50 protein-coding genes and 2 pseudogenes (1 of these 52 running past the window's edge) are annotated in these 57,671 nt (G+C 65.2%); 28 read left to right on the top strand and 24 right to left on the bottom strand.

Annotated elements, in window-relative coordinates; all coding sequences use genetic code 11:
- The 5 genes from A8G08_RS00005 to A8G08_RS00025 all read right to left on the bottom strand — a co-directional run.
- The coding region (locus A8G08_RS00005; RefSeq protein ID WP_068268733.1) for a DUF4032 domain-containing protein at positions 1 to 1,050 on the bottom strand (1,050 nt) is incomplete at its 3' end.
- 14 nt (positions 1,051 to 1,064) lie between these two features.
- Positions 1,065 to 2,294, bottom strand: coding sequence for an ABC transporter ATP-binding protein (locus A8G08_RS00010; protein WP_068268735.1), 1,230 nt, complete (start codon positions 2,292 to 2,294; stop codon positions 1,065 to 1,067).
- Positions 2,295 to 2,297: 3 nt separating this feature from the next.
- Entirely contained in the window at positions 2,298 to 3,122 is an 825-nt protein-coding gene (locus tag A8G08_RS00015) for a carbohydrate ABC transporter permease (protein ID WP_187344407.1), read from the bottom strand.
- On the bottom strand, positions 3,122 to 4,060 hold the full coding sequence (locus A8G08_RS00020; RefSeq protein WP_245672518.1) for a carbohydrate ABC transporter permease: 939 nt from the start codon (positions 4,058 to 4,060) through the stop codon (positions 3,122 to 3,124). The genes A8G08_RS00015 and A8G08_RS00020 overlap by 1 nt, the downstream gene beginning before the upstream one ends.
- Before the next feature lie 28 nt (positions 4,061 to 4,088).
- On the bottom strand, positions 4,089 to 5,384 hold the full coding sequence (locus tag A8G08_RS00025; protein WP_245672520.1) for an extracellular solute-binding protein: 1,296 nt from the start codon (positions 5,382 to 5,384) through the stop codon (positions 4,089 to 4,091).
- 197 nt (positions 5,385 to 5,581) lie between these two features.
- Between A8G08_RS00025 and A8G08_RS00030 the strand changes: the two genes are divergently transcribed.
- Together A8G08_RS00030 and A8G08_RS00035 are read left to right on the top strand one after the other, a co-directional pair.
- Positions 5,582 to 6,250, top strand: coding sequence for a TetR family transcriptional regulator (locus tag A8G08_RS00030; protein ID WP_084435827.1), 669 nt, complete (start codon positions 5,582 to 5,584; stop codon positions 6,248 to 6,250).
- An 86-nt stretch (positions 6,251 to 6,336) separates the two neighbouring features.
- Positions 6,337 to 6,894, top strand: coding sequence for a TetR/AcrR family transcriptional regulator (locus A8G08_RS00035; RefSeq protein ID WP_068268741.1), 558 nt, complete (start codon positions 6,337 to 6,339; stop codon positions 6,892 to 6,894).
- A gap of 18 nt (positions 6,895 to 6,912) precedes the next feature.
- Here the strand turns inward: A8G08_RS00035 and A8G08_RS00040 are convergent, their stop codons facing one another.
- Positions 6,913 to 7,869: a mechanosensitive ion channel family protein gene (locus tag A8G08_RS00040; RefSeq protein ID WP_068268742.1), complete on the bottom strand. Its 957-nt coding sequence runs from the start codon at positions 7,867 to 7,869 to the stop codon at positions 6,913 to 6,915.
- A 256-nt stretch (positions 7,870 to 8,125) separates the two neighbouring features.
- Positions 8,126 to 9,211: an ATP-dependent DNA ligase gene (locus A8G08_RS00045; RefSeq protein WP_084435828.1), complete on the bottom strand. Its 1,086-nt coding sequence runs from the start codon at positions 9,209 to 9,211 to the stop codon at positions 8,126 to 8,128.
- 116 nt (positions 9,212 to 9,327) lie between these two features.
- Between A8G08_RS00045 and A8G08_RS00050 the strand changes: the two genes are divergently transcribed.
- The 3 genes from A8G08_RS00050 to A8G08_RS00060 all read left to right on the top strand — a co-directional run bounded on the left by A8G08_RS00050 (position 9,328) and on the right by A8G08_RS00060 (position 13,878).
- Complete coding sequence (locus tag A8G08_RS00050; RefSeq protein WP_068268743.1) at positions 9,328 to 10,344, top strand: alpha/beta hydrolase; 1,017 nt, start codon at positions 9,328 to 9,330, stop codon at positions 10,342 to 10,344.
- A 57-nt stretch (positions 10,345 to 10,401) separates the two neighbouring features.
- Positions 10,402 to 12,495 (top strand): NAD(+) synthase, encoded by a 2,094-nt coding sequence (locus A8G08_RS00055; protein ID WP_068268744.1) that lies wholly within the window; start codon positions 10,402 to 10,404, stop codon positions 12,493 to 12,495.
- Between the two features lie 141 nt (positions 12,496 to 12,636).
- Positions 12,637 to 13,878, top strand: a complete 1,242-nt coding sequence (locus A8G08_RS00060) for a cytochrome P450 (RefSeq protein ID WP_068268839.1) — start codon at positions 12,637 to 12,639, stop codon at positions 13,876 to 13,878.
- Between the two features lie 9 nt (positions 13,879 to 13,887).
- Here the strand turns inward: A8G08_RS00060 and A8G08_RS00065 are convergent, their stop codons facing one another.
- Entirely contained in the window at positions 13,888 to 15,606 is a 1,719-nt protein-coding gene (locus A8G08_RS00065) for a SulP family inorganic anion transporter (RefSeq protein WP_068268745.1), read from the bottom strand.
- A 160-nt stretch (positions 15,607 to 15,766) separates the two neighbouring features.
- Between A8G08_RS00065 and A8G08_RS00070 the strand changes: the two genes are divergently transcribed.
- From A8G08_RS00070 to A8G08_RS00090, 5 genes are all read left to right on the top strand, one after another.
- Positions 15,767 to 18,508 (top strand): cation-translocating P-type ATPase, encoded by a 2,742-nt coding sequence (locus A8G08_RS00070; RefSeq protein ID WP_068268746.1) that lies wholly within the window; start codon positions 15,767 to 15,769, stop codon positions 18,506 to 18,508.
- Positions 18,509 to 18,637: 129 nt separating this feature from the next.
- Positions 18,638 to 19,066 carry a CBS domain-containing protein gene (locus A8G08_RS00075; protein ID WP_068268747.1) on the top strand — a complete coding sequence of 143 codons (429 nt, stop codon included), beginning with the start codon at positions 18,638 to 18,640 and terminating at the stop codon, positions 19,064 to 19,066.
- Positions 19,067 to 19,103: 37 nt separating this feature from the next.
- Positions 19,104 to 19,430, top strand: a complete 327-nt coding sequence (locus A8G08_RS00080; RefSeq protein WP_068268749.1) for an antibiotic biosynthesis monooxygenase family protein — start codon at positions 19,104 to 19,106, stop codon at positions 19,428 to 19,430.
- Positions 19,431 to 19,534: 104 nt separating this feature from the next.
- Positions 19,535 to 20,857, top strand: coding sequence for an oxygenase MpaB family protein (locus A8G08_RS00085; protein WP_068268750.1), 1,323 nt, complete (start codon positions 19,535 to 19,537; stop codon positions 20,855 to 20,857).
- Positions 20,858 to 21,006: 149 nt separating this feature from the next.
- Positions 21,007 to 21,573: a TIGR03086 family metal-binding protein gene (locus A8G08_RS00090; RefSeq protein ID WP_068268751.1), complete on the top strand. Its 567-nt coding sequence runs from the start codon at positions 21,007 to 21,009 to the stop codon at positions 21,571 to 21,573.
- Positions 21,574 to 21,590: 17 nt separating this feature from the next.
- Here the strand turns inward: A8G08_RS00090 and A8G08_RS00095 are convergent, their stop codons facing one another.
- Positions 21,591 to 23,177 (bottom strand): phytoene desaturase family protein, encoded by a 1,587-nt coding sequence (locus tag A8G08_RS00095; RefSeq protein WP_068268752.1) that lies wholly within the window; start codon positions 23,175 to 23,177, stop codon positions 21,591 to 21,593.
- 303 nt (positions 23,178 to 23,480) lie between these two features.
- A complete protein-coding gene (locus tag A8G08_RS00100; RefSeq protein WP_483757000.1) occupies positions 23,481 to 24,083 on the bottom strand; it encodes an IS30 family transposase in 603 nt (200 codons plus the stop codon).
- A gap of 109 nt (positions 24,084 to 24,192) precedes the next feature.
- On the opposite strand from A8G08_RS00100, the gene A8G08_RS28375 reads away from it, so the two are divergent.
- Positions 24,193 to 24,438, top strand: a complete 246-nt coding sequence (locus tag A8G08_RS28375) for an IS110 family transposase (protein ID WP_425394514.1) — start codon at positions 24,193 to 24,195, stop codon at positions 24,436 to 24,438.
- On the opposite strand, the gene A8G08_RS00105 is transcribed toward A8G08_RS28375, so the two are convergent.
- Positions 24,416 to 25,183, bottom strand: coding sequence for a glutamine amidotransferase (locus A8G08_RS00105; RefSeq protein WP_068268753.1), 768 nt, complete (start codon positions 25,181 to 25,183; stop codon positions 24,416 to 24,418). The two genes, A8G08_RS28375 and A8G08_RS00105, sit on opposite strands and share 23 nt — an antisense overlap.
- A gap of 177 nt (positions 25,184 to 25,360) precedes the next feature.
- Between A8G08_RS00105 and A8G08_RS26415 the strand changes: the two are divergent.
- Positions 25,361 to 25,726 (top strand): annotated as a pseudogene (locus A8G08_RS26415) (transposase); the annotation flags it as partial.
- Between the two features lie 424 nt (positions 25,727 to 26,150).
- Here A8G08_RS26415 and A8G08_RS28380 read toward each other — a convergent pair.
- The 3 genes from A8G08_RS28380 to A8G08_RS27705 form a co-directional block, all read right to left on the bottom strand.
- A complete protein-coding gene (locus tag A8G08_RS28380; RefSeq protein ID WP_068268754.1) occupies positions 26,151 to 26,504 on the bottom strand; it encodes an AMP-binding enzyme in 354 nt (117 codons plus the stop codon).
- A gap of 4 nt (positions 26,505 to 26,508) precedes the next feature.
- On the bottom strand, positions 26,509 to 27,000 hold the full coding sequence (locus A8G08_RS28385) for an AMP-binding protein (RefSeq protein WP_425394515.1): 492 nt from the start codon (positions 26,998 to 27,000) through the stop codon (positions 26,509 to 26,511).
- Between the two features lie 416 nt (positions 27,001 to 27,416).
- On the bottom strand, positions 27,417 to 27,569 hold the full coding sequence (locus A8G08_RS27705) for a hypothetical protein (protein WP_187344408.1): 153 nt from the start codon (positions 27,567 to 27,569) through the stop codon (positions 27,417 to 27,419).
- A 74-nt stretch (positions 27,570 to 27,643) separates the two neighbouring features.
- On the opposite strand from A8G08_RS27705, the gene A8G08_RS00115 reads away from it, so the two are divergent.
- Entirely contained in the window at positions 27,644 to 28,201 is a 558-nt protein-coding gene (locus tag A8G08_RS00115) for a helix-turn-helix domain-containing protein (protein ID WP_068268755.1), read from the top strand.
- Positions 28,194 to 29,081: an SRPBCC family protein gene (locus tag A8G08_RS00120; protein WP_068268756.1), complete on the top strand. Its 888-nt coding sequence runs from the start codon at positions 28,194 to 28,196 to the stop codon at positions 29,079 to 29,081. The genes A8G08_RS00115 and A8G08_RS00120 overlap by 8 nt, the downstream gene beginning before the upstream one ends.
- On the opposite strand, the pseudogene A8G08_RS28390 reads toward A8G08_RS00120, so the two are convergent.
- The 5 genes and pseudogenes from A8G08_RS28390 to A8G08_RS00140 all read right to left on the bottom strand — a co-directional run.
- Positions 28,994 to 29,185: pseudogene (locus A8G08_RS28390) on the bottom strand (excalibur calcium-binding domain-containing protein); the annotation flags it as partial. The gene A8G08_RS00120 and the pseudogene A8G08_RS28390 sit on opposite strands and share 88 nt — an antisense overlap.
- Before the next feature lie 27 nt (positions 29,186 to 29,212).
- On the bottom strand, positions 29,213 to 30,778 hold the full coding sequence (locus A8G08_RS00125; protein ID WP_068268758.1) for a fatty acyl-CoA synthetase: 1,566 nt from the start codon (positions 30,776 to 30,778) through the stop codon (positions 29,213 to 29,215).
- The gene (locus tag A8G08_RS00130; protein WP_068268841.1) at positions 30,775 to 31,293 is read right to left on the bottom strand and encodes a flavin reductase family protein; all 519 of its coding nucleotides are present in this window, start codon (positions 31,291 to 31,293) and stop codon (positions 30,775 to 30,777) included. Before A8G08_RS00130 ends, A8G08_RS00125 begins: the two co-directional genes overlap by 4 nt.
- 2 nt (positions 31,294 to 31,295) lie before the next feature.
- The gene (locus tag A8G08_RS00135) at positions 31,296 to 31,928 is read right to left on the bottom strand and encodes a 3,4-dihydroxy-2-butanone-4-phosphate synthase (protein ID WP_068268760.1); all 633 of its coding nucleotides are present in this window, start codon (positions 31,926 to 31,928) and stop codon (positions 31,296 to 31,298) included.
- 16 nt (positions 31,929 to 31,944) lie between these two features.
- Positions 31,945 to 32,373: a nuclear transport factor 2 family protein gene (locus A8G08_RS00140; RefSeq protein ID WP_245672521.1), complete on the bottom strand. Its 429-nt coding sequence runs from the start codon at positions 32,371 to 32,373 to the stop codon at positions 31,945 to 31,947.
- A 235-nt stretch (positions 32,374 to 32,608) separates the two neighbouring features.
- On the opposite strand from A8G08_RS00140, the gene A8G08_RS00145 reads away from it, so the two are divergent.
- Positions 32,609 to 35,287, top strand: coding sequence for a LuxR C-terminal-related transcriptional regulator (locus tag A8G08_RS00145; protein ID WP_068268762.1), 2,679 nt, complete (start codon positions 32,609 to 32,611; stop codon positions 35,285 to 35,287).
- Positions 35,288 to 35,296: 9 nt separating this feature from the next.
- On the opposite strand, the gene A8G08_RS00150 is transcribed toward A8G08_RS00145, so the two are convergent.
- The 3 genes from A8G08_RS00150 to A8G08_RS00160 all read right to left on the bottom strand — a co-directional run bounded on the left by A8G08_RS00150 (position 35,297) and on the right by A8G08_RS00160 (position 38,135).
- Positions 35,297 to 36,133: a mycofactocin-coupled SDR family oxidoreductase gene (locus A8G08_RS00150; protein ID WP_068268764.1), complete on the bottom strand. Its 837-nt coding sequence runs from the start codon at positions 36,131 to 36,133 to the stop codon at positions 35,297 to 35,299.
- A 38-nt stretch (positions 36,134 to 36,171) separates the two neighbouring features.
- Positions 36,172 to 37,365 (bottom strand): acyl-CoA dehydrogenase family protein, encoded by a 1,194-nt coding sequence (locus tag A8G08_RS00155; protein WP_068268766.1) that lies wholly within the window; start codon positions 37,363 to 37,365, stop codon positions 36,172 to 36,174.
- A 191-nt stretch (positions 37,366 to 37,556) separates the two neighbouring features.
- On the bottom strand, positions 37,557 to 38,135 hold the full coding sequence (locus A8G08_RS00160; RefSeq protein ID WP_068268767.1) for a TetR/AcrR family transcriptional regulator: 579 nt from the start codon (positions 38,133 to 38,135) through the stop codon (positions 37,557 to 37,559).
- A 102-nt stretch (positions 38,136 to 38,237) separates the two neighbouring features.
- On the opposite strand from A8G08_RS00160, the gene A8G08_RS00165 reads away from it, so the two are divergent.
- Positions 38,238 to 39,377 (top strand): acyl-CoA dehydrogenase family protein, encoded by a 1,140-nt coding sequence (locus A8G08_RS00165; RefSeq protein WP_068268769.1) that lies wholly within the window; start codon positions 38,238 to 38,240, stop codon positions 39,375 to 39,377.
- A 273-nt stretch (positions 39,378 to 39,650) separates the two neighbouring features.
- Here the strand turns inward: A8G08_RS00165 and A8G08_RS00170 are convergent, their stop codons facing one another.
- The gene (locus A8G08_RS00170) at positions 39,651 to 43,055 is read right to left on the bottom strand and encodes a serine/threonine-protein kinase (protein ID WP_068268770.1); all 3,405 of its coding nucleotides are present in this window, start codon (positions 43,053 to 43,055) and stop codon (positions 39,651 to 39,653) included.
- A 208-nt stretch (positions 43,056 to 43,263) separates the two neighbouring features.
- Here A8G08_RS00170 and A8G08_RS00175 point away from each other — a divergent pair, with 208 nt between their 5' ends.
- The 4 genes from A8G08_RS00175 to A8G08_RS00190 are packed head-to-tail and all read left to right on the top strand — an operon-like array spanning position 43,264 to position 47,641.
- Positions 43,264 to 43,644, top strand: coding sequence for a PEP-utilizing enzyme (locus tag A8G08_RS00175; RefSeq protein WP_068268845.1), 381 nt, complete (start codon positions 43,264 to 43,266; stop codon positions 43,642 to 43,644).
- On the top strand, positions 43,641 to 44,837 hold the full coding sequence (locus tag A8G08_RS00180; protein ID WP_068268771.1) for a hypothetical protein: 1,197 nt from the start codon (positions 43,641 to 43,643) through the stop codon (positions 44,835 to 44,837). The genes A8G08_RS00175 and A8G08_RS00180 overlap by 4 nt, the downstream gene beginning before the upstream one ends.
- Before the next feature lie 2 nt (positions 44,838 to 44,839).
- Positions 44,840 to 46,471 carry a PEP-utilizing enzyme gene (locus tag A8G08_RS00185; protein ID WP_068268772.1) on the top strand — a complete coding sequence of 544 codons (1,632 nt, stop codon included), beginning with the start codon at positions 44,840 to 44,842 and terminating at the stop codon, positions 46,469 to 46,471.
- 24 nt (positions 46,472 to 46,495) lie between these two features.
- Positions 46,496 to 47,641, top strand: a complete 1,146-nt coding sequence (locus A8G08_RS00190) for an Rv3169 family protein (RefSeq protein ID WP_068268773.1) — start codon at positions 46,496 to 46,498, stop codon at positions 47,639 to 47,641.
- 57 nt (positions 47,642 to 47,698) lie between these two features.
- Here A8G08_RS00190 and A8G08_RS00195 read toward each other — a convergent pair whose 3' ends face one another.
- Positions 47,699 to 48,529 carry a helix-turn-helix transcriptional regulator gene (locus tag A8G08_RS00195; RefSeq protein WP_068268774.1) on the bottom strand — a complete coding sequence of 277 codons (831 nt, stop codon included), beginning with the start codon at positions 48,527 to 48,529 and terminating at the stop codon, positions 47,699 to 47,701.
- Positions 48,530 to 48,649: 120 nt separating this feature from the next.
- Here A8G08_RS00195 and A8G08_RS00200 point away from each other — a divergent pair, with 120 nt between their 5' ends.
- The 8 genes in view from A8G08_RS00200 to A8G08_RS00235 are tightly spaced (at most 23 nt apart) and all read left to right on the top strand, a layout consistent with a single transcriptional unit that may run on beyond the window.
- Positions 48,650 to 49,363 (top strand): PEP-utilizing enzyme, encoded by a 714-nt coding sequence (locus A8G08_RS00200; RefSeq protein WP_068268776.1) that lies wholly within the window; start codon positions 48,650 to 48,652, stop codon positions 49,361 to 49,363.
- A 5-nt stretch (positions 49,364 to 49,368) separates the two neighbouring features.
- The gene (locus A8G08_RS00205) at positions 49,369 to 50,943 is read left to right on the top strand and encodes a hypothetical protein (RefSeq protein WP_068268780.1); all 1,575 of its coding nucleotides are present in this window, start codon (positions 49,369 to 49,371) and stop codon (positions 50,941 to 50,943) included.
- Entirely contained in the window at positions 50,930 to 52,399 is a 1,470-nt protein-coding gene (locus tag A8G08_RS00210; RefSeq protein WP_068268782.1) for a class I adenylate-forming enzyme family protein, read from the top strand. Before A8G08_RS00205 ends, A8G08_RS00210 begins: the two co-directional genes overlap by 14 nt.
- Before the next feature lie 23 nt (positions 52,400 to 52,422).
- The gene (locus A8G08_RS00215) at positions 52,423 to 53,031 is read left to right on the top strand and encodes a hypothetical protein (RefSeq protein ID WP_068268784.1); all 609 of its coding nucleotides are present in this window, start codon (positions 52,423 to 52,425) and stop codon (positions 53,029 to 53,031) included.
- Complete coding sequence (locus A8G08_RS00220; RefSeq protein ID WP_068268785.1) at positions 53,028 to 54,767, top strand: pyruvate, phosphate dikinase; 1,740 nt, start codon at positions 53,028 to 53,030, stop codon at positions 54,765 to 54,767. Before A8G08_RS00215 ends, A8G08_RS00220 begins: the two co-directional genes overlap by 4 nt.
- Positions 54,764 to 55,315 (top strand): acetyl-CoA carboxylase biotin carboxyl carrier protein, encoded by a 552-nt coding sequence (locus A8G08_RS00225; protein ID WP_068268787.1) that lies wholly within the window; start codon positions 54,764 to 54,766, stop codon positions 55,313 to 55,315. The genes A8G08_RS00220 and A8G08_RS00225 overlap by 4 nt, the downstream gene beginning before the upstream one ends.
- Entirely contained in the window at positions 55,308 to 56,717 is a 1,410-nt protein-coding gene (locus A8G08_RS00230) for an acetyl-CoA carboxylase biotin carboxylase subunit (protein WP_068268789.1), read from the top strand. The genes A8G08_RS00225 and A8G08_RS00230 overlap by 8 nt, the downstream gene beginning before the upstream one ends.
- Positions 56,714 to 57,671: the 5' portion of a carboxyltransferase gene (locus A8G08_RS00235; RefSeq protein ID WP_068268791.1), read on the top strand. The gene runs 542 nt beyond the window's last position; the window shows 958 of its 1,500 coding nt (coding positions 1–958); its start codon is at positions 56,714 to 56,716; the stop codon falls past the right edge of the window. Before A8G08_RS00230 ends, A8G08_RS00235 begins: the two co-directional genes overlap by 4 nt.

Below are 57,671 nucleotides of genomic sequence, written 5' to 3' on the forward strand. Positions count from 1 at the left end.
CGCGCGCGCCATCCCCGGGCGCAATACGCGGCTAACCCAGCGGTTTGCGGCCTCGTCCGCCGGCAGGTCGCGGTCTTCGCGGCGGCCCACGTAGGCCTCGTAGGCGAACAGGTCACCGAGCAGGATGGTGGCCTGACCTTCGCCCACGTCGAGTCCGGTGAGTTCGCGCAGGCGGTGCGCGTGATAGCGCCGATCGCCGACCGCGATGTCGAGGCGTAATCGTCCGGAGCCCTCCTCCACCGGCTGTAACGCAACCTCGTCGACTGCATAGCCCAGTTCGTTCAGCCGACGAATCGTGCCCTCGACACGGTATCGATCGCCGAAGCCAAACTCCGGCTCGTCATGCAGTAGGCGCCACAGTTCGGTGTACCGATCGCCTATTCCTTTCGCCTCGGCCAGCAGCGTGCCGAACAGTTCGGGTGGCCGGTCGAGCCCGCTGGCGAGGTCGATCATGCCCATCCCGACGTTCTCGACCAGAATCTCGAGATCGAGGTCGCGCTGCCCTTTGCTCAGCTCCGGATGGACCTCACTGGTTTCGGCATCGACCAGCCAGGCCTGCAGGGTCTGCCCGTCCCGGGAGAACAGGGTGTTCGCCAGCGAGCAATCACCCCAGAACACTCCGTGCCGGTGCAACTCGACGAGCAGTACGGCCATTGCGTCCAGCAGCCGGGCGCGGTGCCTGGGCTGATCGGGCGGGAGGCGCTTGAACAGCCGGCGGTACTGCCAGGACCCCCTCAGATAGTGCGTCACCAGGATCGCGGTGTCGTGCTCGTGCTGGATGACCAAGCCGGCCGGCCGGACCGCGGGCAACGCCATGTCCTCCAGCCGCCGCAGTACCGCGTACTCCTTCTGCGCGATCCTGGGTGGCAGTTCCTTGAGCGCCCACAACAGCCCGTCCGCCTCGGCGAATTTGACCAGATGGCGGCTCGGGCCGACCGGGACATCGCGCAGCGCGACCTCCGGGACCGACCAGTCGGCGAGCGGTCGATCCCAGGGCAGTGTGAGCAGCTCCGGGGTGGCGGCGCGAAGGCGAAGTTCCGGCGTGCGCATCGCGCACCCAGCGATCAGCCGGGTTGCTGGGCGGGCTCGGCCCCTGTGCGATGCCTGCCCCCGTCGTCCCCGTCATCGAGATCCACGCGGGTGAGGTTGTCGCCGGTCTTCGGGTCGAACAGATGCAGGCGACTCGGATCGAGCCACAGTGATGCCTTGTCGCCGTCCCGCACCCGGCTCATCGGGTCGAGTTCCACGCACATCTGGGTGCGCATCTGCTCGCTGTCGAGTTCGCTCGCGAGTTCGGCGAGCTTGCCGGAGATTTCGGGCGGTGCCTCGTACGGCACGAATGCGTACTGCTCGTTGCCGAGCCACTCGGTCACATCCACGGTGACTTCGAAGATCACGCCGCGGTCCTTCTTGCCGGCATCGACCAGATGGGCGTCCTCGAAGCTGCCGGGCCGGATTCCGGCGATCAACAGCGATTGGTCTCCAACGGCGGAGCGCCACTCGTCGCGCAATGGAATGTCCACAAATGGCAGTTCGAGCTTGTCGTCCTTGATGACGGCGGGCACGAAGTTCATCGGCGGAGATCCGATGAAACCAGCGACGAACAGATTGACCGGCTGCTCGTACAGCTCGCGCGGGCTCGCAACCTGTTGCAGAAGACCACGTTTGAGCACCGCCACGCGGTCTCCAAGTGTCATGGCCTCGGTCTGGTCGTGGGTGACGTAGACCGTCGTCACGCCGAGCCTGCGTTGCAGACGAAGAATCTCGGTGCGCATCTGGCCGCGCAGTTTCGCGTCGAGGTTCGACAGGGGCTCATCGAACAGGAACGCATCCGCCTGGCGGACGATCGCGCGCCCCATCGCAACACGCTGACGCTGGCCGCCGGAGAGTTGCGAAGGCTTGCGGTCGAGGTGCTCCTGCAATTCGAGCGTGTCGGAGGCATCGGTTACGAGCTTGCGGATCTCTTCCTCGGAGTGCTTGCCCTGCAAGCGAAGCGGGAAGGCGATGTTCTCGAACACGCTGAGGTGCGGATACAGCGCGTAGTTCTGGAACACCATGGCCAGGTTCCGTTGGCGAGGTGCCATGTCGTTGACCCGCTTGCCTCCGATGACGATGTCTCCGGAGGTGGTGTCCTCGAGCCCGACGATCATCCGCAGCAGGGTGGATTTGCCGCAGCCCGAAGGTCCGACCAGGATCATGAACTCGCCGTCGGCGATGTCGAGGCTCACATCGTTCACGGCGGGGAAGCCGTCGCCGTAGCGCTTGACGATGTTCTTGACGGTGATCTCAGCCATGGCTCATCCCTTCACAGCTCCGGAGGTCAGGCCGGCGACGATCCGGCGCTGGAACAGCAGCACCAGAATGACGACGGGGATCGTGACGACGACCGACGCGGCCATCACGTAGGGCACGGCGGATTCGAACTGCGACGCGCCCTGGAAGAACGCCAGCGCGGCGGGCACGGTTCGTGCGTTGTCCGTCGAGGTCAGCGAGATGGAGAACAGGAAGTCGTTCCAGCAGAAGAAGAACGTCAGGATCGCGGTGGTGAACACACCCGGCGCGGCCAAGGGCACGATCACCTTGCGGAACGCCTGCCACGCCGTAGCGCCGTCCACCTGTGCGGCCTGCTCCATCTCCCACGGGATCTGCCTGAAGAATGCCGACATCGTCCAGATCGACAGCGGCAGAGCGAATGTCAGATACGGAATGATCAGGCCGATCCAGGTGTCGTAGATGCCGATGCTGCGCCACATGTTGAACAGCGGGCCGACCAGCGCAGCCTGAGGGAACATCGCGATGCCGAGCGCGAGGGACAACAGCAGCCGCTTGCCGGGGAACTCGAGCCGCGCAATCGCGTACGCGGCGAACATGGCGATGATCACCGAAAGCAGCGTGGCGATTAGCGAAATGCCGATCGAGTTGATCAGCGCCCGGGTAAACAGCGACTGGCTGAATACCTCGGTGAAATTGTCGAACGACCACGACGTCGGCAGGAACTGCGGTTTGCCCGAGACGATGTCGGACGGCGGCTTGAACGACAGGCTGATCATCCAGAGCATCGGGAAGAAGCTGTAAATGACGACGAGGATCCCGGCCACCGTCCACCAGCGACTTTGTTTCATCACTCACCCCTGACCTGGGAGAGATCGGTTTTGAAGCCCTTCACGAATATCCACGCGATGGCAACGACCGTGAGGAACAGGAGTACCGAAATCGCCGAGCCCATACCGAGATTGACCAGCGTGACGTTTTGCCGGTAGGCCAGGAAGGAGATCGTCTCGGTGTTGTTCGAGCCGCCGGTCATGATGAACGGGTTGTCGAAGATGCGCCACGCGTCCAGGGTGCGGAACAGCAGCGCAACCATGATGGCGGCCTTCATATTCGGCAACGTGATCTTGTAAAGGCGCTGCCAGGCGGTGGCGCCGTCGACCTTCGCCGCCTCCTGCATGTCCTCGGGCACCTGCACCAGCCCGGCGAGCAGCAGCAGCGAGATAAACGGCGTCGTCTTCCAGATTTCGGACAAGCAGATGACGAAGATCGCCGACCATCGGTCACCGAACCAGTTGAAATCTTCCAACCCGAACCACTGGTTCACGAAGCCGGAATCGATCGCGAAGGCGTAGCGCCAGATGAACGCCGAGACTACGGTGACGATGCCGTAAGGAATGAGGATCGCGGTGCGAACCGAGCTGCGGCCCCGGATGATCCGTAACATCACGAATGCGAAGACGAAGCCGAGCAGCAGTTCGATCGCGACGGTCACCACGGTGATCACTGCGGTGGTGACGAAGTCGTTCCACCACACCGGATCCGTGAGGACGACCCAGTAGTTGCTCAGGCCGACGAATTCGCGCCCCTCGGGGTCGGTGAGCCGGTAGTTGTACAGCGACAGCACAACCGCGTAGATCAGCGGGTAGGCGGTCACCAGGATCATCACGATGAACGACGGGGCCGAGAGGTACAGGCCGAGGCGACGCTCGCCCTTGACCCGGTCCGAGACCACCTTCGGCGGCTTCGGTGGTGGCGCCGCCGCTTCGGGGCGCGTATCGATGGCGGTCACCCGACACTCCTCTCCTGCGAATTGTCGCTCATAGCAGGCGCTTTCCGCTCAGCACGTCGGCCATGAAGCTGTCCGTCTCCGCCGGTGTGCTCGGTCCGACCGAGTTCGCCGGGTGCCAGGTGTTGATGACAGAACCCGCCACGTCGACGTAGAACGGCGTAATCGGCCGCGGTCCGCCCTGTGCGATCGACTCGCGGATCAGGTCCGCGAAGGGGTACTCCTCGCGAACACGCGGATCGTCGTAACTCGCGGAGAACGGCGAGGGCTCGCCCTCATCGAGCATGTACTGCGTGGCCTTCTCCACCGAGGTCGCGCATTCGGCCAATTGCACTGCCAGATCGGGGTGTTTCGAGTACGCGCCGATCGCCATGTTGGCGCCACCGAGTGGCGGACCGCTCTCCCGGTCCGCGGACACCCGCGGGTAACGAGCCCAGCCGATGTCGTCGACGACCGACTGGTTCAGCGTGCCTTCCTCGACCGCAGTCCGGGCCGCGGCGTAGATGTACGGCCAGTTCGTCATGAACATGCCGTTGTCGCCCTGGAAAACGGCCCGGGCCTGTTCCTCCATGGCGGTTGTCAGATCCGATGGTGCCGCGGACGAACGTGCCAGGTTGCCGACGATTTCGGCGGCCTTGTCACCGGCGGGGCCTGCCATGCTCGGGACGGCGTCCTTGCCCGCCTCCGGATCGGTCAGGATCTGTCCGCCTCCCGACAGCACAAGTGCGTTGATCCAGACCATGAATCCCTCGTACCGGGCGCCCGGCACGGAAATCTTCTTGCCCGCATCGACTGCGGCCTTCTGCATCACGTCCCACGTGAAGGTCGGACTGTTCGGATCCAACCCGGCCTGGGCGACGAGCGACTTGCGGTACCACAGCAATTGCGCGTTCGACTTGATCGGCGTCGCGTAGAGCGTGTCCTTCCAGATTCCCGTCTCGATGGGGGCGGGAAGCATGCCCGCGGTGAGTCGCACGGTCTCCTCGGCCGTGTAGGGGCGAAGGAACCCGGCGTTGGCGAACTCAGCGGTGTAGATGATGTCGAGGCTCATCGCGTCGATCGACGAATCCTTGGCGGCGAGGCGGCGAACCAACTGTTCGCGCTGCTGGGTCGCGTCCGTCGGCAGCGTCTGGATGGAGACCTTGTACGCGCCGTTCGATGCGTCCGCGCACTGTTGGGCGCGGGTTGCCTGACCGCCGTTGTCAGGATTGATGTACCAATTCAGGGTGGGAGGCCCCGAGTCGTCGCTGCAGCCCGAAAGTGCAATACAGCCGACCATCGCGGCGGTGAGACCGAGGATCGAGCCCACCCGGCTGGACCTGAACATAGCCATTGCCTCCCTTGTTCGCCGATACGCGGGGGCGTCTAGAGCCATATGGAGCTATATGGCGCAAGTCTGGCACAAGTCATTGTCCGATCGAGGGATTCGGCAATGCTCGTGGCCGAGACGTAGCCCCGTCGCGACCAGTGATCCACCGGGAGGTTGATAATGCGATACCGGCACTCTGGGCAACGGAGGTAAGCGTGGGAATTGCCGACGCATCGCGGCGACGGGAAGTTGCCGCACCGCGGCGGGAAGATACTGCCGCACCGCGGCGACGACTCGAACCGGACGAGCGACGCGCACAGATTCTGGAATGTGCGATTGATATGTTCGGCGACCGTCCGTATGCGGCCGTGTCGACTGCGGACCTGGCCCAGCAGGCCGGGGTCACGCGCGGGCTGATCAACCATTACTTCGGCACCAAGCGCGATCTGTACCTGGCGGTAGTGCGACGAATGGTCGATGTGCCGCCGTTCGACCGCATCACGTTGCCGAGCGGGACCGTGCGCGAGCGGGCCGCGGCCGGCGTCGACTGGTTGCTTGGCGTGATCGAGGAACACGGCAGCACCTGGGTGGCGGTGACTGGTTCGGAGGGCGTCGGCGACGATCCCGAGGTGCAGCGGATCCTCGATGAAGCCGACGAGGCGGCAGCCGAGCGGGTGCTGGTGCTGCTCGGACTCACCGGGACGGACAACGAGGCCGAGTTGCTTGCCATGGTGCGGGCGTTCGGCGGAATCGTAAAGGCGGCCAACCGGGAATGGATCACCCGCGCCACACTGACCCGCGAGCAGGTGCAGATGCTGTTGACCGATCTGCTGGTCACATTGGTCACCGAGACGTTCCCGCGGTTGCGCGGGACACGCGCCTGAATGCCGTCGTCACACGCCGCACGCGGGGCCCCGTGAGGGGTACGGCATACTCCTTGAGACACGGTGATTGAGGGAGCGAGAGGTCGATGTCACGCATCGTCAGTCGAGAGCAGTACTTCGACGCGGCACTCGGAATTCTCGCGGACACCGGGTTCAAGGGACTCAATATTGGTCGCCTGTGCGAGGCGCTCGGCGTGACCAGCGGATCGTTCTACCACCATTTCACTAGCTGGGGTGACTTCGTCGACGCCTTCCTGCACTCGTGGGAGAGCGGCCAGGCCAGTGTGCTGCGGGAGCTGGACTTCGGCCGCGGCAGCTGGATCGCGGACATCGCCGCGCTGCGTCAGCTCACGGAGAGCCTCAATCAGGGAGCCGAGGCCGCGATCAGGGCGTGGAGCGCGAACGAAGAGACCGTGCGAGAGGTGCAGACCCGGGTCGACGACCTTCGGCGGGGGACCGTGCAGAAGGCGATTCGTCAGGTGGTTCCCGACGACGAAACCGCGGGCGTGTTGACCACGTTCGGGATGGCGATGCTGATCGGCTACCAGCAGCTGTCGGGAGATTCGCGGCCGTCGATGGCAAGGCTGCTCGACGAGTACGTTCGCCTCATCGATTCACATCACCGCGCCGAAGTGCAGGCCTGACCACCGCGCTGCGACGAATCAGTTCTGGGTGCCGTTCGCGCTCCGATTGTTGGCAAGAACCGACTGGTAGGGCGCGTGAATACCGGCCGCATCGAACGCGGCGAGAATGTCGCGGTTGAGGCGGCGCTGCACAGCCCACTGCTTCCCGGGCCGGACCCGCACGGTGAGCCGCAGCATGACACCCTCGGCGGTCACCTTGTTCACGCCGAGCAACTCCGGCGGTTCCAGCACGTCGGCGCTCAGGGCATCACTGCCGGCGGTCTCCTCGGCGGCGCGCAGCGCCACTTCGCAGGCCTCCTGAATGTTGCTGGAATGCGAGATTGGCAGGTCGAGGACGGCGACCGCGTAACCCTGACTCATATTGCCAACGCGCACGATTTCGCCGTTGCGGCAGTACCAGAGCGTGCCGTTGAGATCGCGAACGGTCGTCACTCGCAGTCCCACCGATTCGACGGTGCCGACCGCGTCGCCCAGGTCCACCACGTCACCGACGCCGTACTGATCCTCGAGCAGCATGAAGATACCCGTGATGAAATCGCGGACCAGGTTCTGCGCGCCGAAACCGAGTGCGACACCGACGATGCCCGCCGATGCGATGAACGGCGCGACGTTCACGCCGAGGATCCCGAGGACCTGCAGCACGCACCACGTCAGTACGACGATCGACACCGTCGACTTGAGCACCGAGCCGATGGTTTGGGCGCGCTGCGCGCGGCGAGCGGGCGCGAGCACCGCCGCTGCAGCCTTGTCGGTCGCATTGCCGCCGCGAATACGCGCGGTGCGCTCCTGTAACGGCCGCAACAGTGCCGGGCGATCGCCGTCTTTCGCCGGTTGCGTCATGCGATCGATCATCTTGTGCGCCACCAGGCGCAGTACGAACGCGATGACGAGGTACACCGCGATCTCGATCGGCTTGTGAATCAGCCAGTCGCGGTTGGTCTCGGTCAGTTCGAAGGCAAGCAGCTCAGTACTCATCCGCCGCGAGTTTACTTATCCCTGAACGGGTTTCAACCTTCACCGGGTGATCGCGCTCACGTTTGAAATCGCGCGGGTCCGGGGACGGGCGGCTGGGCGAATGCGCCCACGATGTGGGATTGCTCCCAAGCCGTGAACGGAAGTTCAGTTGCGCTCAGCGGAGTGAACGGAAGCGTTCGCTCCGTCTAACGCAACAAATCTTCCGTTCACAATGTGGGACAGGTTCAGCATGTGGGGTCCGGCCCGATCGTCCGCCCTACTCGGAGGCCCCGGCGAGTTCGGTGAACAGCGTCGCGAGCTCAGCCGGTGCGACCTCCTCGAGCTGCGCATAGGTGCACGACTCCGGTGTGCGGTCGGGCCGGAACCGCACCAGCCGGCCACCGTGCCGGAAGCGTCCCGCCTGCACGTGCTCGTAGCGGACCTCGGCAACGAGTTCGATACGCAACGGCTCCCACGACAAGTCCTTACCGGCGCTCCAGCGGCTCATCCCGCCCGGCATCCGACCGGTCGCCTCCGCCTGGGCTTCGGCCCATTTCCGCCACGGATGCTCGTCGAGGGCACGTTCGCGCAAAGGCGCGAGTTCGTCGACCAGCTCGGTCCGGCGCTTCGCGGTGAAGCTCGCCGCGACCCCGACATGATGCAGGTCGCCTTCGTCGTCATAGAGTCCGAGCAGCAACGAACCGACGCCCTTGCCGTCCTTGTGCCAGCGGAACCCGGAGATGACGCAGTCCGCGGTTCGCTCGTGCTTGACCTTGATCATCACGCGCTTGTCCTGCAGATACGGCAGGTCGGTCGCCTTCACCATGACCCCGTCGAACCCGGCGCCCTCGAACCGGGTGAACCAGTCGTGCGCCACGTCCGGGTCGGTGGTCAACGGCGTCAGGTGCACCCGCGCGAGCCGGTCGTCGAGGATGCCCTCGAGCAGCTCCCGACGGCGCGAGAACGGTTCGCCGGTGAGATCGTCGTCGCCGAGCGCGAGCAGGTCGAACGCGACGAAGCTCGCGGGTGTCTCGGCGGCGAGCTTGTTGACCCGCGACGCGGCCGGGTGCAGCCGGTTCTGCAGGGCGTCGAAGTCCAGTCCGGTGCCCGTGACGAGCACGATTTCGCCGTCCACCACCGCCTTGTCCGGTAGCGCCTCGGCGAGTAGTTCGACCAGCTCGGGGAAGTAGCGGGTGAGCGGGCGGTCGTTTCGGGAGCCGAGTTCGAGCGTGTCGCCATCGCGGAAGACGATGCAGCGAAAGCCGTCCCACTTGGGCTCGTACGCCAACCCGGGGTCTCGGGGGAGAGTGCCCGATGCCTTCGCCAGCATCGGTTTGACCGGGGGCGAAACGGGCAGGTCCACGGGATGTCACTCTACGGCGACCGTGTGGTGACGGGTCGGTTCCGATTCGACCGCTTCCCATTTCGACGTGGTGTTGGTGGGGTTACTGTGCAACCAGTTTCGACTGGGAGTCTCCTATGCGCGGTCTCGTAACGGTGGTCCTCGCCCTCCTTCTGCTGCTCACTGCGCCGCAGGCCGTGGCCCAGCCCGGTAGCGCGGGGCTGGGCAGTGGCGGCAGCTCCGGGTCATTGGGGGGCCCGCCCCCGCCAAGCAACGGGCCCACCGAACTGCTCAGCCGAACCCCGCTTTCCCCGACCCGTACCGCCCTGTGGATCCGGTCCGGCGCGATGCAACGCGATATCGCGGTACAGGTCTTGCACCCGACCAGTGGCGCCGCGCGGCCGAGCTTCTACCTGCTCGACGGGCTCGATCCCGGCGTTGGGCAAAGCACGTGGACCAATGCGACGGACGCGGAGCGGTTCTTCGCAGGCAAGAACGTGAACGTGGTGCTCCCGATCGGGGGTATCGCCGGGTATTACACGGACTGGACGTGGCCTGATCCGGTGCTCGGCAACTACAAGTGGGAAACGTTCCTCACCCGCGAGCTACCGCCGATCATCAACCGCGAGTTCCGAGGCAACGGCGTGAACGCCATCGGCGGGCTGTCGATGGGTGGCCATGCCGCATTCGCACTCGCCACCCGCAATCCGTGGTTGTACCGAGCGGTGGCGGGGTACAGCGCATGCCCGGACAACTTCTTCGCGCAATTCCCGATGTTGGCGTCGATCGCGTTCCGCGGCGCGAACCCGGGGAACATGTGGGGCCTGCCCGGCGATCCGCAGTGGGCAGCGCACGATCCGGCGGCCAATGTCGGCGCATTGCGCGGCAAGGCGATCTACCTGTGGACCGGCAACGGTGTTCCCGGCCCGCACGAGTTCGAGCTGAAACCGCAACTGCCCGAGGCGATCTTCCTCGGAGGCCCGATCGAGGCCTACGTTTTGTCCTGTGTCGCGGCCTTCGCACAGCGCCTTGGCTTTGCGCGTATCCCAGCGCGGGTGGTGTACCGCCCAACAGGCACGCACTCCTGGCCGTATTGGCAGGATGCCTTGCACGACTCGTGGGGAACTATCGGACCCGCCATCGGCGCGCGCTAGCCCGCAGGCCCGCGGGGTACATTCGCGACAAACCGATGTCCGCGACAGGGAGCCACCGTGACCACCGACCTTCCGTTCGATTCCCTCTACCGCCACGGGTTCGCCCGCGTCGCGGTCGCGGTGCCGAGGGTCCGGGTCGCCGACCCCACGTACAACGCGGAGCGCACGATTGCGCTCGCGCGCCGGGCCGCCGACGAGGGCGCGATCCTGGTTGTGTTCCCGGAGTTGGGTATCTCGTCCTACACGGCCGATGACCTGTTCCATCAGGACGCACTGCAGGACGGTGTTGACGAGGCGCTGGCGCGGATAGTCGAGGAGAGCCGCGACATCTCCGCTGTGCTGCTCGTCGGAGCGCCGATGCGTGTCGAGGGGAAGCTTTTCAACTGTGCGATCGCGGTGCACAACGGTCAGGTGCTTGGCGCGGTGCCCAAGAGTTACCTGCCGACCTATCGGGAGTACTACGAGAAGCGTCAGTTCGCCGCCGCGCGTGAGGTACTCGTCGAGTACGTCACCATCGCCGGTCAGCGCGTCCCATTCGGCAGCGAGTTGCTGTTCGCGGCGACGAACCTCCCCGGGTTCGTGATGCATATCGAAATCTGCGAGGACGGTTGGGTGCCGGTGCCGCCCAGTGGTTTCGGTGCGCTCGCCGGCGCGACCGTGCTCGTCAACCTGTCAGCCAGCAACAGCGTTATCGGTAAGGCCGACTACCGAAGGCAACTGTGCGGCGGCCATTCGGCGCGGTTCATCGCCGCCTACCTGTATTCGGCTGCGGGCAATGGCGAATCGACCACCGACCTCGCGTGGGACGGGCAGGCGGTGATCTGTGAAAACGGTGATCTGCTCGCCGAGGGAGACCGATTCACCGACGAGGAGCAGGTGCTGTTCACCGATCTCGATCTGCAGCGCATCGCCGCAGACCGGTTGCGCACCAACAGTTTCGCCGACAATGTGCACGATCACCGCGAGCGGTTGTCGCGTTTCCGCCGTATCGAAATGGAACTGCCGATCCCGACCGGCCCGATGCCACTGCACCGCACGATAGAACGGTTCCCGTATGTTCCGGCCGACCCGGCGACCAGGCACGAGCGCTGTGCCGAGGTGCACCACATTCAGGTGGCCGGCCTGGCAACTCGCCTGCAAGCCACGGGAATGCAGCATCTGGTGATCGGCATTTCCGGCGGTCTGGACTCCACGCAGGCGCTGGTCGTCGCGGCGAAGACAATGGACCGCCTCGGGTTGCCGCGCTCGAATGTGCTGGCCTACACCATGCCCGGATTCGCGACGAGTTCGCGGACGCTCAATGACGCACGGCGGCTGATGGCCGCGCTCGGCACCACCGCCAGCGAGATCGACATCAAGCCGTCGTCGTTGCAGATGCTGCGCGACCTCGGGCATCCGGCCGCCGACGGGGAGGCCGTGTACGACATCGCCTATGAGAACGTGCAGGCCGGCGAACGCACGTCGCACCTGTTCCGGCTCGCGAACCAGCACAACGCCCTCGTTGTCGGCACCGGCGATCTCAGCGAATTGGCTTTGGGCTGGTGCACTTTCGGCGTTGGCGACCACATGTCGCACTACAACGTCAACGGCTCGGTGCCAAAGTCGCTGATCCGCTACCTCATCCTGTGGTCGGTCGAGACCGGAGAATTCGGTGCGGAGGCGGACGCCGTACTGCGGTCGATCCTGACCACCGAGATCTCGCCCGAACTCGTGCCGAGCACCGACGGCAACGGCGACGAGCCGGCCCAGAGCTCGGAGGCCAAGGTCGGTCCCTACGAGCTGCAGGACTTCCACCTCTACTACCTGCTGCGCTTCGGTTACCGGCCGAGCCGGATCGCGTTCATGGCGCAGCACGCCTGGGGTGACGCGACCACCGGCCGCTGGCCGGAACTGACGCCGGACGACAAGCGCAATGCCTACGACCTGCCGACCATCAAGTACTGGCTCGGCGAGTTCCTGCGCCGGTTCGTGCAGACCAGTCAGTTCAAGCGGTCCACGCTGCCCAACGGGCCCAAGGTCGGTTCCGGTGGATCGCTGTCGCCGCGCGGCGACTGGCGTGCGCCCAGCGATGCCTCGGCCCGCGCGTGGCTGGACGAGTTGGACCGCAATGTTCCGGTCGAGGCAGCGGCGCCGATTGTCGCCCGGACCTAAGGTCACGGTTTCGCATCTTTCGCTGTGAACTCTGGGTCCGGGGAACCCTGTTCGGCACGATCCGGGTGTCGGCGACGCTCACCACGATCGACGGTCGTCCGGTCGAGGTCGCCAGGGTCCGAGCCGGAGTCAGGAGTGGGCATGAAGCTCGACGAAATCGATCTCTACAACCCCGACACGTTCGTGCGCAGCGTGCCGCACGAGATGTTCGCGACCCTGCGCCGAGAGGCCCCGGTCTACCGCCACCTGGACGCCTTCGGCAAACCGTTCTGGTGCGTCACGCGGCACGAGGACATCGTCAAGATCAACCGGGACACCGAGACGTTCTCGTCCTGGCAGGGCGCGGTCTACATCGATGAGCTCGCGCCCGAGGACCTCGTCGGTCAGCAGCTGATGATGCTCAACATGGACCCGCCGCAGCACACCAACCTGCGCAAGATCGTCAACAAGGGCTTCACGCCGCGGCGGATCGGGGAGTTGCAGGAGATCCTCGCCCGCAGGGCTACGACCATCGTCGACGGCGTGATCGAGCGAGGCGAGTGCGATTTCGTGGTCGACGTGGCCGCGGAACTCCCACTGCAGGCGATCGCGGAATTCATCGGGATCCCGCAGGAGGATCGCAAGCTGATCTTCGACCTGACGAATCAGATGATTGGCAACTCGGACCCGGAGTTCCACGCCGCCGAGGGGCAGGAGCGTGAGGCAGCGGAGCAGATGTTCGCCTACAGCCAGGCGATGTTCTCCGACCGGCACCGCAATCCGCGTGACGACATCGCCACCGCGCTGATTCAGGCCGATGTCGACGGCGACAAGCTCGACGAGCTGGATTTCAACATGTTCTTCATGCTCCTCGCGGTGGCGGGCAACGAGACCACCCGCAACGCCATCTCGCATACGCAGCTGGCGCTGATGGAACATCCCGAGCAGCGCCGCAAGGTGCTCGACGACCCGTCGAAGCTCGACGGACTCATCGAGGAGGGGCTGCGCTGGGCCACGCCGGTGATGCAGTTCCGCCGTACCGCGACGGTGGATACGGTGATTCGCGACGTCGATATCGCGGCCGGGGACCGCGTGGTGATCTGGCATATGTCGGGGAATCGCGACGAGAGCGTCTTCGACGACCCCTACACCTTCGATATCGATCGGGAGCACAACGACCATTTGCACCAGCACATCGCGTTTGGCGGCGGCGGTCACCACTACTGTCTGGGCGCCAACCTCGCGCGGGCCGAGATGCGAGTGATGCTGCGGGAGATACTGACTCGCATGCCGGATATGGAACAGGTCGCCCCGGCGCAACGCCTGCGGTCCAACTTCATCAACGGCATCAAGCACATGCCGGTGAAGTTCACCCCGGCTGCGGCGCGCGACAACGCGGCCTGAGGCGGGCGGTTAGCGCGCGGGACCGAGTTCGGGCCCGTCGTCGACATCCTCGATGTCGCCGCGGAATTCGCCGGTGAGCGCGTCCACCGCGGCACCCACGGTGGGCGCGAACCGCTCGGGCCCGAATCGGTCGCCCTGCCCGTAGCGGCGCAGCTGATCCTTCACCGGGCCCTTCATCTCGGCGAGGATCAGCGTGATTCCGCGTGATTGCAGGAAATCGTCGAGTTCGATGAGTTCGTCCAGCGCGGTCGAATCGATGTCGGTAACGGGCTCGGCCGCGAGGATCACCGTGCGCACGCTGGAATCGGCCTTGGCGACCACGTTGCGGACGTAATCGTCGAAGATGCCGCCGTTGGCGAAGAACAGGGGGGCGTCGAAGCGCACGATGACGATGCCCGGAATCCGTTCGGCTTCGGGGTGCCGCGACCGGTCGTGGTAGCCGCGCACGCCGGGGCGGCGGCCCAATTCCGCACGATAGGGCCGCCACGCCTGCTTGATGAACGCGATGAAGGACAACCCGATCGCGATCACGATGCCCTCGAGCACGCCGATGGACGCGACGCCGATGAACGCCGCGATCGACAGCCAACCTTCCATTCGGTCAACCCGCAGGAGATGCACGACGCTCTTCACGTCGATGAGTGCGGTCGCGGCGACGATCACCACCGCCGCGAGCGTCGACGACGGCAGGTACTGGGTGACGCCCGGCGCGATCAGAACGAACGCCACGATGAGCACCGCGCCGACCACGCCGACGAGTTGGGTTCGGCCACCGGCCTGTTCGGCAACCGGGGTGCGCGACGATGATGCGGAGATCGGGAAGCCGCCGAGCAGGCCGCCGCCGATATTCGCCGCGCCGATCGCGCCCATTTCCTGGCTGCCGTTCACCGTCTGACCGTGGCGGGCGGCGAATGTGCGTGACAGCACGCCGGTATCGGCGAACGCGATGAGGGCGATGCCGAAGGCGGGTGCGACGAGCGACCCGACGTCGGACCACGTGACCCCGGACAGCGCCGGTGCGGGCAGTCCTTGCGGGAGCGCGCCGACCACCGGAATGTCGTCGTCCCAGCCGGTTACGGCGACGAACACAATCGCACCGACGACGGCAACCAGCACGCCGGGGATCGGGCTGCGAATGACCTTGAGCAGCACGATGACCGCCAGTGAGATGGCACCGATCGCGAACGCGCGGGTATCGGTGTCGCCGTCGATGATCCCGCGGTAGACCCCGCCGGCTTCCTCGCGCAATGAGTCGGCGTCGACCGAGAACCCGAGCAGCTTCGGCAGCTGACCGATGATCACCGTCAGCGCGATTCCGTTGAGGTAACCGATCCGGATCGGCTTGGACAGCAGGTCGGTGACGAATCCGAGGCGCAAGAGTCCGCCGATAACAAGGATCGCGCCGACCATGATGGCGAGTACCCCGGCCAGTGCGACCGCCTCATCCGAACCCGCTACTGCCATCGGCAGAATCGCCGCCGCGATGATCGGCGCGAGTGAGGAATCTGGCCCGAGCACCAGGATCTTCGATGGGCCGACCAATGCGTAGACCAGCAGCGGGATGACGGTCGCATACAAGCCCGTTTCGACCGGCAGGCCCGCGGCCTCGGCGTAGCCCATGCCAGCGGGAATCAGCAGCGCGGTGAGCACCACACCCGCGACGAGATCGTTGCGCAGCCAGGCCTTCTGGTACTCCCGCGCGACCTCGATTCCAGGCAGCCAGCGCATACAACCCCCTGCAGGTCGATGGGGGCAACGCGGCGGTCGCCGGCGCCGAGTTGCGACCGCCGAATGGTACCGCCGCCGCACGACCAAGGTCGGTTTTGCGAACTCTTCGTGATGGAAGCATTCCCGGGCAGGAAGGGTCGTCCGCTGTCATGCTGAGCACGTGGACGAGAAACCGCGGTGGCACGCTCTCGATACCGAAGCCGTTTTGACGGCGCTCGCATCCGACCGCAGCCGCGGACTTGCGGGTAACGAACCGTCCGCGCGCCGGCAACGATACGGCCCGAACGAGATTGCCTCGGAGCCCGCGCCATCACGATGGGCGATCGCGGCCTTGCAATTCAAAGACCCGATGAACCTCATGCTGGTAGCGGTCACGGTTGTCAGCCTGATCATCGGCGAGGTATCGACCGCACTCGTCGTCGCCGCACTGGTCGTGGTGAACATCGTGCTCGGCACGAGGCAGGAGATGACCGCGCGAGCCAGCGTCGATGCGCTGGCGAAGATGCAGACCCCGCAGGCACGAGTGGTTCGCGACAGCACGCTGATTCAGATCGATGCGACCGAACTGGTGCCAGGCGACATCATCGAACTCGAGGCCGGCGACGTCGTCCCCGCCGACGGCCGGTTGCTGCGTTCGGCCACGCTGGAGACCCAGGAAGCCGCGTTGACCGGGGAGAGTCTCCCGATCGCAAAGGATCCCGCGACTCTGCCCGACGTCGATGTCACCCTCGGCGACCGCAGCAACATGCTGTTCCAGAACACCTCGGTCACCCGTGGTACGGCCGGCATGGTGGTTACCGAGACCGGTATGAACACCCAGATGGGCCGGATCGCCTCGATGCTGTCCGCGGTGCCACCGGGTAAGTCGCCGCTGCAGCGCGAGCTGAACTCTCTGACCAGGGTGCTCGGCATCGTTGCCTGGACCGCGGTCGCCATCATTGTGATCATCGGCCTGCTGCGCGGGCAGAGCCTGACATCGGTGTTGCTGCTCGGTATCTCCATGGCCATCGCCGCGATTCCCACCGGCCTGCCGACGTTCGTCCAGGCGATGCTCGCCTACGGTGCGCGGTCGCTTGCGGACGCCAAAGCTGTGGTGAAGAACCTCACCGACGTCGAGACGCTCGGCGCGACCAGCGCGATCAACTCCGATAAGACCGGCACCCTCACGATGAACCAGATGACTGTGCGGTCGCTGTACTTCCGCGGCCAGTGGTTCACCGTCGAGGGGGAGGGCTACCGCAAGACGGGAACCATCTCCCACGCCGCGGGGGAGTCGACACCGGACTTCACGATGCTCGCGTACGGGCTGTGCCTCGACAGCGATGCGACCGTGTCCGACGCGCAGGACATCGTGGGTGACCCGACCGAAGCCGCGCTGGTGGTGCTGGCCGCGAAGATGGGGGTCGACGCTCCACTCACGCGCCGGACCTACCCGCGCGTCGCCGAGGTGCCGTTCGACTCCGCGTACAAATTCATGGCGACCTTCCACCACCTGCCGGTCAGCGACGAGGAGCGGTTCGTCGAACTGGTCAAGGGTGGTCCGGATGTTGTGCTGGCGCGCTGTACGCACGCGCTTCGGCCCGACGGCGAGACGATCCCGCTCGCCGATGTGCAGGATGCGATCACGACGGCGAACCGCGAGATGTCCGAGAAGGGTTTGCGAGTACTGGCTTTCGCGGCCCGGCTACTCGATGGGCGGGAAACTGCCGTGCAGGCCGATCCGATGTCGTTCGTCGACGAGCTGGTCTTCGTCGGCATGGTCGGCATCATCGACCCGCTGCGGCCACAGGCGGTCGACGCGGTGCGAACCGCGCATCGCGCCGGCATCGACGTTCGGATGATCACCGGGGACCACGCCATCACCGCGGGCGCGATCGGCGCCGAACTCGGCCTCGGGCCAGGCGCGATCAGCGGTGCGGAATTGCAGGCGATGACCGACGAACAGGTCTCGGCGGCGCTGCCGCAACTGCACGTATTCGGCCGCGTCACACCGCAGGACAAGCTGCGCTTGGCCGACATCATGCAGCGGGACGGCTCGATCGTCGCGATGACCGGCGATGCGGTGAACGACGCCGCTGCGCTCAAGAAGGCCGATATCGGTGTGGCCATGGGCTCCGGCAGCGAGGTCACCAAACAGGCCGGCAAGCTCATCCTCACCGACGACAACTTCGGCACGCTGATCACGGCAATCGAGTTGGGCCGCAGCATCTACGACAAGATCTTGTCCTACATCCGCTATCAGATGGCCAAGCTCTTCGCGCTGGTGCTGCTGTTCCTCGTCGCGAGCATCTTCAACATCAACGGCGGTGTCGCGCTCACGCCGCTGATGGTGCTGTTCCAGAACTTCTTCGTCACGCTGTTCTGCGTTGCCGTCATCATGCTCGACCCACCGCCGCCGAATCTGATGGACAAGGCACCGCGAGATCCGAAGCTACCGATCGCCAACCGGAGATCGCTGGTGCAGTGGATTCTCTACGGCGTGCTGCAGTTCGCCGTCACCATCGCCGCGATGGCGACCGCGCCGGGCGAACTGAGCACGGAGGTGGCGACCGTGCCGATGACGATGGGATTCGTCGTACTCGCCTTCGCCTCGATCCTGGCCGGCCTGGTGATGCGCCGCGACCCCGATTCCGGCCTGGAGGCACCGATTATCAAGGCGATCGGGATCCTGTCGGTTGCGGTCGTCGTCACCGTGCTCGCGGTGGAACTGCCCTTCATGCAGGAATTGCTGATGACGACCTCCCTCACCGGCGACCAGTGGCTGGCCTGCATCGGCTGGTCGGCGATCGTGCCGATCGTCGTCGAGGCGGAGAAGTGGTTTCGCCGGCACCGCAGCCGGAAATCCATCCCAGTGGCACGGTTGTCCACCGCCGACGCGGTCGTCCCCGCGTGGGCGCGGTAACCCGGGAAGTGCCGATGTCCGCGCACCGGGGGCAGTAGGCTCTTCCACAGCACATGTAAGGGCGTTTACCCTGGTCAGTGTCCTGATCGGTCGGCGGTGGACCGATCCCTATCCGGATCGAGGTGCCGGATGAGAATCTCGGACGTGCTACGGCACAAGGGCTCCGCGGTATGCACGGTCGCCCCCTACACCCCGATGCTCGATCTGCTCGGGTTGTTGAACGACCGCAACATCGGTGCGGTGGTTATCTGCGAAGGCGACAACGTCGTCGGCATCGTGTCCGAGCGCGACGTCGTGCACGGTCTGAAAGATCGTGGCGCCGGTCTGCTCGGTCTCGCTGCGGGCGACATCATGACGCGGGCAGTGCTGTTCTGCGATCCAGCCGACACTGTCGACAGCCTCGCCGAAACGATGACCGAGCGGCGTATCCGGCATGTCCCGGTGCTCGACAATGGCCGTCTCGCGGGGATTGTCAGCATCGGTGATGTCGTGAAGAGCAGGATCACGCAGCTCGAGAACGACCGGGAACAGCTCGAGTCGTACATCGCCCGGGGCTGATGCTGGCGCGAGCTCCGTTCGCGGACATACTGATTTGATGCGACCCGACTCGGACAGCCATATCGTCACCGTGTTCCGCAGCCGCCTGCGCCCAGACGCGGAGGCAAATGGGTACTTCGCGACGGCCAAGGTGATCCTGGAGCGCGCCCAGGCCATGCCCGGATTCCTCTCCTACAAGGTCTTCACCGCCGATGACGGGGAACGCGTGTCGATCGTCGAGTTCGACTCGACGGAACACCACAACGCCTGGCGTGACGATCCCGAGCATCGCGAGGCGCAGCAGCGTGGACGGAGGGATTTCTACACCGAATACTCCATCTCGGTGACCCGGCGTTATCACCATCGCAGTTTCCGCGCGGACTGATCACTGCGGCAACGGGTTGTGTCGGTACGATCTGACAACGGCAGTTTGCAATTTGTGGCGTGAAGGACTTCTCACTTGCGGGCTGAAGGTTGATGATAGGAGGCATGGCACTCCACTATCAGCACCTCGCTGAGCGGGTCCTCAGCCAGCGTGAACTGCAGCCCAATCTATACGGCAGCATCGATTTCGAAGCGGTTCCCTATCGCCTGACCGTCGATGCGAGGGATGAATCCACCCTGCCGGGCTGGCTCGCAAAGCGAGAGCCGATCCTCCAGGACGCTCGTGTATTGGAGTTGATCAGCACGGCCACGATGCTCGGCGATGTCGTCGCCGATCCGTACGCGGCACTGGAACCGCAGTATGGGACGAAGACGCTGGTCAGCATGCTGAAACAAGCGTGCAGTGAGGGCGTCGATGCGGTACCGGGCGCACCGCCCGAGTTGCGCGCCTTCATCGCAGCGATGGAGGCCACGCCCGAGTGGGTCGATATGGAGCTAGTGGAGGAGGGCGCTCGCCTGATGCGTCCGGGCGCGGCGTTCCTCGCCCCCTTCGCGACCCGCGGCGCATTTCTGGCGACGTTCACCAACACCTATGCCGCGCTCCCGATGGCTCTTACTGGAGCGCTCTCGGGTAAGCGCGCGGCGCGGCGCATCAACGAAACCTCGAACTTCTTCACGGTCACGACTCTGCCCGGCGCGCTCGAACGCTACGGGCTCGGCTTCGAAGCCGCCGCGATGGTGCGGCTGATGCACTCGATGGTGCGGTTCCACGCCCTCACCCGACCGGGCGCGTGGGATTCCGAGGTTTACGGGATTCCGATTCCGCAAGTCGACCAGATGCCCGCCGGGCTGCTCAATATGTACGTCATCGCCTTGGGAGCATTGCGAAAGGGAAAAACGAACTTCTCCCGGCGCGAGCGCGCGATGCTCGAAATCGGCCGATACCGCTGCTTCCTCCTCGGACTGCCCGAGGAACTGCTTCCCACCAGCGCCGAAGACATCGTCCAGGTCTTCCATGCCCGCGCCGCGACATTGCGTGCCGGCTTCGACGACGCGACCTGTGGTGCGCTGGTCCGCTCCACCATGGAGGCGTACCTGCGGCCCGAGGAGACCTGGTTCGATCGCGCCGCCGACAGCGTCGAGCGCAGTTGGAGCAAGTTCACCTTTGTTCGGGCATTCGTCAACGGAGACCGGGGGAAGGGTGCGGCAATGGGTGTGCACCTGACCAACACCGATGTCGCAAAGGTTGCCGCTACGGCGCCGTTCATCCTCGGCCGGTTCGCGCTCGTCGAGGGTGCGTCACGGGTTCCGGTGATCCAAAATCCGGTCGACGACTACACCATCCGCATGATCCACAAGCGCCTCAAGACGTACGGCAATCCCGAATTCACAACGGATGCAAAGACTTACGCCCGGGCCAGCGCGTAGGGGCTCGACACCTGGCTCACTGCGGTGAGTTTTCTCCATCCAGCGCCACAGTTATCGCGTACGCCGTTGACGCGAGGGTTTCATATCCGCGCATAGCGCTTGGTGAAATTCGGCTGACCAGGTGTGGTCGGCGGGCGTAGCCTCGCGGCGTGGCAGTGGGAATCGAGGACTTGAAACGTTCGAGCGATGCCGTGGGTGCCGTAATCGCCCGCATCGACGAGAACCAGTGGGATTTGCCGACACCCTGTACGGAATGGAATGTGCGGGACCTCGTGAGTCATTTGGTGTTCGGTAATCGCGTATTCGTGGCGCGGCTCTCCGGCGACGAAATGCCCGACCGGCATGCCGATCAGCTCGGTGACGATGCCGCGGCCGCGTATGTCGATACGGCCGCTGACCTGCTGGACGCGCTGCGGCCGGAGGGCGTATTGGAACGCAGGTACCCCGGCCCGCTTGGAGTGATCACGGGCCTCGAGACGTTGCAGATCCGGCTCTACGATCTGCTGGCACACGGCTGGGATCTCGAGCAGGCAACCGGCCTACCCGTTGACCTTCCCGAAGACGCCGCGGCCGAGTCGCTGGAGTTCGTCCGCGGGCAGTTGGCGACCGCGCCACGCACCGGGAGATTCGCCGAGCCGCAGCTCGTCCCCGATACAGCTCCGGCGATCGACCGGCTCGCCGCGTTCCTGGGCCGCCAGCCGAAGGTCGATCAATAGCGCTGTGCTTCAGCGGGTTATCCGGTGCGCGATCGGTTCCTCGCTTCGAGCACGGCCATCGCGGCGTTGTGGCCGCCGATACCGCTCACTGCGCCGCCGCGCACCGCGCCTGACCCGCACAACAGGATGCCGTCGTATCCCGAGTCGACGCCCCACCCCCTCGCGGGGGTGCCGAGATCGGCATCGTCCTCGGCGAACGGCCAGGCCAGCGGGCCGTGGAAGATATTGCCGCCCGGCATATTGAGCGCCTGTTCGATGTCGAGCGTGGTCTTGGTCTCGATGCAGGGCTTGCCTTGCGCATCGGTGAGAACGACATCCTCGATCGGCTCGGCGAGCACCGAGTTCACCGAGTCGAGGACCGCCCTTTCCATGCGGGCGCGCTGGCCATCGTTGGTCGCCGCGGTGACCAGGCGATCCGGGACGTGCAGGCCGAATACCGTAAGCGTATGGGCACCTGCGGCATTCAGCTCGTCGCCGAGGATGGATGGGTCGGTGATCGAATGACAGTAGATCTCGCAGGGCATGGGCGCCGGTAACTGTCCTGCCGCGGCTGTCTGGTACGCCTGCTCGAGCTGGGTGAAGGACTCGTTTATATGTAGCGTCCCGCCGAACGCGGCGGCCGGGTCGAGGCTCGAATCTCGCAGCGCTGGGAGGCGCCCGAGCAACAGGTTCACCTTCACCTGACAACCTTCGGGCCGGGTGGACGGCCGCGTCTCGGCCATCAGGCGGGCGAGCACGTGTGGTGCCACGTTGACGAGGACGTGGTGCGCTGCCACACGTCGCTCGGCGCCGTTATGGGTGTAGTGCACGACTGCGCCCGGTTCGATGGCGGTCACCTCGGCGCCGGTGTGGATCTCGGCGCCCGAGGCAGCGGCCGCCCTGGCGAGCTGGTCGGTGACGGTGCCCATGCCGCCGACGGGCACGTCCCAATCGCCGGTTCCGCCGCCGATGACGTGGTACAGAAAGCAGCGGTTCTGGACCAGGTTCGCCTCGTGTGCGGCGGCGAACGTGCCGATCAGCCCATCCGTGAGGACAACGCCGCGCACCAGGTCGTCGGTAAGACGGCCGGTGACGAATTCCCCGAGAGGGCGCTCGAACAGCGCGCTCCACAACTCGTCGTCGCCGAGCCGAGCCCGCGTTTCGCTGCGAGTGCGCAACGGCTCGGTCATGGACGGCCAGAGCGTGGCTGCGACCCGTCCCGTGTCCGCATAGAGCTCGGCAAACGCGGCGGCATCGCGCCCCGCGCCGATGCGTTGGAACGAGGCGTGGGTCACTTCGGGATCGCCGCGATCGATGAGCAGTCCGCGCCCGTTCCCGGCGGGAACGGGCGTATAGGAGGAATACCGCCGACGTACGAACCGCAGGTCGAGTCCGAGGTCGTCGATGATGCGCCGGGGCAGCAAGCTCACCAGGTAGGAGTAGCGCGACAGTCGAGCGTCGCGCCCGACGAACGGGCGCGCACTGACCGCTGCGCCTCCGATCGTGTTCAGCCGCTCGAGGACGACGACCGATAGGCCCGCCCTGGCGAGATACGCGGCGGCGGTGAGGCCGTTGTGCCCGCCCCCGACAACAACCACGTCACGGGTACCGGTGTAGCCGGCCATGGAATCATCGTGTCATTCACAAGAGATATTGGCGACGGCAGTGGTAAGCACATGGCCACCCGAACGTTTCCACAAGCCACGAGAGCTGGACCGATCTCGGGTCGGACGTGCTGCCGAGCCTGTGTACTGGATGGGTGGCATGGCAGTAAACGCCGGGATCGAGCGACTGGTATCCGGTTCGGCATCATCGCCGTAGATACGTGGCAGAAGCGGTCGTCCCGATACGATGCATTGCTCGCGGCAAAGGCCGAAATTGTCGGCTCCGGCTGAATATTGAGCAGCCTGCTCCGGGGCGGGTTCTAGTCAACGTCGCAACGCGGACCGTTTCTCCGATCGTAGTAGAGCGGTGAACAGCTCTGCTGGGCACCGGTTCTGAAGGACGAGCCGCGGCCGGAAGTTGAGCTCGTTCTCCACGGCCAGCAGATGCTCCGGAGTGTGGATACTGAGGTTGGTTCCCTTCGGGAAGTAGTCGCGCAGCAAGCCAGTGTTCTCGTTCGAGCCGCGTTGCCATGGGGACCGAGAGTCACAGAAGTAGACCGGCACGCCCAACGATTGCGTGATTGTGGTGTGGCGGGCCATTTCTGTGCCCTGATCCCAGGTGATCGAGCGCAGCAGCGTCGCCGGCAGATCGCTCATCCGTTCGCACAACGCGGTGTGCAGGGTCTCGCCGTCGCGCGAGGGAAGGTGCAGGAGCCGGACCGTGCGGGTCTGGCGCTCGACGAGGGTGCCGATCGCAGATGCCTGATCCTTGCCGATTATCAAGTCCCCTTCCTTACGTTGGAGCGGTGGGCGGAATCCGGGCCGGACGGAGGTCTGGATCGCTCTCCTTGGGACAGCGGGTATGGCTGAGGTCTCCCTGCCGCTCGACGGCTCACTGGGAATGGCCGCCCGCTGTCCTGCTGTCAGCTCGACCGCTCATTGAGACTCGCGCACAGATCGTTGGGTAAGGACGTGCCGGCGTGGCTGACAGACAAGGAACGCCCACTCGTAAGGACGACGACCTGTAGGGGACTACGTGAGCGGACTGTGGGCGGGGATCGATGCGGGGAAGCGGGCCCATCACTGCGTGGTGCTGAATGCGGCCGGCACTGCGGTCTTCTCCCAGAGGAGCGACAACGACGAGAGCGCCCTGCTTGACCGAGCAATTACATTCTTGGAGGCACGGTTTCGCTGCAGCGGGTCGTTAGATTTCAGAGTTCTCTTGAAGCTGCGGGCAGGTTTGCTGTCGCCACTTCCGATCACGATCTGTTTCCGTGCTTAAGCGGTCGCCGGTACCGTTCGACGAAGTTTCGCAGGATGATCGGGGGAGAGACCACCGATCGTTGTCGCGCATCGGCTTTCAGTGTTTCTGCGGTCTCGGGGTCAAAGTAGCCGTGACCGCTGTACGCGTCGATCCGGGTGCACAGCCCGTCGACGTCCAGTTCTGGATGGAACTGCGTCGCATATGCGTTGCGTCCCACTCGAAACGCCTGCACCGGGCACGCCGTCGACGACGCCAGAGGAACCGCGCCGCGCGGCAACTCGGTCACGGCCTCCTTGTGTCCGCCGTAGGCATCGAACTCGCGAGGCATGCCGGTGAACAAGTGATCTTCAGCGCCCGCGTCGGTGAGACTGACGGTGACTGCGCCCACCGGCTCGCTGTAGGTCGCATCGATACGTGCACCGATCGCGGCGCCGAGCGTCCCCACGCCGTAGCAGCAACCCAGAAACGGGAAGTCCTGCTCGATAGTGGCGCCGATCAGGCCGACCAGCTCGCGTTCCACCCGCAGCTGGGTGGGACTCTTCTGATCATCGCTGACGTTGTATGGCCCGCCGCCGAGCACGATGCCGGACCAGTCGCCGAGCTCGATGGGACCCAGTTCCTGATCGGTGAGGACGATACGCCGCAGACCCGCGTCGTCGAGGTCGGCGAAGCGCATGATCGCGGCATACTCGTCGTCTGCTGCCACTTCGTCCTCGCGGATGCTGAGCAGCAGAAACGGGGCATGATCGGTGTTCGTACCCAACGGATGCCCTTCCCATCGGTGCCGAATGGGACATTACCGATCGGGTCGGGCAGATTGGTTGAACTCGAGGATTCGCCCGGGGCTGGCCGGTATGAGGAGGCTGGGGCCTCGCCACATGTGAACGTGGGTTGCCGTCAGGAATCAGGACCTGGCCGGTAGAGCCACAGATGTGGATGGCTCGCGGTCGAGATCGGGGATTGGGACCGGTCGACCGGTCGTTCGATCGGCGCCTACCTCGGTCTCGTCCCGACGGAGTATTTCTCGGGCGCCTCCCGCTCGCAGGGCCCCATCACCAAGACCGGCAACAGCCATGCCCACCGGCTGCTGATCGAGGCGGCCTGGCATCACCGCCAGCCCTATCGCCCCGGCACCGATCTGCGTCGCCGTTGGGACGCCGCCAGCCCGGCGGCACGGGCTCGCGGTCAGGCAGCAAACCGGCGGCCGCACCGACGGTGGCAGAACTTCGAGGCCCGCAAGAAGCGTCCCGTGGTGGCCAACCCCGCCATCGCCCGGGAACTGGCCGGCTGGTGCTGGTCTTTTGCCGGTGCTCGACACCTGAGACCGGCACATAACCGTCCGAACGAACCGAGCCGATGGCGGCAGCGCCTGGGAGCGACCGGCGAACGCCCTATGAGCAATTCGTTTGTCCTGCAATCCAGTAACGCTCGACTCTAGACCTGCGGTCCGCTCCAGCAGAAGAGTCCGTTCCTGCGGTGACCAACCCGCGCATATCAGACTTAACGACGCGTCGATCACGACACGCTCGCCGCCCGCGAAGTCTCGTTCGGTCAAACGGAAGCGGCGTTCCCGGCGACGGCCGAGGACGCCGCTTCCCCTGCCCACTTGACAAACTTCACTCCATATCAGGCGTGCGTTCGTGGTGCCGCTCGCGCAGCACGCCCTTCAAGAACTTGCCGCTCGGATTCTTCGGAAGATCGGAAGTAAACGCGATGGATTTCGGAATCTTTTAAGGCGCGAGCCGCGTCCGGCAATGGGTGGTGATCGCGTGTGTGTCGATCGCGGCACCGTCGGCGATGACGACGGTCGTTGCGACGGCCTCGATCCAGCGGTCGTCCGGAACGCCATACACCCCGACCTCATGGATTTCGGGTAGCTCGTACAGCACCCCTTCGACTTCCCGCGTCGCGACGTTCTCGCCGCCCGTCTTCATCATGTCCTTCTTGCGATCGACGACCCACAGGAATCCGTCCGAGTCGAAGTAGCCCAGATCGTCGGAATGGAACCATCCGCCGGCGAATGCTTCCGCGGTCGTCTCCGGCAGGTTGTCGTAGCCGAGGGTGGCGTGCGGCCTGCGGTGCACGATTTCACCGACAGTTCCGCCGGGAAGCGGCGCGTCGTCGCCGACGATCGCGGTCTCGACATTGATGCCGCCCGGCCTGCACAGCCCGGCCGCTCATCCTGTTCCGACGGCGGGAACACTGTGGCGAGCGAGCCCATCTCGGTCTGCCCGTTGAAGTTACACAGCTCCAGCGCTGGGAAGCGCTGACGGAGTTGGCGCAGTACCTCGACGGGAAGCGCAGACGCCCGTAATAGCCCTTCCGCAACGACGGGATGGTGCGACTGTCGCCTTCCAACTCATGCAGCAACGCGATCCATACAGTGGGAGGGCAGAAGAGGTTGGTCGCGCCATAGCGCTCGACGGCAGCGAGGATCGCGGCGGGATCGGGTCGGTCGAGAATGATGCTGGTCGCGCCGAGGTAGATGTCGGTGATGAGAAAGTTGTCGAGCTGCGCGCAGTGGTACAGCGGCAGCGATGAACTTCGATATCTTCGACGACCAACGCCGCGGGCGTGCAGTCGGCGAGGAGGTAGGCGATCTCATCCGCGGTCAGCATGAATTGATCGATACGCCGATCGGGGCGTGGGTCGTGTCAACTACTTTGGAGCGCAAGGCAATCCAATGATCCGAGCCGTACAGCTGCTGCCCGAACGAGCCCCGCATCGACGATGCCGCACCGAGCAACACCGCCGACGGGCAGGGGCCATCATCGACTCCGTCGATGTGGACGTCCGCGAGCTGCAGTCGCTCGAGAATGCGGTTGCACAGGGCATCTCCGCCTTCGTAGACGTATGCCTGCGCCGCGCAGTACAGCGCTTCGTCGCGTGCGAAGTCGTGCCGGAACAGGTCCGAATCGCCAACACCGTGGGATATCCGGGCCGGACCTTGTTGGCGACGATGCCCGCGATCTCCTGGAGTGCGCGTTCGGCGAGGCTCAACGCGACCGGCGCATGGCCGCCGACGCCATGCCGAGCAACCCGAGCTGGTAAACCGGTTCCGGGCGAGCGGGTGTGGTCGAGAAGGTCTCCATGGTGTGCCGGTCAGGCACGAAGCAGTTCTCCACCGCACGGAGTGAGGTTCGCGACATCTCCGAACGACCTGCTTTCCTCGCCGCGCACGCTATTGACAAAAGATGTTTTTACGTAAAGACTTCTTTTTGTTATGAGGGACGTTGTCTACCTCGATCAGATCGAGCAGGCCGAGGCCCTGCTCAAGCCGCAGCGGATCGAAGTGTTGCGGCAGCTCGCCGAACCCCGGTCGTGCACCGAGGTTGCGGTCGAGCTCGACCAGACCCCGCAGCGGGTCTACTACCACGTGAAGGTGCTACTGACGGCCGGCCTGGTTCGTCAGGTGGCCGAACGTCGGGTGCGCGGGATCACCGAGGGGATCTACCAGGCGGCCGGGCGGTCGTACTGGCTGTCACCGAGCTTGGTGGGCCGAATCGGGTTGCGGCAGAAGCGCGATCGGCTGAGCCTGGGCTACCTGCTGGACCTGATGGAGGACGTGCAGGCCGACATCGCCGCGCTCGACCTCACCAGGCCCGACCTGCCCTCGATAGGCGTATCCGGGGAGATCAGGGTGCGCCCGGAGCAGCGCGCGGCGTTCCTCGAAGAGTTGCAGCAGACATTGCAGGACCTGTTCACCCGCTACGGCGGTGCCGATGGCGACGCATTCCGCATGGCCGTCGCCTGCTATCCGAAGGGAGATTCAAATGATTGAGCCTGATCTGCGCGTACGCGCGGTTGTACCAGCTTCATTGAAGGTCACCTACGAGGCACTTACCGACCCGGTCGCGCTGCGCGTGTGGCTGGCCGAGCACGCCGAGGTCGACCTGCCCGGCAAGTACGAGTTCTGGGGCCGGTTCACGCCCGATGGCGCAGAACCGCACCAGCGCGTGCTGCACGTGGACGATCGCAGCATCCGATTCGCCTGGACCGTGGAGGGAGTCGAGACCACATCGCAGTTCGAATTGGATGAGGACGAGGACGGCACCCTGGTCACGCTGAGCCAGACCGACCTGCCCAGCTTTGAAGACGTTCTGGCCGACAAGGCCGGTGCTCGTGGCACGTTGTCGACGTTCTGGTCGTTGGCGATCGTCAACCTCGCCGACTATCTGGCTGGCCGCGAGTTGACCCCGAAGTGCGATTTCACCTCGAACGAATTGCGGACGGCGGTCGTCATCGACGCGACGCCGGACGAGGTGTTCGATTCGATGACCCGGCCGGAGCACTTCCACCGGTGGTTCGGCGCCAAGGTGGACATCGAGCCTTGGGTAGGTGGCCGTTTTGCGATGGGCGGGTTCGAGATGGACCCGGGGGGAACCAAGTTCGTCGAGTTCGAGCCGGGCCGCAAGGCGACTATGCGGTATGCCGATGGCGTGACCGACAGCTGGGAGTTGGAAGGCTCGGAGGGAAAGACTCGACTGACCCTGGTGACGAGCGGGTTCGACCCCGACAATCCGCCTTACGCGGGCTTCATCGGCTGGCTGAGTGGCCTCGCCGAATTGCGGCGCTACCACGAGCTCCCGCAGTGGCGCTCGATCTGGCGCCAGATCGAGGTCGCCGGGATACCCGAGGGCATGTTCACCGTCGACCAGTGAGCTGAGCTCCACACGCATGCAGTGAGTCGGCGCGGATCGTGCTCGCAGGTGACGCCGTCGTTGTCACGGTCCAGCGTCGGGGCGTAGCCCGGATCGCCGCGGTGCCGGTTCGCTTGGAATGCCGCGGCGCGCTAGTGCGTACGTTCGTTGTGGCGCTCGCGCAGTACACGCTTCAGAATCTTGCCGCTGGGATTTCTCGGAAGCTCGGAGGCGAAGGCGATGGACTTCGGGATCTTGTACGACGCGAGCCTCGTCCGGCAGTGGGTGTCGATTGCGCGTGAGTCGAGCGCCGCACCATCGGCGACCACAACGGTCGCCGCGACGGCCTCGATCCAGCGGTCGTCGGGAACGCCGTAAACCGCGGCTTCACGGATTTCGGGTAGCTCGTAGAGCACCTCTTCGACTTCCCGCGTCGCGACGTTCTCGCCGCCCGTTTTCACCATGTCCTTCTTGCGATCGACAACCCACAGGAATCCGTCCGAATCGAAGTAGCCGAGATCGCCGGAGTGGAACCACTCGCCGGCGAACGCCTCCGCGGTCCTCTCGGGCAGGTTGTAATAGCCGAGGGTCACTTGGGGGCTGCGGTGCACGATCTCGCCGACCGTTCCGTCGGGAAGTGGATTGTTGTCGTCGTCGACGATCGAGGTCTCGACATTCAGCGCTGCTCGGCCCGCGCAGCCTGGCCTCCGGTCCTGTTCGGACGGCGGCAATACCGTGGCAAGTGAACCCATCTCGGTCTGTCCGTAGAAGTTCCACAGCTCCAGAGCAGGGAAGCGTTGGCGCAGTTGACGCAGCACCTCGACGGGGAGCGCGGAAGCGCCGTAGTAGCCCTTGCGCAGCGAGGCGAATGTGCGACCGTCGCCTTCCAGCTCCCGCAGCAAAGCAATCCAGACGGTCGGAGGGCAGAAGAGGTTGGTCGCGCCGTGGCGTTCGATGGCTGCGAGAAGCGCTGCAGGATCGGGCCGATCGAGAATGATGCTCGTGGCGCCGAGGTAGATGTCGGTAATGAGGAAGTTGTCGAGCTGTGCGCAGTGATACAGCGGGAGCGCGTGAACTTCGACGTCGGCCTCGGCCATGCCCCCCGACACGATGCAACTCGTGTACTGCCACATCAGCGTTCGGCTCGAGTGCATCGCTCCCTTCGGACGCGATTCCGTTCCGGACGTGTACATGATGCGAATGAGCGCGTCGTCGTCGACCTTGACCTCGGGTGCGGCGCCGGTGGACACCGTCAAAGCCTCGTCGAAGTTCGTCCAACCAGTGGGCGTCGAATTAGATAGCGGCAGAACATAGTTCGTTGTGGAAGTGGTTCCAGCGGACTGGATTGCCTGATCTGCCGTCGAGCACAGTGCATCCTCGACCACCAACGTTGCGGGTGTGCAGTCGGCAAGGATGTAGGCAATCTCCTCGGCTGTCAGCATGAAATTGATCGGGACACCGATGACGCCGATCCTTGCGGCGCCGAAGATCGCGACCGGGTACTGCCAGCAGTTGTGCGACAGGATCGCGAGCCGATCGCCCGGCCTGAGTCCCGATGCCCACAGTTGTGCCGCGAATGCATCGATCGCCCGGTCGAGTTCGGCGAACGTCAGCACGGTGTCGCGGTGTATCAGGGCCGTCCGGTCGGGCACGCGGGCGGCCGTTCGACGCGGAATGTCGCCGAGCGCGTGAGACCTCGCGCGTTGCTCCTCCGTCATCGCGCGCCGGCCGTTTGCAGCGCGCTGTGTGGTACGTGCGTACCGAAACCGCGGCGGTGATAGGTCAGGGGGTCCTGGTCGGTGGACGTCTCGACGGCACGCACCCGGCCCAGCAGGATCCGATGGTCGCCACCGGACACGATCTCGGCAACGTCGCACGCGATCCAGATCGAGGCACCCGACACGTGGGGGAGTCCGTCGCGGCGCACCCACTCGACGCCGTCGAACTTCGCAGCGCCCTTGCCAGCAAGGCGGAACGCAATGTCGGTTTGCTCCGATGCCAGTACGTTCACGCCGAATCGCTTCGTCCCCTCGATCAAGCCGAGGCACTCGGACGTGTTCGCCAGTGCGACGGCGAGCAGATGCGGTTCCATGGACAGCGACATAATCGCGCTGACCGTCGTGCCATGTGGCCGGTCGCCGTCCATGGCGGTGATCACGGTGACCGGGGCGCACAGATGCGCCATCGCCTCTTTGAACTCGGTGCCGAGCCTGTCCAGGTTTTCCTGCATCATCGTCACGGCTTTCTGGAAATTGCGTCGCGAAAAACGACGTCGGAGAAACGGATGGTGGGCAGCAACAACGTCTTCGCCTCGTCCATGCCGACAATCCCGCAGGGGTCCTGCTCGGAGACCAACGCGCAGAAGGCGAGGGACCGCGAGGCATCCCCGCAGAGATCGGCCACTTTCGCAAGGACATTCGGCCGGGATAGCGACCCGCATGCGGGATCGGCGAGGACGGGTACCACGTGTCCGGGCCTGGTGAGTTCGGTGCCACTCGCGGAGCGATCCGCGAGTACGCGAAGCGTGGCCGCACGGTCGTGCCCGGAGATGCCGGTCGTGATCCCGGCCGACGCGTCGACGGCTACGCGCATCGACCCCGAGTAGTCGTCGTCGCCGTCCGCGATCCACGACGCCGGCGGCAGATCCAGTCGCCGGCACGTATCGACATCGACTGTGGTGCAGATGAATCCGGAGCCCAGCCGGACCATCGCGCCAATCGAGGCCGCGGTGGCGGTTGATGCGAGCGCGACGATGTCGCATCCGGTGCCGGACACGTCGTCGATCACGACGGCGACGCCGCCCGCCCGCAACGCGTCGAGCGCGTCACTCGCGGACGTCGGTTGCGGGGGTGCGTACGCGATGGTCATGGTCGCTGCCCGCCGGTCATGCCGTGATGCCGGTCTTGGCCCAGAACCGCTCGAACGACGACGGCACGACGTCCGCGCCGTGCGTGACCTTGCCGTCGACGAAGCGGTGAGCCATCACCATCGTGATCTCGAGTTCGTCGTCGCCAAGGCGGCGATACGCGCGCACCTTGGCGGTGACCAGTTCGTCGTCCACGACGTCGACATCGACCACTTCGTTGCGCGACTCGTCGAGCTTGGCGAGCACGCCGAACGCCTCTAGGAACTCGGCCTTCGTGTACAGGCGCTGGGTGCCCTCGAGCGTGAATCCTGCCCACGTCATCGCGTCGTCGTAGAGGGTGACCAGCGGAACCGGATCGCCGGCATCCGCGGCGGCGAATGCGGACTTCAGTGCGTCGGCGTTCTGCTGGGTCATCGTTGTCTCCTCCGGATCGGATGTGGTGCCCATCACTGTCGTCCGTCGCGTGCGATGGGATAACCGTCCGACTACGTGATCTGGTACGGACTTGGGGCGCAAGGCGCCCTCCGGCCATCTATACTGGTAAACGCCATTAACGTGGCACGGCGATCCGCGTATTCGCGTGATCGCGATCGCGAGATGACACATCTTGACCCCCGGCGTTGCGGGGCGGTTTCAACCGAGCGCACAGTGGTACCCGTCTCATCGCGGCGACGGGAGAACGATGAACGCTGACGAATGGTCCGAGATCCATCGGTGTCATCGCAACGGCGAATCCATCAAAGGGATCGCCCAGCGGCTCGGCATGTCGCGAAACACGGTCCGCCGAGCGCTCGCGCACGAGGAACCACCTCAGGACCACCGGCGACGGGTCGGGACCATCACCGACTCCGTCGACGCGGATGTCCGTGAGCTCCTCGTCGAGAACCCCGATATCTCCATAGCGGAGGTGGGCAGGCGTGTCGGCTGGGAGCGGTCCCGCACGATGCTCGCACGCAAAGTCAACGAGGTCCGGTCCGAAGTGGAATCGGCGCGCAAGCAATCGGAGCGCGTGGCAGCGGGTATCCCGTCGCCGGCCACCAGTTTCGTCGGACGCCGCGCAGAGTTACGTGAGGTGCGGCGGCTGCTCGGTGACCATCGCCTCGTCAGCGTCGTCGGGCCCGGCGGAATCGGAAAGACGAGGCTCGCTGTGCAGGCCGCCTACGACTTCCGCCGGGCGTTTCCTGACGGCGTGCGGTTCGTCGAGTTCGCTTCCGTGCGCACCCCGGACCTACTCGCGCAGGTGGTGTGCGACGGTCTCGCGTTGGAGAACCGTGATTCGCACGATCGTTCGCCGGAGGAGACCCTCGTCGACTACCTCGAACATCGCCGAATGCTGCTGGTGCTGGACAACTGTGAGCACGTCGTCGACGCCGCGGCCGAGTTGGTGGCGCGGTTACTCGAGCACACCTCGGCACTGCGGATCATCGCCACGACACGTGAATTCCTTTCGGTGCCAGGCGAGTACGTCTTTGCGATGCCCTCGCTGCCGACCCGGGACGAGACCGGTTCCGGCGCGGCCGATCTGTTCGCGCAGCGCGCCGCCGCAGTGCTGTCGGGATTCGAGCTGACGGACGCGAACTCCGCGGCGATCGAACGGATCTGTGAACGGTTGGACGGCCTGCCGCTCGCCATCGAACTGGCGTGCGCGCGGCTCACCGTGCTGTCCATCGACGATCTGTCCGACCTGCTCGACCAGCGACTCTCGGTGCTGACAGGAAGTGCGCGGGTGCGATCGCCGCGACAGCGGAGTCTGCACGCCACCGTCGAATGGAGCTACGAGCTGTGCTCGGTCGACGAGCGAACGCTGTGGACGAGGCTGTCGGTATTCGCCGACGGGTTCACGCTTCCTATGGCGATCGCGGTGTGCGCCGACGAGGACCTTGCGGCCGAGTCGATCATGGACTCGCTGGCGGCGCTGGTCGCCAAATCGGTCGTCCAGAGGGGCGATTCGGACGAGCACGCGCGATTCCGCATGCTCGAGTCGATCCGCGAGTACGGGTCCAGCAAGCTCACGCTGGACCAGCAGCGTGGGCTTCAGTCGCAGTTACTGCGTTGGTGCGCCGACCTGATCCGGACCACCGCCTCGGGGTGGTACGGCCCCGACCAATTTCGCTACGCGCGTGCAGTGCGGGACAACCGCGGCAACATCCGCGCGGCGCTGGACGCGGCGATGTCCGAGCCACACCGCGACACCGACGCGCACTTGGCGGCGGAAGCGCTCGGTTCGGCCATGTTCCTGTGGTCCTGCGGAATATCAGTCCGTGAGCACCGGATGTGGCTGACCAGGGCGCTCGAACTCCCGGCGATCCTGGGTGAGACGAAACGGCAGATCCTCGGCGTCCTGGCGCTCATTCAGATCCTGCAGGGCGATCGCGAGTCTGCCGATTTCGCGCTGCAACGCATTCGTGCCATCGCACGCGAAGACGGCGATGCGGGAGCGGCGGCGTTCGTCGCACACCTGAGTGGACTTCGGCATATGTTTTCCGGCGACCTCGCTGCCGCGCGGACGGAGATGGACGAAGCGGCGAACCGGTACCGCATCGGGGGTGCGGGTGCGGATCTCGTTGCCACGCTGCGCATTCACCAGGGCATGCTGCTGAGCGCGGCCTTCGAGGTGGGCGCGGCCGAGGAGCACTTCACGGCCGTTCACGCGCAGTCGTCGGCCGTGGGGGAGTTGTGGTTCCGGTCGTTTGCGGCGTACGGGCTGGGCTTGGTCGCGCTGCTGCAGAAGGACTTCGTCCGCGCACGCGACCTCGCCATGGAGGGACTGAGCATCCAGCGGTCGTTCGGTGACGTCGTCGGCACGACACTCATGACGGACCTGCTTGGATGGGCTCTGGCGGAACTGGATTCGGCGACTCGCGCTGCGGTGTTGCTCGGGGCGGCATCATCGATGTGGGGCTCGTTCGGGCAGCAGCTGTACGGGTCCGAGCATTGGATTGCTCTGCGCTCCAAGGCGGTTGACACCGCACGCGCCCGGATCGGCGGTACCGCGTTCGACCGGTCGTGGGAGAAGGGACGCTCCATGTCGGCGGCGGAGCTGTTCGATTACATCTTCACCGGTCCGAAGTCGGACCGGGCTTCTGGTGACGAGCGCCACGGGTTCACTGGTGCCGAGCATCATGCCGACGAGATTCTGACCCCGCGTGAGCGTGAGGTCGCCGACCTTGTGGTCGCCGGCCTCACGAACAAGCAGATCGCGGAAAAGCTTGTGCTGTCGACCCGTACCGTCGAAGGTCACGTCGAGCATGTGCTGCGCAAGCTCGGTGTTCAGAGGCGTGTCGAGCTCGTCGCCGCGGCAATACACGGTGGAACGGTGCCGTCCGGGAGTGAGAAGCATCCCGGACGGCACCGAGTCTGATCAGGGCCGTCAGACCTTGGACAGCGCGCCCGCGTCGATCGGTAGCGCGATCCCGGTGACGTGTCGTGCCGCGTCCGAGGCGAGCCACACCACCGCGTTCGAGATGTCGACCGGGTCTAGCCACGGGATCGGCAGGACGTTCATTCCGGTCTGGCAGGCCTCGCGGAAATCCTCATGCGTCGGATTCTCGAGGTCGGGGCGGAAGAGCTTGTACATCGCCTCATGATCGATCATGTCGGTGAGTACAGAGGTCGGATGGATCGAGTTGCACCGAATCCGATACTGCCCAAGCTCATTCGACGCGGTCCGTGCCAGGCCGGTGACACCGTGCTTGGCCGCAACGTAGTGAGCAAAGTTCGGGAAGCCCTGCAGGCCGCCGGTCGAGCTGATCAGGACGATGGAGCCCCCGTCGCCCTGTTCGATGAGCGTCGGAATCGTCGCGCGCATGGTCTTCCAGACGCCCGTGAGATTGATGTCGATCATCTCCGACCACTGCGTTTCGCTGAGTTCGTGCAGTGGGGCAGAAGAGAAGATCCCGGCGTTGGCGACGACGGTGTCGAGCCGTCCGAGTTCTGCGATGCCCTCCGCCACGACGTTCTCGAGCGATTGCAGGTCACGAACATCGGCGACCGCGGTGTGGATGCGCCTGCCGGTCTTCTCGACAAGGCGCGCAGTCTCGTCGAGATCTTCGATACGGCTGCCGTGATAGCTGGTGGTCGCGAGGTCGGCGCAGATATCCAGCGCGATGACGTCGGCACCTTCCTCTGCGAGCCGCACTGCATGCGAACGTCCCTGTCCGCGGGCGGCTCCGGTGACGAGAGCGACCTTGCCTTCCAATTGGCCCATGTCAGAACACCTTTCAGTTTGGGAGAAATCGGGAACGATCAGGAGCGGGTGTAGGACGGCGCGATCGCGGCCGCGGCTTCGACCAGCGTCATCCGATCCACGAGTGCGTGCTGCGTCGCGACAGCGGCGTCGCGGACGAGACGCCCGAGTGCGCTCGGTGTGCGGACGGTAGCGCTGCCGGCCCAACGGTGGGCGAACATGACGACGTCACCGGCGACTTCCTGTGCCCACGTGGCGGCCTGGCGCATGCGCGCCCGCTGTTCATCGGTGATCGTGTCGCCGGCGGCGGCAGTGGCTTCGGCATCGCCGTACACCTCGTAGACGTATGCCCGCGCCGCGCGGTACAGCGCCTCGTGGCGGGCGAAGTCGTGCCGGAACAGGTCCGAGTCGCCCACAACCGTGGGATATCCGGGCCGCACCTTCTTCTCGACGATGCCCGCGATCTCTTGGAGTGCACGTTCGGCGAGTCCCAACGCGACCGGTGCGTGCCCGCCGACGCCGATGCCGAGCAACCCGAGCTGGTACACCGGTTCCGGGCGGACGGGCGTGGTGGAGAAGGTCTCCATCGCGTGCCGATCCGGCACGAAGCAGTTCTCGACCTTGTAGTCGTACGAGCCGGTTCCGACCATGCCCATCACGTTCCAGTTCCCAAGGAACTCGACCTCGGAGCGCGGCACGAAACCGATCCTGCAATCCGGCGTTCCCGCCTCGTCCACGATGGGGTTCCCGGCTTCGTCGTGCACGACGAAGCCGACGCCGATCCACGATGCATGCGCTGAGCCACTGGCGAATTGGAATCGCCCGGTCACGTTGAAGCCGCCCTCCACCCGAGTTGCCGAGCCGGTCGGCACGACCATTCCCGCGGTGATGCCCGGGTTGGGACCGTCGAAGATCTCACGGGCACCGGTCTCGCCCATGAATCCCACGGCGACGCCGGTGCTGCACGAATTGGCCATGAATGCCCAGCCGGTGGATCCGTCTGCGCGAGAGATCTCCTGGATCACCTTGAACGCGCTGACGATGTCGAGGCCCGCGCCGCCGTACTCCTGCGGAACCAGAATCCAGAACAAGCCTGCGTCGGCAAGCGCCTCGTACACCGGCCGGGTGATCGTGGCGGCCTCTTCGATCGAGTTCGCCTCCGTCTCGATCACTTTCGCGGCGGCGCGTGCGCGCTCGAGAAACTCCGCACCGCGGTCGATGGTCTGCACCGGTCGCTCTGCCGTAATGGTCATGTTGGGCCTTCCCGTTCCGACCTGCCGAAGCAGGGATATGACACGAGTCACACTGGCCGACCGAGGGGTGGTCCCAGAACGGGGTTACTACGTGGTCCGCTACGTGGTCTGGCGTCGCCGCGGGTCGGGGGCAGGTTTCGGTCCGGATGAGTTCACGGTGGCGAGTGATGCCGCGCGCGCGGACATACCGGTCAGACGCTGATGCCGTTGGTGAGTAGGGCGGCTAGTTCGCGGTATGCCTCTGCGTCATCGAGGCCGGTGTAAGCGCGGACGCCGCCCTGCTGGATGCGCACCATCATCGTCGCGGCCACGTCGGCGGCAAATGCCGCGTGCACGCCGCGAAAGACGCCCGCGGCGACACCGTCGGTGATCAATTCCTGCACGCGGCCTGCGGCGATGTGGGTGTTGCGTTCGTATACGTCGCGCGCTGGCGCGAATGCGTGCAGGTCGGCCATGAAGCGCTCGGACGCCACCGACAGCACCCGGCCGACGGCGGTGAGGTAGGCATCGATCCGTTCGCGGGGTCCGGTGACCTCGGCGATCTCGGCCTCGACCGCGTTCGTGGCGCGCTTGAAGAAGTGCACGGTCGCGGCCGTGACCAGTTGTTCCTTGCTGCCTGCGAGGGTGTAGAGCGTGGACTTGGAGCATTTGAGGCGAGCCGCGATCGCGTCGAGCGTCAGGTTCGCGAAACCCTCGGAAAGGAACAGTTCGACGAGGGCATCGAATAGTTCGGTACGTCGGGCGGTCGCGAACGACGAGCTGGCCTCCATACGAGTGACAGTACTGCCGGACTGCTTGCAGTACTGGCACCTCGACAGTACTGTCGCTTGCAGTTCAGTACTGCCTTACGCGTCATCTGCGAGGAGAGCCCTGTGGCCGTCGACCGACTCTTGCCCACCGACGAGGCGCGAGATCTCATCCAACTCACGCGCGACGTCGCCGATAAGGTGCTGGCGCCGATCGTCGATCACCACGAGAAGGCCGAGACGTATCCCGACGGCGTGTTCGCCACGCTGGGGGAGGCGGGGTTGCTGAGCCTGCCGTACCCGGAGGAGTGGGGCGGCGGCGGTCAGCCGTACGAGGTCTACCTGCAGGTGCTCGAGGAGATCGCTGCCCGTTGGGCCGCGGTCGCCGTGGCGGTCAGCGTGCACAGCCTCGCCTGCCACCCGCTCATGGCGTTCGGCACCGAGGAGCAGAAGCAGAAGTGGCTACCGGACATGCTGGGCGGTTACACGATCGGCGCCTACAGTCTTTCCGAGCCGCAGGCCGGATCGGACGCCGCGGCACTCGCGTGCAAGGCCATCGCGACGGATGATGGCTACCGCATCACCGGCTCAAAGGCATGGATCACCCACGGCGGCGTGGCGGACTTCTACAACCTCTTCGCCCGCACCGGTGAAGGTTCCAAGGGCATTTCGTGCTTCCTGGTCCCCAAGGACACCGAGGGCTTGAGCTTTGGCAAACCCGAGGAGAAGATGGGCCTGCACGCCGTGCCGACCACCTCCGCCCACTACGACGACGCGTTCGTCCCGACGGAACGTCGCCTCGGCGGCGAGGGGCAGGGCCTGCAGATCGCGTTCAGCGCCTTGGATTCCGGCCGCCTCGGCATCGCCGCGGTCGCCGTCGGCATCGCCCAGGCCGCGCTCGACGAGGCCGTCGCGTACGCGCAGGAGCGCACCGCGTTCGGTCGCAAGATCATCGATCATCAGGGCCTCGGCTTCCTGCTTGCCGACATGGCCGCAGCCGTCGACTCGGCACGCGCCACCTACCTCGACGCGGCCCGCCGCCGCGACGCGGGCCTGCCTTACTCCCGCAACGCCTCGGTGGCCAAGCTCGTAGCGACCGACGCCGCGATGAAGGTGACGACCGACGCCGTCCAAGTGTTCGGTGGTTACGGCTACACCCGCGATTTCCGCGTTGAGCGCTACATGCGCGAGGCGAAGATCACCCAAATCTTCGAGGGCACCAACCAAATTCAGCGCCTCGTCATCAGCCGCCACCTCGCCGGCTGACAGGTTCGCCGAGTTTTCGTACTCGGGAGCAAGTTCTGCACCCGTCTGATGGTGCTCCCGGGTGCGAATTGTGTTCGTGGGGCCAAAACTTCGCCCATTCGAACACAATTTGCACCCGTTTGATCGTCCTCATGAATGCAAAACTTCCCAACGGGGCCGAAATTTCGCACCCGCACGGAAGGTTTGCACCCGCGAAGACACCGCAAACGAGAGCGAATTGTGTTCGTGGGGACGAAACTTCGCCCATTCGAACACAATTTGCACTCGTTTGGATCAGTTGGCTAGACCCCACTCGGGCCGGGATTGTTGCACCAAAGCGCTGACCGATGGGCCGGCGTCGAGGGGAGGCCTCATGAGGCCGGCGTGGGCGCACTGATCGAGAAGGGGACCAAGGGTTCGCTCGGCTTGTTCCGTATCTCCCATGCGGGCAAGACATTCCACGACAAGTAAGCGAGCGTACAGCGCGGCTCGGGTTCGGATGGTCTCTGAAATCGAGTCGGCGAGCGACCGGGCCCGCTCGTAGGCGGCCTGATGCGCGGCGACGGTATTGGTTGCGAGAAGAGTCCGGATCTCGCCGTCTTCTACCAGCTCGAGTGTCAGTCTGGCGATACCGTCTAAGTCCGCGTCGAATCCTTCAGGTTGTCTGATAGCACCTCCGGCAGAGCCGATTCCGGTTCGGATTCGTTCGTTGTCGATGCGTGCCTGCAGGCGTTGGAGGCCGAACTTCTGGGCCAGGCGCTGTCCCTCGTCGAGGCGATGCGCGGCGGCGTCGGGTTGGTCGAGCAGAACCTTGACGCGCGCCCCGGTCGCGTAGGTCGCGAGCATGAAGTCAACGCCACCGCCCTCGGCGCCGAGGAGGAGGCTTTCATTGAGATATCGATCCGCTTCACTGATGTGGCCCTGTTCGTAGCGCACATCGCCGATAAGTGCGCTGGCCAATCGCCCGCTGTAGGCATGTTCATCGCCAACGGAGATGGCCATATTCAAGGCATCCCGGAGGCATTCCTCGGCTGCGGCGATGTCGAGTTGTTCGCGGTAGGCGATTGCCTCCATGCACGCGCCGTAGATCGCGCCGAACCGTCCGGTGGTTCGGGCGTAATACGGTTGCGCCCATCGTTGCCACCGTCGGGCATCGTCGAAGTCGAACCGGTGTATCGCGCGGAACGACGCCAGCACCGATGCCCCGCATATCACCAGCGGTCCGAGGCTGTCGGTGCGCGCGGTACACCGATCGATCGCTTCGTCGAGGCGGTCGACGCGGTCGTCGAAGAAGTCGATGCTCGACTGCACCATCGATACTTCGGCTCTCCGGTCGGCGATTTCTCCTTCTACGGTCAGGTCGTTGATCGCGTTGTCGGCGAGCGCGAGCGCATCTGCCGCGGCGCGTGGGTGGCGGAGAATCGAATGCGTCCATGCCAGGGCGATCTGGAGACCTGGTCGGCGTGCAGCGAGTTGATCCGGAAGCTTGGCGGCCAGACCGAGGAGGTCGCTCAGTTGCGACTTTTCGAGCATGGTGATCGCGTGCTGTTCGACGTTGTCCACCGCGGCGGTCGCGTCGCCCGCCGACAGATGATGCCCGACGGCGGAGCGCAGGTCGCGGTGCTGCACAAACCATTGGGCCGCGATTCGGTGCAGTTCGATAATGCGATCGGGATCGTTGCGCTCCATGCGGCGGCACAGAAGTTCCGCGAATAGGTGGTGATAGCGGAACCATTCGCCGTCCTGGTCCATCCTGGTTAGGAACAGGTCGCGACTTTCGACCTCCTCGAGCAGCGCCTGGCTGCCGGAATGGCCGGTGAGAGCTCTGGCCAAGCTTCCGCAGATTCGCTCGGTCACCGATGTCGCGGTGACGAAGTCGAGCAACTCGGGTTCGAGATTGTCGAGCACATTCTCACCCAGGTACTCGTCGATCGCGCGGGTTCGTCCGGCCATGCGTTGAATCAATGAGTGCGGATCGGGGTGGTCACGCAAGGTCAGCAAGGCCAGTTGTAATGCCGCGGCCCAACCGTCGGTGGATTCCTCGAGGGTGGCGACGTCGGCCTCACCCAGGTGGAACTCAGTGGTGTCAGCGAGGAGCTCCTGAGATTCTGCAAGATCGAATCGTAGTGCTGTGGAATCGATTTCGGTCATCTCACGCCGGAGCAACAGCTTGTTCAAGGGCAGCCCCAGCCTGTTTCGGCTGGTGACTATGAATCGCAAATGGTCGCAGCCGCGTACGAGCAGGTAGTCCAGGACAGCTCGGGTTGCCTGGTTGGTCACGCGATGCCAGTCGTCTATGACGACAACCAATTCCTGGTCGGCCAGATGTAGCCGGTTGATCAGCGTCACCAACACGTAGTGCTCGAGATCGTCGCCGTGCGTCTCTAGCTCGCGGGCCAATCCCTGTGCGATGGAGGGATATTCGAATCCGATGGCTTCCAGAAGATGTTCCAGGAACCACGCCGGCGTGTCGTCGTCATCATCGATCGTCAGCCAGACAGACGCGACGCCTTCGCGGCTGAGGGCTTCGGTCTGCTGGGCTGCAAGTGTGCTCTTGCCGAACCCGGCAGGCCCATGGATGAGTACTAGCCGCTGCCGATGGCTGCGCTCGAGTTGATCGAGTAATCGCGTCCGGGGGACGGTGGCGTTGACGTGGATCGGCGGTCGGTACTTGCCGGTGACAGTCGGAGGTAATGACACCTCCCGCGCGGTGGGGCGTCGAAGGTAGGCAGTGCCCGCGGTTCTCCGCTCATCGCCCTCACGCCCATCACCGGCGCCGTTTTGCGGTTGGGAGCGAAGCGGCATGTCCGCGACGGATAACCGCAGCCGGATTCCAGCGTCCCGCAACGCCGCACCGAAAGCGGCGGCGGAGTGTGGACGTTCCTCGGGCGAGCGTGCCATTGCCTGCTCGATCAGCGTGCTGAATTCATCGGGGACGCCCCGCCCGCGCAGATCCGGCAAGGCTTCGGTGCTGATGCGCAGGAGTTGCGCGACCACGGCTTCGCCTTGTCGCCGTGCGAACGCGGCCTCCCCGTTGAGCGCGGTGAACAGGGTCGCACCCAGCCCGTAAACATCCGAAGCGACGGAGGCGGGACGGCCTTCGACGAGTTCGGGCGCGATGTACGCCGGCGAGCCGACGATCAGCCCGTGTGCCTCGTGCAGGTCGCCGGAAACCCGGGCGATCCCGAAGTCGGTGAGTTGTGGTGCACCGTATTCGGTGATGAGGATGTTCGCGGGTTTTACATCCCTGTGAAGCACGCCTGCCTGGTGCGCGGTCTCGAGTGCGCCGGACATCATGATGCCGAGATCGAGCACTTCGGACACGGGCAGGGCGCCGGTGCTCTGGATCCGCGCCTCGAGTGAGTCCTCGGGGTGGAACGGCATCACGATGTATGGGCGGCCGGTGAACGTCACCCCGGCCTGCAGCACATGCATGATGTTCGGATGGCCGGACAGTCGTCCCATGGCCTGCTGCTCGCGAAGAAAGCGTGTTCGCTCGAGTTCGCCTGGGTCCTCGGTCAGCACCTTGATCGCGACCACGCGATCGAGCATGGGCTGGCGGCAGCGATAGATCGTGCCGAAGCCGCCACTGCCGACAACTACCGGATCGTCGAAGCCCTCGGCGCCAAGCTCGGCGACGATTCCAGAAGCCAGGCCGTCTTGTGTCGGCTCCGGCTGAGCGGAAGAACCCTCGGACATCAGGCCACCTTTGTCCTGGGAATTATCTCAGAGATGTGATGCCCCGCGGTGGGCCGTCGATAACGGTGCGCACGGATTAATTGTGACCCAGATCAACACTGTCCCCCAAAGTGGACTAGGTCACGCCACCTCCGGTTCCTAGCGTTCAACCAGCGCGAACATGCGTGTTCGAACGAACCACGCCCGGCGCGGGCGGAACGGAGCAGTGATGAGCGAAGACCTGATCGCGGTCGGAACCGGTGTCAATCTCTTCTCGGCAGGTGAGGTGCGAGGGGTCGCCCGTTGGTTCAACGACACATCCGACGTGCTGTCGATCGACGATGACGATCTCGAGGAGACCATCGCGTTCGTCAGCAAAGGCGGAATGACGTTCCTTTCGCCGATCCTGCCCGACCTGCGCGCGATCGTCTGCACGGCCGGCAGCCGGGAATCGCACCTGGCAATCCTGTCTCGCGAATCCGACGTGCCGTGTGTGCTCGCCGCCGAGTTGACCGGATCGGTCTCCGACGGCGACACCGTCGTCCTTCACCTGTCCGACGCCGAGACGGCGCGGGTTGCGGTCGCGGCCACGGGGGCGGTGTCGGCATGACGGCCCAGCTCTCCGCGCCCGCAAATCTGACGGCGCTCTACACCGATCCGGACTACGAACCCACCCTCGACGAGTGGAACTGGCTGGTGCATGTCGCCGGCGCAGCCTACAAATCCGAACTCTCCGCCCGCACGGTGTTCGAGTCGGAACTGTTCGGGATGAACACCTACATCCTGATGTCGATGATGGAGGATTACCTGCGCGTTCCCGAGCGCATTCGCACCATTCGGAAGCACGCGACGCCGACCGAGCTCGTGCGCAAGGCTCTGCCCATCGGCAACAAGCGCAGCTTCATCAACCTTGCGGCGACGCCGCTGCACTACCTCACCGGCCGCGAGCTGTTCGTCGATCTCGGTGAGAACGAGTTGTCCGAGGGCCTCGAGGATCAGCTCGAGGTGCTGAGGTTCTGGCGTGAGGCGACGATCGCGATGCGAACAGACAACGTGCTGTTCAACATGGATGCCGAGCCCGCCAATAGTTCCCACGTCGCCGGAAGCGACCTGCTGAATGAGATTCGGGCGCACCTCGTCCCCGCCGACGACAGTGTCAAGGCTGGGATCCGGAAGTTCGGTGCACGGCTGACGGCGTACGCGTTCCTGGAGAACTGCGACGCGCGTACGGCGGTGTGCGACACCGGCCCTTACCAGCTCGAGGACGGGACCTTCCTCGCCCTGCGCGAAACGTGCGCGGACGGTGACGGCGACTTCCCGTGGGTCGACGGCATCCGAGAGACCCTGCCCTACCACCACTTCGTCATCGCCCACCGGCTGCCGGCCACCGTGAAGATGGACAACAACGTTTGGGGCACAGCCTGGTTCACCCCGAGCGACTATCAGGCCGACATCATCGAGACCCGCGTCTTCTGTACCGACGGTGGAGATCTGCGCCCGCTTGATTCCGACGAGGTCGCCGAGGCGACCAACGCAATTCGCAAAGCGCACCGCGCGCTGTACCAGCGCCTGGTCGAGACCGAACCCGAGCAGCGCAACCTGTACGCGACCCAGATGTACGCGTGGAAGCTCAAAGCATGGGCACGCCTCGCCGGCTGCTATGACGAAATCGATTGGGCCATCACACCGCGCATCGCGGAATCCTTCGAGAAATTCAGCGACCCCGATCTCGCGCTCCAACTGATCGGCGGCGTTTTCGTTCCCCAAGATCGCGACGGATGCTTCCGTCCGCTGGGAGGCTAGACATGTCCATTCTTGGAAAAGGGTTGCCGTCCTACGCGTTTGCGCCAGTGACGGGAACGGTTCGGCACTTCCGCTCACCCGACGATGTCATCGACTCCCTCGACACCGACCTCGAATCGACGATCGCGCTCGTGGCCTCCGGAGGGACAACCTTCCTTTCGCCCATTCTGGGTCGGCTGGGCGGGATCGTCTGCCTGGATGGAACCCTCCGGTCCCACCTCGCGATTGTCTCGCGTGAATTCGAGGTTCCCTGCCTGGTCGGCACCGAATTGGCCGAGGACATCGACGACGGAACCGAGATCACCCTCCGCGTCGAGGCCTCGACCGGGATCGTCTCGTCGCCCGAAGAGGCAGCTGAACTGCCTGCATCGGCGGATGTGAGCGCAGCGTGGTGGGACTACATCGGGCGAGTCGGAGACGAGATCGCGGTCAAGGACTTCGATGTAAAGGTCTCGGCCGAGGCGCTCGAGGCGTTGATCGCCGAGGAACTCACCGACGACCGTCTCGACGAGCTCGTCCAGCACATGGGCCGGGCGATGAAGCCGGAACTGACGCGCCGCTCCGGCTTCACGTCCGAGTTGTTCCCGATGCTGCCGTACATGTCGTTGTCGGTCATCGAGGACTTCTACACCTATGCCGATCGGGTACGGGCGATCGATGCTGTCGTTCCGGCCGAGGCGCTGGGGCGGATGCTGCGGGAAGGGCCGAACAAGATCAGCCCGCTGTGGATCTGGATGATCGGTTACCACTACCTGTGCGGGCGCGAATGCCTGATCAATATGGGTGAGATCGCGCCGGGCGACCACCGTGAGGACATCCGCACCGTCGTGGACTTCTGGCGGCGGCTCACCCTGGCGCACCGCGGCGACGGCACACTCGACTACAAGGACGCCGGCTTCACGAACCGTTACCTGCCGACCGAGACCGTCGACGCGTTGTCCAGTGCATCAATCGCTCTCGACAAGGATGCGGCGAAGAATCTCAAGCGGCTCAATGCCACCGTGTCGGGCTACTCGTTCCTCTACTTCTGCGACTCCCGGGTCGGGATCTGCGACTCGGGTCCCTATTCGCGACAGTCGGGGACGGGCAACCGGCAGACGATAGTGCGCGACTATCTGTCCCTCGGGCCCAGTTCGTGGGCATATCCATGGGCAGCCGATCTCGAGCCGCCGTTCACGGGACTCACGATGGTCCTGACCTTCGACCGGTCGAAGTTCACGGAGTTCGAGATCAACGACTGGGGAACGACATTCACCGAGCCGGACCAACTTCTCGCTGCCGTGGACGAGGCCGCGGTATACGGCTACCTTGCCGACGGCACACGCAAGCTCATCGCGCCGGAGCAATGGTCGGCGGTCGCAGCGGAGCTGAGTCGGTCTCACATGAAGCTGTACCAACGATTCGCGGCGATGGACCGGAGCGAGCGAATCATGGCCGCGACGACCATGTACACCTCGGGGCTTCGGCCGTTCGCTGCCTATGCCGGCGCGACGGATCGCGTCGACTGGTCGATGTCCCCGAAAACCCTTGCGCTCTATCCCGATCCGTTCAATGACGACGACAAGGCCGCCGCGATATTCGGTGGTGCGCTGGTGGCGAATGAGCTGCCCGGATCGTTCTCGCCCATTCGCTGAGCCTGCGTGAAAGGAGGCGCTGACATGCGCCAAGCAATGCAGAAACTTTTGAACGCCGACGAACTGCTGAGTCATCAGACACCGGAGACGTTCGCGACGATCAGTCAGGCCGATACGTCCTGGACCGAAAAGCTGTGGGCATCGCTGTTCGCTCGCGACGGATCGATTCAGGTCGACATCGGTCTCGGCAAGTACCACAACCGCAACGTGATAGATATGTTCGCCGGGGTTTCGCGGGGGAAGGAGCAGTTGACCGTCCGCGCGAGCCGGCAGCTCGATCTCGACACCGAGCGCGTCGGTGTCGGCCCGCTCGACTACGAGATCATCGAGCCGCTCCGCAAAGTCCGCTGGGTCCTTCAGGAAAACGATGTGGTACCTCTGCGTTTCGACCTCACCATCACCGGCGTGCTGCCGCCGTTTCTCGAACAGAAGGATGCGCAACGCGAGCCGCACGGTTTCCGCGTGCAATCCGATCTCCTCCGGTACCACCAGGCGTCGACCATCAGCGGTGAAATCTGGCTTGACGGCGAGCGGATCGAGGTTCGCGACGAGGAATGGTTCGGCTTCCGCGACCATTCCTGGGGTGTGCGCATGGATGTCGGTGAGGTCGCGCCGGACGTCTACAAGCCGCAGCGGCTCGATGGCGACTTCATTCTCACCTGGAGCCCAATGTGGTTGCAGCGCCCGGACGGAACGAGCTACGAGATTCACCACTACCTGCAGTCGGTGGACGGTGAAGTGACCTACTTCTCGGGCTTCGAGAACCTTCCCGACGGCACCCAACGCCCATTACTGGGGATGCGGGACGAGCTGAAGTACGACCCGGTCAACCGGCGTCTGCTCGGTGGAAAGCTGACCTTCGACGCGGGCTGGGGAGAGACCCGGACGATCGAGATCGAACCGGTCAGCGACACCGGGTTCCATCTCGGCACCGGTCTGTACTTCGGATTCAAGGGCCATCGGCACGGGCAGTGGCACGGGCCCTCGCATCTCGATGGCGAGCGGTATTCCGATGTGGCGGAACCGAATACGGCGCGCGAGGTCCACCAGTTGCGTGACTGCGTGATTCGCGTTCGCGAGGGCGATGCAGTTGGCTACGGCATCTTCGAGTCGATGGTGATCGGCGATCATCCCCGCTACGGATTGTCGAAGGAATCGTCCTTCCTCTGACCGGAGTGTGAAATGGGACCGCGGACAACATTTGTCCGCGGTCCCATTGCTGTGTGGCTAGATGCGTTGTGCCCGAGCGAGCAACGCCAGCTCCATCCGGGATTGGCAGCCGGTGATCGTGAGGATTCGGGTGACGTACTTCTTCACGCTGTCCTCGGCGAGGGAGAGGATCTCCGCGATCTGAGCGTTCGACAATCCGTCGGCGACCAACGCAACGACCTGTCGTTGGCGTGCGGAGAGCTTGGTCAACGCCGCCTGCGGCCTCGATGCGGGAAGCCCACGGACCATCGCCGACATCTGCCGGCTGAGCAACCGCAGCGTGGCAGCCTCGGCAGTGCCGATCTTGCCGGGTTCCGGGTCGAACATCCCGAGCAGCGCGGTGTGGCCCGCACTCAATTCGAGGCGTATCGCGGCAGCGGTCTCCATGTGCCACGTGGAGTGGAGAAAGTAGCGGATGTACGCATCGGCCGTGGGGGGCAACCGGCCCATGGATTGGAGCTCGTCCAGCGTTGACACACCGCTCGCGACGAGCTGACGCATAGCGACCGGGGTGCCGAAGATGTCGTAGCGCGCCCACCGATCCTGGTACTCGGGCAGCATCTTGGCGGTCTTGCCGGCCGTCAGCGGCGCGGAGTCCTCGAACACCGTATGGAACGTCGGACCGGCGAAGAAGGACACATGCCGCAGCGCGAAATGCTCGCTGATCGCGTCGACGGCTCGTTCCTTGAAATCTGGAAGGCACGCGGCGTCGACGCACTGTTCGAGGATGTCGAAGGCGCGCTCGTAGTCGGCCTTGTCGAGGCCGGCGTTGCGTGGGGCTCGGGTTCGAGACGAAGACCTTGCGGTTCCGGAGTTCTCGGAAGTGTCCCCCAACGTGGACTGGGTCACATCACCGACAGTAACTAGCTTTAGCTCACATCGCAAAGAAGCCGGACATAAAAGGCCTGGTAAAGGCTTATTTCTCTGGCGTGGGCGGCGTGCGCCGCTCCCGAAATCGAGTGAGGTGACATGTCCGACTCCGTTACATCCCCGAAGTGGGGAACGACCGAGATGCTGCCCCTGCCGGGCCGATTCAACACGGCCGTGCGGTCGGTGGCCGCGCAGCGGTTCGCCGCGGCAGGCGAGCAGTGGAAGAGCGTCGTATTCGATCGCGAGTTCGATCTCTTCGCCGTCGAGGACGCGCGGGCCATCGAACAGGCTGCGCTCGACTCCGGCTACCGGTTCGAATATTCGGCGACGGTCTCGCTCGAATCCGAGCCGGACAAGTACAAGCGCGCCGACCGCGAGGCGCAGGCGTTCGCTGAGGAACTGGACTCGGACGGTCGCCGTCGTGCGGGTGTCGGCGACAACGTCATCAGAAAGTCCGAAACGGTCATCGGACCGGTCGCCCTCATCTCCACCATCGAGCACGTCATGGACTTCCTCACCGAGGGAATCCCACCGGGCACCATCGCCGTGATCGACGACTCCGGCGGCACCCTGACGGCACCGATCATCGAGGGATTTGCCGGCGTCATCTGCCTCGGCGGCACCGTGCGATCGCACCTGGGCATCCTCGCCCGTGAGTACGACGTCCCCACGCTGATGAACTGCCGGATCGACGGGCTCCAGAACGGCGCCCTGGTCGAGATCGAGGTCACCGCGGCGCCGCCGGCGGCAGACGCATACGAGACGGGCGACACCGGGCATGCCCGGATCTGGCTGATCGAGAACGAGGGCTGAGACCAATGGCGAACCTGAACTACCGCACCCTGCTGGACACCAACAATTACCTGCGGAACCTGTCCGACACCACGTACTGGCTGTGCATAACGCGCACCGTGCAGGAGTCGAAGCTGTTCCCGATGAACCCGTACATGCTGGTGAGCTACCTCAACAGCTTCTACCGGCTGCCCACGTTGTTGCGCGAGATCGATGCGGCGACCCCGGCCGAGGAACTTGGCGACCGGGCCCGCGAGGTCAGCCTGAAGGTGGACACCGTGAACGCGGCGTGGGGTATGCCCGCGTTCTACCTCATCGGCCGCGAGATGCTGATGAATTGGGGCCTGCTGCGGCCGACCGACGCGGTCGACGACGTCGTTGATGTGCTCGACTTCTCCAAGCGTTTCAATCTGGCGTACCACCGCAACGACGGGCACCTGACGAACAAGGAATTCGGCGACCGCAGCCAGTTCCTGCCCGAACGAACCCTGCAGGTTTTCGAGTCGGACCTGCACGGCGTGGTTCCCGGTGACCGGTTGCATACTGCCGCAACCAAACTGGTTGCCCAGCTGTCCCAGTACGCGTTCCTCGCACACTGCGAGTGCCGGATCGGCCTGCACAACAGCGGCCCCTACAACTTCGGTGCCAACCGCCAGATGATAATGCGGGACTTCTTCGACCTCACCGAGGGCGACTACCCGTGGCTCGACGGCATCGCGACCCAGTTGCCGTTCAACAACCTCACGATCCCAATCGTGTTCAAGGGCACCAACTTCCATCTCATGGACGACTGGGCGTCGTTCGAGGCCGAGCCCGGATACAACGCCGCCAACATCGAAGCAGTCGGCATGTACACCTCCGACGCGCTGACCGACGGCTACATCCCGGTCGGCATGGAGAACGCCGAGGTCCTCGCCGACACCATGGAGCAATACCGGGAGATCCTCAACGAGGCGACGACCGACCTGTGGAAGCGGATCGCGAACTGGTCGCGCGAGCAGATGATCGACGCAGGCGCCCTGGTGTACTCCTCGGTCGCCAAGGACTTCGCGCATCTCGCGGGAACCTACCGCCAGGACGACTGGTTCCAGGTCGACGAGCGAGTGCAGCGGTTCAAGCCACTGCTCAACGACGAATACGGCCGCGACAATCTCGGCGAGATGGTCGGTCTGCTCGGTCTACCGCATCAGGCGAGCAACGAATACAGCATGGCCCGCTACTCGAGCGTGAACCGCAACATGCTCACCGGCATTCCGTACTCGGTGCTTACCGACGACGACTATGCCGCGACCGCGGGCAATCAGTTTGCCGGCTCATCGAGCCTGCCCGGGAAGACCGGCCTGTGGACCACCAGCGCAGGGCGGATCGATATCGACGAATACAACCAGCGCGCACAGGGATTCACCCCCGCCGTACTCGAGGGAGGCAACCGCTACCTCGACGAGGAATGGGTGAAGTGGAACCACGGCACTGCCCAGGCGGACGAGCTGTACCGACTCGCACAGCGCGGTTCGCGCAACCTCGACGGCCGCGGTTCCGGACTGCGTCGAGCCGATCTGCCGTCTGCCGAAAGCAAGGGCAACGACGATGCAGATCGGTGACCTGATCCGCCGCGCGGGGCGCCAATTCGGTTCAGCCCCCGCACTTGTCGACGGTGACCGGGTGGTGAGCTTCGCCGAATTCGACGAACTCACCGACCGGCTCGGCCACGCGCTGCTGGCGCGTGGCCTCGCCGCCGGCGATCGAGTCGCGGTCCTCATGCCCAACGGCATCGACGGGGTCGTCGTGTACTACGCGCTGGCAAAAGCTGGCCTGGTCCGGGTTCCGCTGAACGTCCGCGAGACCGCCCATGAGCACGCCTACAAGATCGACGACTCGCAGGCGCGAGCGCTGGTCTACGCGGGGGAGCCGCCCGCGCAGGTCGAGGTGATGATCACCGCGGACGAGTTGCCCGGCCTTATCGCCGGCGCACCCGACGGGCCGTGCGACGTTCGCCGGGACCCGGATGCGCCGTTGCGCCTCGCGTACACCGGTGGCACCACCGGCAAGCCCAAGGCGGTTGTCCTCACCACCCGCAGCGAGCTCGCCGAGGTGGACAACTTCCTGGTCGATCTGCTGCCCAACCTGCGGCCGGATTCGGTGATGTTGCACGCTGCGCCGATCACCCACGGCAGTGGAGCGTTCTTCCTTCCGCACCTGGTCAAGGGCGCGCCGAACGTCATCGTGTCGAAGTTCTCGCCGGCCGCGTTTCTCGAAGCCGCACAGAAGCACAGGGCCACATCGACATTCATGGTGCCAACGATGATCGCCATGTTGCTCGAGGATCCCGCGACCGCATCGGCGGACCTTGCGCTCGAGCGGCTCTGCTACGGCGGCGCACCGATCGCGACCACCGTCTTGCAGCGCGGAATCGATATTCTCGGTCCGGTCTTCGCCCAGTTGTACGGCCAGGCCGAGGCGCCGCTTGCGATCACGTGCCTGCAGCCGTGGGAGCACACCCCGGAACGACTCACCTCGGCCGGCAAGCCCTACACCTTCGTCGAGGTGCAGGTCCGAGACATCGATGGCACAGTGCTCGGATCCGGGGGAGTGGGCGAGGTGCTGACCCGCGGCCCGCACACGATGGATCGGTACTGGCGTCGACCCGAGGCCACCGCCGAGACGATCGAGCCGGACGGCTGGCTGCACACCGGTGACATCGGCCGGTGGGACGACGACGGATACCTGCACCTGCTCGACCGCAGGCACGACGTCATCATCTCGGGCGGTTTCAACGTCTACCCGCGTGAGGTCGAGGACGCGCTCCTGACCCATCCCGCCGTCGTCGAGGCCGCCGTCGTGGGCCTGCCGGACGACAAGTGGGGCGAACGCGTCGCCGCCGCCGTCGTCACCCGCTTCGACGCAGCGCCCGACGAAATCCTCGATTTCTGCTCCGATCGCCTGGCCGGCTTCAAAAGGCCACGGTCGCTGGAGATTTGGCCGAACATCCCCACCAGTCCGGTCGGGAAGTCCCTGCGCCGCGAAGTACGTGACCGCATGGTCGCGGCGCGGGCGTGACCCCGACACCGAAAGGACCCATCATGCTCGACACCTACGAACTCACCGTTCACACGCTGACTCTGCGCCAGCTCGGATCCGCGGAACAGCTCGCCGACATCAACGCGCTCCCGGTCGCCGACGTCGAGGAGGCCCTGGAAAAGGCGGCAGCCAATGGCGCGGTGGTGAACGCCCGCGGGAACTTCATGATCAGCCCCGACGGCCGCAAGTTCCTCGAGGACGTCTACACGCGAGCGTTCGATCCCATTCGCTCGAATCCCGCGATCACCGCGGCGATGGACGCGTTCGAGACCGGTGTGAACAAGCAGGTACTCGCGTTGACGACCGATTGGCAGACCATCGAGGTCGACGGCGCCCGCGTGAGCAACGACCATGCCGACGCCGACTATGACGCCAAGATCGTCGAGAAGCTCGGCCGCGTGCACGAGAAGACGCAGAAGGTGTTGCGTCCGTTGGCCGAGGAGGACCAGTTGGTCGATCGGTTCCTCGACCGCATCGGTGCCGCACTGGTCCGTGCCGAGGGCGGCGACACCGACTACGTCAGCGGCGTCCGCGTCGACTCCGTCCACACCGTGTGGTTCCAGATGCACGAGCACATCCTCCGCCTCACCGGACGGGAGCGTCCCGAATGAGCACCGCTACCGGATTCCGCTGGCTCGTCATCCCCGACGAGAACACGGCCGAGCCGAGCCGCGACCTCGTTGGCGGCAAGGCGTGGAGCCTGTGGCGCATGCGGTCGCTCGGCCTGCGGGTGCCGCCGGCCTTCGTCGTCACCACCGATGCCTGCGCGGCCTACTTTGCCAACGGCGGTCTGCCCGAAGGTCTGGCCGACGAACTGGAGACCGGAATCCGTTTGCTGGAGAGCCAACTCGGTCGCACCTTCGGCGGGACCCGACGGCCCCTGCTCGTATCGGTACGATCCGGAGCAGCGATAAGCATGCCCGGCATGATGGACACCATCCTCGACCTCGGCTGTAACGACGAGGTCGAAACGGCGCTGGCGGCCGAGAGCGGGGACCCCGAGTTTGCCGCCGAGGTGCACCGCCGATTCACCGGCTTCTACGGCCGCCTCGTGCTGGGTTGCACCGAGGATCTCGAGGATCTGCCCGATACCGCATCGGTCCGGGCCGCGATTTCGGCCGATACCGGGGACAGCGTCCCCGCCGATCCGTGGGCGCAGCTGCGTTCCGCTGTCGCCGCGGTTTTCCAGTCGAGTCGGTCCCGGCGGGCCATTGCCTACCGCAAGCACTACGGGATCCCCGAGGATCTGGGGACGGCGGTCACGATTCAGGCGATGGTGTTCGGCAACCTCGACGATGACTCCGGCACCGGGGTGCTGTTCACCCGCAACCCGGTCGACGGTACTCGCGAGCCCTACGGTGAGTACCTGCAGCGCGGGCAGGGCGAGGACGTTGTGTCGGGCCGGGTCACACCGAAACCGTTGTCCGACTTGGAAAGTCGCTGGCCCTCCGTACATGCGGAACTACTCGCAGCGGCCGAGTGCCTCGACCGCGAGGGCCGTGACGCACAGGATATCGAGTTCACCGTGCAGAGCGGCGAGTTGTTCCTGCTGCAGTCCCGCGCGGCGAAGCGCACCGCCCGCGCCGCGGTGCGTATCGCAGTCGAACTTGTCGATGAAGGCGTCCTCCAACCCGACGAGGCACTGAGCCGGGTCACCGCCGAGCAGATCCGGACCTTGCTTCGGCCGGAGATTGCCGCCGGTGCTGCCGACGGCGCGGAGGTTCTCGTGTCCGGCGTTGCCGCCAGCCCGGGTGTTGCCACCGGAGTCGTAGTTGACACTCCCGAAGCGGCACAGGCGAATCCGGGATGCATTCTGGTCCGCAAGTCCACCAGTCCGGACGACGTGCACGGCATGATTGCCGCCGCCGCAGTCGTCACCGAGCAGGGTGGCGCCACCTCACATGCGGCCGTAGTCAGCCGGGCACTCGACACTCCCTGCATCGTCGGTTGCGGCAGTGGCACCGTCGAGAGTCTGGTCGGTCGCGTCGTCACCGTCGATGCGACCACCGGCAACGTCTACGCCGGGGAACTGCCGACCTCGGCCGTCGACGAGAGCGAGGACGAGGACCTGCGCCGCCTCACCGAATGGGCCGAGTGCCGCGCACCGCTCCAGGTGGGGACCGCCATTGCCATCGAACCGATCTTCGACGCGGACACCGGCTCCGCGGGGGATCTCGGTGAACAACTGCCCGAGATCCCACGCGGTACCAAAACCGTTCGTGGCGCGGTGTTCTGCGCCCCGGACGGCGTGCGTGCCGCGCTCGACGCGGGCGTCGAAGCCATCGTCGCCAGCCACCGGTTGCCGGTGTTGCTTGCCGCCATCGCACACCAGAGGAGAAGCGCATGACGACGTCGGAGCGGGTGACCCATCGCGAGGTGCGGGAAATTCTGCGCACCTTCCAGGAGTCCGGGTGGGCCTCGATGACCCTCGAACTCGACGGGATGCGCGTCACGGTGGGCAAGGACGGGCCTCCGGCAGCGGCAGGCCAACCGGCCCTTGTGGCCTCGGCGCCTGCGCCTGCGCCACCTGCGCCCGCTGCACCAAAGGCAGTGGCTGCACCGGAGGCTCCTCAGGCGCCCGCACCGGAACCGGTCAAGGCCGAGGCTACGGTTCCGGCGGCTCCGGCCGGCGTCGTCGACACCGCCGGCGCCATCGAAGTGAAAAGTCCCACCATCGGGGCGTTCTGGGTGGCACCAAGCCCGGGCGAGCCGCCGTTCGTACAGGTCGGACAGACCGTCGAAGCGGGCCAGCAGCTGGCGATCGTCGAGGTCATGAAGCTGATGAGTCCCGTGCTCGCACCGCAGGCGGGTGAGATCGTGCAGATCTGCGCCGCGAATGCCGGCCTGGTCGAATTCGATCAGTTGCTGTTCCTGATCAGGCCGACCGATGGCTAGCCCGTCGACCCTGACCGTCGAGGCGCCACGTCGGACGCCACTGCGACGAGTGCTCATCGCGAACCGCGGGGAGATCGCCGTGCGAGTGATCAAAGCGTGCCGCGTCCTCGGCATTGAAACGGTCGCGGTGACGTCGATCGTCGACCGGGACGGACTCGCGGCTCGGCTGGCCGATCGCGCCCTGTGCATCGGCCCGGCGCCAGCGGGGCAGAGCTATCTGTCGATCCCGGCAGTGATCAGCGCCGCCCTCGGCGCCGGCTGCGATGCGGTGCATCCGGGTTACGGGTTCCTTTCGGAGAACCCGGAATTCGCCGCCACCTGCGTGGACGAGGGACTGATCTTCGTCGGGCCGCGCCCGGATGCGGTCGCGCAGGCCGGCGACAAGGCCCGCGCTCGTGAGCTCGCCCGCTCGGCAGGCATCCCGGTGCTGTCGGGCTCGCCGATTCTCGAATCGGTCGACGCGGCGGTCGCCGCGGCGAACGAACTTGGCTACCCGGTCCTGGTCAAGGCCGCCGCCGGCGGCGGCGGTCGGGGCATGTCGGTGATCGAGAACGAGGCCGAACTGCGGGCGCGCTGGTCCCCGGCCGCGGCCGAGGCACAGTCCGCCTTCGGTGACGGACGGCTCTACGTCGAACGGTTCATCCGCAGCGCCAGGCACATCGAGGTTCAGGTGCTCGGCGACAAATACGGCTCGGTCATCCACCTCGGAGAGCGGGACTGCACCCTGCAACGGCGGCACCAGAAGGTGGTGGAGGAGTCTCCGGCTCCCAACCTGCCCGAGGAAATTCGCCAGCACATCCGCCGCAGCGGCGTTGCGTTCGCCGAGGCTCTCGGCCTCGACAGCGCCGGGACCGTCGAATTCATCTACGACGCAGACACTCACGAGTTCGCGTTTCTCGAGTTCAACGCCCGAATCCAGGTGGAGCACCCGGTGACCGAGATGGTGACCGGTGTGGACCTCGTCGTCGAGCAACTGCGTTCGGCGGCCGGTGAACCGCTTCGGCTCACCCAGGACGACATCGAACTGAGCGGGCACGCCATCGAGGTTCGGATCACCACCGAAGACCCGGCGCGCGGCTTCCTTCCGAATCCGGGAACGGTGGAGACCTGGGATCCCCCAGAGGGCGAAGGGATCCGTGTGGACAGCCACTGCGAACCCGGATACGTCGTCACCCCGTATTACGACTCCCTGCTGGCCAAGATCGTGGCGCACGGTCCCGACCGTGACGTCGCAGCGGATCGCATGGCCGCAGCGCTTAGCCGACTGGGGGTTACCGGAGTACCCACCACCGCCGATTTCGCCCGAGTTGCGTTGGACCATCCGGATTTCCGGGCCGGCACAGTCACGACCGACTGGATTGCCGCCCGGGGGCTCCCCGATTACCTGGAGAAGATCTCATGAGTTTCCTCGACAGCGCTCCCCGCAATCCCGACGGCAGTCGGCGCAAGATCGACATCGTCGACCAGACACTGCGAGACGGCCCCCAGAGCTGGTGGGGGATGCGGCTGCGCAAGGACATGGGCCTGCCTATGGCCGGCGAGCTGGACCGCACCGGCTTCCACACGATCGACCTAGCGGGCAGCTCGATCTTCGAGGTGCTTGTGCGGCACTGCAAGGAAGATCCGTGGGATCAGCTGATCTCGCTGTCGAAGGCGATGCCGGATACGACGGTCCGGGCGGGAACCCGCAGCAACGGCATCGTGACGTTCGGTCTCACTGCCGACAGTGTGATGGACCTGTGGGTGCAGCGACTGTGCGCACACGGCATCGGCAGTTTCTGGATCTACGACGGCCTGTTCAACATCGACAAGATCGGCCGCCTGGTCAAGACCGTGCAGGCCGAGGGCGCAAAAGCCTTGCCCTGCATCCTCTATGCGGACACGCCCTACCACACCGACGAGTACTACGCGGACCGTACCCGCGAGCTCGTCGGGCTGGGCGCGGACGGAATCGAACTCGAGGACGCGGCGGGCCTGTTGACCCCCGAGCGCACCCGCTCGCTCATCGCGGCGATCAAGGGTGCGGCCGGAGACCTGCCCGTGGAGGTGCATTTCCACAGCAACAACGCGCTCGCGCCGATGAACTACCTCGAAGCCGTGTTCGCGGGTGCGGATCGCGTGCACAGCGCGAGCCGCCCGCTTGCCGCCGGTGTTTCGCTGCCCTCGACAGAGAACACGGTGGCGAACCTGCGCTACGCGGGATTCGATGTGGACATTGACGACTCCCGCTTCGCCGCGGTCGAGGAGCACCTGCTCCGCGTCGCCGAGTACGACAACCTGCCCGTCGGCCAGCCGGCCGAGTTTTCCCTGTTCCAGTATCGCCACCAACTTCCCGGAGGGATGGCCGGCACGTTCA

Source organism: Aldersonia kunmingensis (assembly GCF_001646865.1).
Lineage (GTDB): Bacteria > Actinomycetota > Actinomycetes > Mycobacteriales > Mycobacteriaceae > Aldersonia > Aldersonia kunmingensis.

Bases quoted from the DNA above. Each gene is read 5' to 3' on its own strand.
- A8G08_RS00010 (WP_068268735.1), bottom strand. From the start codon at position 2,294: ATGGCTGAGATCACCGTCAAGAACATCGTCAAGCGCTACGGCGACGGC.
- A8G08_RS00015 (WP_187344407.1), bottom strand. From the start codon at position 3,122: ATGAAACAAAGTCGCTGGTGGACGGTGGCCGGGATCCTCGTCGTCATT.
- A8G08_RS00025 (WP_245672520.1), bottom strand. From the start codon at position 5,384: ATGTTCAGGTCCAGCCGGGTGGGCTCGATCCTCGGTCTCACCGCCGCG.
- A8G08_RS00035 (WP_068268741.1), top strand. From the start codon at position 6,337: ATGTCACGCATCGTCAGTCGAGAGCAGTACTTCGACGCGGCACTCGGA.
- A8G08_RS00040 (WP_068268742.1), bottom strand. From the start codon at position 7,869: ATGAGTACTGAGCTGCTTGCCTTCGAACTGACCGAGACCAACCGCGAC.
- A8G08_RS00050 (WP_068268743.1), top strand. From the start codon at position 9,328: ATGCGCGGTCTCGTAACGGTGGTCCTCGCCCTCCTTCTGCTGCTCACT.
- A8G08_RS00060 (WP_068268839.1), top strand. From the start codon at position 12,637: ATGAAGCTCGACGAAATCGATCTCTACAACCCCGACACGTTCGTGCGC.
- A8G08_RS00065 (WP_068268745.1), bottom strand. From the start codon at position 15,606: ATGCGCTGGCTGCCTGGAATCGAGGTCGCGCGGGAGTACCAGAAGGCC.
- A8G08_RS00075 (WP_068268747.1), top strand. From the start codon at position 18,638: ATGAGAATCTCGGACGTGCTACGGCACAAGGGCTCCGCGGTATGCACG.
- A8G08_RS00080 (WP_068268749.1), top strand. From the start codon at position 19,104: ATGCGACCCGACTCGGACAGCCATATCGTCACCGTGTTCCGCAGCCGC.
- A8G08_RS00085 (WP_068268750.1), top strand. From the start codon at position 19,535: ATGGCACTCCACTATCAGCACCTCGCTGAGCGGGTCCTCAGCCAGCGT.
- A8G08_RS00095 (WP_068268752.1), bottom strand. From the start codon at position 23,177: ATGGCCGGCTACACCGGTACCCGTGACGTGGTTGTTGTCGGGGGCGGG.
- A8G08_RS27705 (WP_187344408.1), bottom strand. From the start codon at position 27,569: ATGTCGCGAACCTCACTCCGTGCGGTGGAGAACTGCTTCGTGCCTGAC.
- A8G08_RS00115 (WP_068268755.1), top strand. From the start codon at position 27,644: ATGAGGGACGTTGTCTACCTCGATCAGATCGAGCAGGCCGAGGCCCTG.
- A8G08_RS00120 (WP_068268756.1), top strand. From the start codon at position 28,194: ATGATTGAGCCTGATCTGCGCGTACGCGCGGTTGTACCAGCTTCATTG.
- A8G08_RS00125 (WP_068268758.1), bottom strand. From the start codon at position 30,778: ATGACGGAGGAGCAACGCGCGAGGTCTCACGCGCTCGGCGACATTCCG.
- A8G08_RS00130 (WP_068268841.1), bottom strand. From the start codon at position 31,293: ATGATGCAGGAAAACCTGGACAGGCTCGGCACCGAGTTCAAAGAGGCG.
- A8G08_RS00135 (WP_068268760.1), bottom strand. From the start codon at position 31,928: ATGACCATCGCGTACGCACCCCCGCAACCGACGTCCGCGAGTGACGCG.
- A8G08_RS00140 (WP_245672521.1), bottom strand. From the start codon at position 32,373: ATGGGCACCACATCCGATCCGGAGGAGACAACGATGACCCAGCAGAAC.
- A8G08_RS00145 (WP_068268762.1), top strand. From the start codon at position 32,609: ATGAACGCTGACGAATGGTCCGAGATCCATCGGTGTCATCGCAACGGC.
- A8G08_RS00150 (WP_068268764.1), bottom strand. From the start codon at position 36,133: ATGGGCCAATTGGAAGGCAAGGTCGCTCTCGTCACCGGAGCCGCCCGC.
- A8G08_RS00155 (WP_068268766.1), bottom strand. From the start codon at position 37,365: ATGACCATTACGGCAGAGCGACCGGTGCAGACCATCGACCGCGGTGCG.
- A8G08_RS00160 (WP_068268767.1), bottom strand. From the start codon at position 38,135: ATGGAGGCCAGCTCGTCGTTCGCGACCGCCCGACGTACCGAACTATTC.
- A8G08_RS00170 (WP_068268770.1), bottom strand. From the start codon at position 43,055: ATGTCCGAGGGTTCTTCCGCTCAGCCGGAGCCGACACAAGACGGCCTG.
- A8G08_RS00175 (WP_068268845.1), top strand. From the start codon at position 43,264: ATGAGCGAAGACCTGATCGCGGTCGGAACCGGTGTCAATCTCTTCTCG.
- A8G08_RS00180 (WP_068268771.1), top strand. From the start codon at position 43,641: ATGACGGCCCAGCTCTCCGCGCCCGCAAATCTGACGGCGCTCTACACC.
- A8G08_RS00185 (WP_068268772.1), top strand. From the start codon at position 44,840: ATGTCCATTCTTGGAAAAGGGTTGCCGTCCTACGCGTTTGCGCCAGTG.
- A8G08_RS00190 (WP_068268773.1), top strand. From the start codon at position 46,496: ATGCGCCAAGCAATGCAGAAACTTTTGAACGCCGACGAACTGCTGAGT.
- A8G08_RS00200 (WP_068268776.1), top strand. From the start codon at position 48,650: ATGTCCGACTCCGTTACATCCCCGAAGTGGGGAACGACCGAGATGCTG.
- A8G08_RS00205 (WP_068268780.1), top strand. From the start codon at position 49,369: ATGGCGAACCTGAACTACCGCACCCTGCTGGACACCAACAATTACCTG.
- A8G08_RS00210 (WP_068268782.1), top strand. From the start codon at position 50,930: ATGCAGATCGGTGACCTGATCCGCCGCGCGGGGCGCCAATTCGGTTCA.
- A8G08_RS00215 (WP_068268784.1), top strand. From the start codon at position 52,423: ATGCTCGACACCTACGAACTCACCGTTCACACGCTGACTCTGCGCCAG.
- A8G08_RS00220 (WP_068268785.1), top strand. From the start codon at position 53,028: ATGAGCACCGCTACCGGATTCCGCTGGCTCGTCATCCCCGACGAGAAC.
- A8G08_RS00225 (WP_068268787.1), top strand. From the start codon at position 54,764: ATGACGACGTCGGAGCGGGTGACCCATCGCGAGGTGCGGGAAATTCTG.
- A8G08_RS00230 (WP_068268789.1), top strand. From the start codon at position 55,308: ATGGCTAGCCCGTCGACCCTGACCGTCGAGGCGCCACGTCGGACGCCA.